A 56,854-nucleotide genomic window follows, 5' to 3' on the forward strand; every position below is an offset into this window, starting at 1 on the left:
GGTGATGATCTCGGCGGCCGCGGCTCGGCACTACGCGCAGATGATCAGCCGCCTGCTCGAGCTGCGAGCCAGTGATCGTGCCCTCGAAACCTGTGAGCTCACTTTCGATTTTTCGGTGCACAACATGTTCAGCACCTGGGAAGCGGGTGCTGCGCTGCACATCCTGCCCGCGACGGTCGTCATGAATGCCGTCAAATTCGCCCGCAACGCAAAGCTGACGGTGTGGAATTCGGTGCCCTCGCTGGTGGGCATGCTGCGCCAGCTGAAAACCCTGCATCCGGACAGTCTGGAAGACCTGCGGGTGACCGTTTTCGGTGGCGAGGCGCTCCCGGAGAGTACGGTCGCGGCGTGGCGAGTTGCGGCGCCGAATACGGCGATCTTCAACCTCTATGGTCCGACCGAGGCCACCGTTTTCTGCCTGGGACAGGAGGTTGCGGACGACACGCCGATCACCGCCGGACGCGACTTCATCGCCATCGGTACACCTTTGCCGGGCAACGCAGCGATGATCGTCGATGGCAATAATGAAGCCGTGCTCGGCGAGACCCCGGGTGAGCTGGCGGTCGCCGGCGTGCAGTTGGCCGATGGCTATCTCAACGACCCGCAAATGACGGCCGCGCGATTCCCGACCATCAATGGCAAGCGCTGGTATTTGACCGGCGATCTGGCCAGCGTCGATGCCGCGGGGATTTTTCACTGTCTTGGTCGCATCGACAATCAGGTCAAGGTGCTCGGTTACCGCGTCGAACTCGAGGAAGTCGACGCGCACCTGCGCGCCGTGAGCGGCATTGACCTGGTCGGCGCGGTGGCCTGGCCGACGGTTGACGGCATGGCACGAGGAATCGTCGGCTTCCTGGGCGCGAGAGCCGTCGACTCGGTTCAGCTCATACGCGACATCAAAACCAGGCTTCCTGCCTACATGGTCCCCAATCAGTTGATCGCTCTCGAAACGGTGCCCCTCAACCAAAGCGGGAAAGTCGACCGTCAGGCGCTCAGGAGACTGCTGGACAAAGACCCGGCATGAGCCTGCCGTCGGCGGTGCAGAGTGGCGACGAGTCCGCCGAGGAAGCACAGCCAGCTCGGCTTCGTGCCTGCTTCGGGAAGAAAAATCTGCGCGACCTGCTGGCCATCGACGAACGTGAGCCCCTCGTCCTTGCCGCGCAGACCTGGCTTGGGCAGCTGGTGATCTTCCTGGTCGCCGTGCTCGCCGTTTCCAGCTTCGAGGACCGGTGGCAGGCGGCCCTGTTGGTCGGCCTGGCAATGGCCTATGCGCGCCTGCCGAGGTATCGCAACTGGATCCTCCTCGGCGGCACCTGGACGGCCGCGCTGCTCGCCTTGTGCCTTTCGCAGAATGCTATCCAGGACAACATCCGCGCGATGATGGCCGTGGAAAACGTTCATGACGTGTCGCCACTGGCGCTCGGCCTGCTGGCGATGGCGGTTGTTTTTGTCGGCGCGTGGAGCGTCCTGGAACTGAGCCGCCGCGACAAGAGCCTGTTCGTTGCGCGTCGTCCGATGCTCGCCTTGCTGGGCATCGAGGCCGTCCTCTGCGGGCTCTGTTCGCTGAGCGTGATCAACGGCCTGCCGCGCGTCCTCCTGTGGTCACTGCTCATCGTGTTCACGCCCTACCTCTGGTTTCTGGCCTACGCCCTGGCGGATCAACGCTCACGCGATGCGAGTCCGCCGATCTTCCAGATGGGCGTACTGCGGCCTTTCTGGTCGCCTACTTTTCTGCCCTTCGGCAAGGGCGCGGCCTTCCTCAGGAAGACCTCTGCCAAGTCGCCGGAAGACCTGGCCGTCACACAGATCAAGGGCGTCAAGCTGCTGTTGTGGGCAAATGTCCTGCTGGTCATCAAGATCGCTCTGGTCTGGGTGTTCCAGGAGCAATTGCAGGTACCCGGTCTGGAGGGTGCACAGGATGCCTTCCTGGCCGGGCAGTCCCACTCGCTGCCCTATGCCTGGGCGGCGGTGATTCTGTCCACCGCGAAGTTCTCCTTGCAGATTGCCTTCTGGGGGCATCTTTTCATTGGGGTCGCACGGCTGGCGGGTTTCAGGCTGCCGCGCAGTACCTGGCGTCCGCTCGGCTCGAAGACCTTGATGGAGTACTTCAACCGTTTTCACTATTACTTCAAGGAACTGCTGGTCGATTTCTTCTTCGTGCCCACTTTCTTCAAAGTGTTTCGCGGTCATCCGCGGCTGCGCCTGTTCTTTGCCACTTTCATGGCCGCCGGCGTCGGCAATGCGATCTGGCACTTTATTCGCGATATCGACCTGATTGCGACGATCGGCCTTGGCGGGGCGCTGGCGAGCTTCGAGAGCTACGCTTTCTACTGCCTGGTCCTGGCGACCGGTCTTGGTCTCTCGCAAGTTCGCATGAGCATGGGCTTCAAGCCCTCACTGAGCGTGGCGGGAAGGCTTCGGTCTTTCCTTTTCGTCTGGTCTTTCGTCGTCTGTCTGCATATTTTCAGCGATGGCTCGCGCAGCCACAGCATTGGTGAGCGACTCGCTTTTCTCGGTAGTCTTTTTGGAGTGATCTAATGAACAGTGATGGCAAGTTGAAGTTGCGCAAGTTTCTCAAGGAAGCGTTGGAAAAGCATGGTGACCAGGGCGAGCTGAACGACAGTGAGTCGCTCTTCGTCAGTGGTCGGCTCGATTCCTTCTCCATGATGCAGTTGGTGATGCAGTTGGAAGAAGCTTTCGGGCTCGATTTCTCGACGGTCGACTTCGACGTCAGCCTGATTGATTCCCTTGACGAAATCGCAGCCTTCGTCGATGCCAATGCAGGTGCTTGATTCCAGATTGGCAGGCGCCGCGAAGAAGATCGAGGTCGGCAACGGCCCGCTTTCTGCATGAGTGTCACTCCGGGCCGCTCGGCTCTGCGCAATTTTCTGGCCATCGATGAACGCCAGCAGCTTGCCGCTTTGGCGCAGACGGTTCGCGGCCGGGTGCTGCTGTTTGCCGTCGCCGTGTTGGCGGTGTCGAGCTACAACTCGTGGTGGGAAGCGGCTTTCGTTGTCGGCGCGGCGATGGCCTTCGCCTACCTGGAGAAGCAGCGCAATCTGATCCTCTTTGCCGCGACCTACGCGATGGCATTTTCCGCCCTCTGCTTGTCGAAAACGGCGATCGAGGAAAATATCGCCGTGGTCGCCGCGCAGGAAGGCGTCGGCAATGTTTCCACCTTGCTGCTTGCGCATCTTGCGCTGATCACGTTCATGGTTTTTTCGTGGTCGGCGTTGATGGCCGTACGCAAGCACAAGAGTTTCATTCTGGCGCGGCGACCTGTCATCGCCTTGCTGGCCCTCTACGTCACTTTATGCGGGCTGACCGCGCTGGATCTGCTGCATGGCCTGCCGCGGCTTGCGCTGTGGTCTTTCCTGAGCGTGTACACACCGTATATCTGGTTCCTGGCCTATGCCATTGTCGACCAGCGCGCGCGCGACCGTAGTCCGGACGTTTTTCAGTTGGGAACTTTCCATCCCTTCTGGGGTGGGCCTTCGTCGATTCCGTTTGGCAAGGGCGCCGGCTTCCTGCGCAAGACCTTGTCGAAAACGCCAGCAGATCTGGCGGTTACGCAAATCAAGGGCGTCAAGTTGCTGCTCTGGTCGAACCTCTTGCTGGGCCTGAAAATGGTGCTGACCTGGCTTTGCGAAGAGCAACTGAATATCCCCAGCGTCGAACTGGCCGTGAGCGCTTTCCTCGACGGTCAGGCGTTTCCGATCGCGCTGGGCTGGTCGGCGCTGCTCTGGTCTACCGCCAAGTTCTGTCTGCGGACCGCGTATTGGGGTCATCTTTTCATTGGCGGCGCACGGCTGGCCGGATTCCGTTTGCCGCGCGCCACCTGGCGACCACTCGAAGCACGGACCTTGATCGAGTACTTCAATCGCTTTTCCTACTACTTCAAGGAGTTGCTGGTCGACTTCTTCTTCGTGCCGACTTTCTTCCGCGTGTTTCGCAAGCATCCACGCCTGCGCATGTTCTTCGCGACCTTCATGGCCGCTGGGGTCGGCAATGCCATTTTCCACCTTGTCCGCGAAGTCGACCTGGTGGCGACGATGGGCTTGTCGGGGTCGCTGGTGTCGTTTGCCAGTTACGCCTTCTATTGTGTGATTCTGGCGACCGGTATCGGGATTTCTCAGGTGCGTGCGAATGCCGGCTACAGGCCCTCGCCGACGCTCGCAGGAAGGCTGTGGTCCTTCCTCACCGTCTGGGGCTTCGTCGTCTGCCTGCACGTCTTCAGCGACGAATCGCGCCGCCACACGCTGTTTGAACGTTGCTCTTTTCTGGCCAGTCTTTTCGGCGTCGGCTGAGCGAGGTTTCGGGCCAGCGCGTCAGCGGCTGTAGGGGATGGTGAAGCGGAAGGTGGCGCCGTCCGGTGGCGTACTTTCCACCCAGATGCGTCCGCCGAGATGATCGACGATGCGCCGGCAGATCGCCAGGCCGAGTCCCGTACCGGCGGGGTGGGTGGCGTTGGCGCTGACAAGCTGGCGGAACTCCTCGAAGACCTCGTCGTGTTTTTCGGCGGCAATTCCCGGACCGTTGTCGATGACCGAGACTCTTGCTTCGCTGGCCTGGCAATCCAGGCAGACGCGAACACGGCCGCTGTTCTCGGCTGCGAACTTCCAGGCATTTGAGAGCAGGTTGATGATCACCTGCGTCAGGCGATCACGGTCAGCGGCGATGCGCGGGGCCTGCGCCGGTAGGTTCAATTCGAGCGCGACCTGCTTCTCGGCGAACATCGGTGTCATCGACGTGACCGCCGACTGCAGCAGTTCCGCGGCGTCGAGGTCGTCGATGCACCAATCCATGCGCCCGGCCTCGATCTTCGCAAAATCAAGCAGGTCGTTGAGCATGCGTACCAGACGCAGGCACTCGCTATTGATGATGCCGAGAAACTCTTTTCGCTGCTCGCTGCCGATCTCGGCGTCGTCGCTGAGGATCTCGGCGAAGGAGCGAATCGACGTCAGCGGGGTGCGCAGGTCGTGGGTGACCATGTTGAGAAAGGCCGACTTGGCCTGGTTCGCTTCCTCCGCTTTCTGTTTCGCCGCCTGCAGGTTTTCTTCCCAGGTCTTGCGTTCGGTGACATCGCTATAGGTCGTGACGAAGCCGCCATCCGGCAAGGGGGTGCCGCGCACTTCGAGCACCGTGCCATTCGGTCGCACGCGCTCGAAGCAATGCGCCTCGGCCTTGCTCGCCAGGACGATACGCTCCTCGACCTGTTCCTCGATATCGCCCGGACCGTAGTCGCCGCGCTCGGCGTTGAAGCGGAAAAAATCGGCGAGCGGCCGGCCGATGCTTCCCATGTCCTCGGGAAAACCGAGCAGTTCGAGAAAGCGCCGGTTGCATGTCACCAGGCGCAGCTCACGGTCGAAAATGCTGAAACCCTGCGCCAGATACTCAAGCCCGCCGACGATCAGATCAACGCGGCTTGTTTCCTCTCGCTTGCTTGGCGGCATGCTTGCTCCTTCTGATGATGATTCACGAAACGCCTTTCTCCCCGCGCGGGAGAAAGGCCGGGAAAGAGGCGGGACGGTCATGACTTCCGCGCTGCACATAGGCCTCGAAACCCTCTAGCGGCAGGGGCTGGCTAAAGAAATTGCCCTGATAGAGATAGCACCCGGAATCCTCCAGATAATCTCTTTGTGCCTGTGTTTCCACTCCTTCGGCGATCACCTCCAGGGCACGGCTGCGCGCCAGGGCGACGACGATCCTGGCAATCTCGGCGTCGCTGGGGTCGCTGAGGATATCGCGTACAAACGACTGGTCGATCTTCAACTGATTCAGCGGCAGGCGCTTCAGGCAGGAAAGCGAGGAATAGCCGCTACCGAAATCATCGAGCGAGAAGCCAACGCCTCTGGCTTTGAGCGCCACCATCTTCTCGATGCTGTCCTCCGCGTGGTCCACCAATAGGCTCTCCGTCAGCTCCAGGCTGAGCCGCTTCGGGTTGGCACCGGTGCGCGTCAGTATCGCCAGGACCCGGTCTACAAAGTCGCGCTCCCGGAACTGTTGTGCGCTGACATTCACTGCCACCGTGAGCGGCGCCATCTCTGCTTGGCTTTCCCATGCTGCCAACTGCAGGCACGCGGTCTCCAGCACCCAATAGCCCAGAGGCACGATCAGGTGCGTGGCCTCGGCCAGGGGAATGAACTCGCCGGGTGCCAGCATGCCGCGTTCCGGGTGTTGCCAGCGGAGCAGCACTTCGCTTCCCCTGACCCGGCCATCGGCGGCCACCTGCGCCTGATAGTGCAGCACCAGGCGGTTTTCCCGGATGGCCTGGCGCAGCCCCGCTTCCAGGACCGCGTGCTCGAAGACGACCGCCTGCATTGCCGGGTCAAAGAAATGAAGCGCGTTGCGGCCGGCGGCCTTGGCTTTGTACATGGCGAGATCGGCTTGCCTGAGCAAGTCGTCGCTGGAGGTTTCCAGGCCCCAAAACAAGGTGGCGCCGATGCTCGCGGTGCTGTGCTGATCGACATCGTCGAGCCGATAGGGTTGATTGAGGGCAGCAAGAATCTTCGCGCCGACAAGCTTGGTCTGTGCGACGGCCTCTTCCATCGTGCCGTGCAGGTTTCCCATGATGACCACGAACTCGTCACCGCCGATCCGGGCCACGGTGTCAGATTCGCGTACGCTGGCGGTGAGACGTTGCGCCACTGCCTGCAGCAGGAGGTCACCCTGGTGGTGCCCCCGGGTGTCGTTCAGCGTCTTGAAGTGATCGAGGTCGACGAACAGCAGCGCACCGAAAGTCTTGCTGCGCTGCCCCGCGGTCATGGCCTGTTTCAGGTGATCGCGCAAGAGCGTGCGGTTGGGTAAATGGGTAAGAGAATCAAAGAAGGCCAACTCCTCTATTCTCTCCTCGGCGCGCTTGCGTTCGGTGATGTCGTATTGCATGCCGACGTAATTGGTTACGGCGCCGTCACCATCCTTCACCGCCGAGATGGTCAGCCACTTTGGATAGACTTCGCCATCCTTGCGCCGGTCCCAGATTTCCCCTTGCCAGAAGCCCTTGCGGTCGATCGACGTCCACATGGCGCGGTAGAAGTCGGCATCGTGACGGCCCGATTCGAGCATGAACGGTGTCTGGCCGACGGCTTCCTCTGCGCTGTAGCCGGTCATTCGGGTGAACGCCTGGTTGACGCGCAGGATTACCCGATTGGCGTCGGTCACCAGCATGCCCTGCTGCGATTGGAAGGCGACGGCGGCGATGCGCAGCTCGGCCTCGGTCTGTTTGCGCAGCGTGATGTCGCTGATCACGGTGCGCAGTACGCGCGCGCCATCGGCGTCCCGTGCGGCAACGGTTTCCAGCTGCGCCCAGAATTGCGCACCTGCAAAGTTCACCAGGCGTAACTCGCACGACTGCCGCTGACCGTCTGCCACAAGCTGCCTGCGGTGCAGGTAGAAAATGTCCTGGTCTGCTTTCAGAATGAAGCGGCTGATGCGCTGCCTGGCCAGTTCGGCGCGGGCGACGCCCAGCAAAGTCGCAACGGTGAGGTTGGCCTCCAGGATCAGCCCCTGCTCGCTCAAAGTGCAGTAGCCGACCGGCGCCAGATCATAGATGTCGAAATAGCGTGCGCGGGTCGCGTCGAGTTCCAGCTGCACCCGGCGCAGTTCTTCGTTCTGCATCTCCAGCTCGGTCTGGTGCACGCGCAGTTCGTAGAGAACATGCCGTGCCGCGTCCGGCCAGGCGGCCTCGATGTCTGGCGACACCTGCGCCGCTTTTTCCTGTAGTTGCTCTGCGGCAGCCAAGCGCAGCGTCTGCTCGGCGTCCGGACGCTCGTTTGGCGGGGAAGCCGGGCAGGATGGAGGACGTTTATCCTGGCTGCACATGGGCAGCAGCCATCAGTAGTTGGAACGTCGTCGCTTCGTTCAGCCGCTCGGTGGTGGCAATCGCGTAGCGCTGCCGCGACCCCGCGGCCTCAGGTTCGGCCTTCTTCATCTCTTTCCTGGCTGTCACGCCGTGCCGTCACAAATGGTTGCGAAATGTCGCGTAATGATAGGCGTATCGGCGGAGAAGTTCTACCTGGACAGCCAGCGTGCTTCGGGGCGCGTGTTTGCCGCCGCTGCTTGCGGCGGCAACCAGCAGCCTCGGATTGCGACGAAGAGCCGATTTTCGGGGCTTGATTTGTCCGCAGATTCAAGAAGCGTTGCTTGTCAGATCTAATCTGCGGAAATCTGCGTAATCTGCGGATATCTCTGCTTTTTTTTTGAGCGGTGATGTCCGTGCAGCGCGAAGGAGGTCTAAGCGAGCGACGAAGGGCTGGTTTTAAGGGCTTGATTTGTCCGCAGATTACGCAGATTCTCGCAGATTCAAGAACCCCTGCTGGTTGGACTTAATCTGCGGAAATCTGCGAAATCTGCGGATATCTCTGCTTTTTTCCGCGGTGATGTCCGTGCAGCGTGAAAGAGGTCTAAGGAAGCGACGAAGTGCGGATTTTAAGGGCTTGATTTGTCCGCAGATTACGCAGATTCTCGCAGATTCAAGAACCCCTGCTGGTTGGACTTAATCTGCGGAAATCTGCGAAATCTGCGGATATCTCTGCTTTTTTCCGCGGTGATGTCCGTGCAGCGTGAAAGAGGTCTAAGGAAGCGACGAAGTGCGGATTTTAAGGGCTTGATTTGTCCGCAGATTACGCAGATTCTCGCAGATTCAAGAACCCCTGCTGGTTGGACTTAATCTGTGGAAATCTGCGTAATCTGCGGATATCTCTGCTTTTTTCCGCGGTGATGTCCGTGCAGCGCGAAAGAGGTCTAAGGAAGCGACGAAGTGCGGATTTTAAGGGCTTGATTTGTCCGCAGATTCTCGCAGATTCAAGGAGGGTTGTTTGTCGGATTTAATCTGTGGATATGGAAGGGCTTTTATGAGTGGTGATGAGCAGAGCTTTGCGATTATTGGTGCGGCCATGTCCGTGCATCGTGAACTTGGGCACGGTTTTCTTGAGGCGGTCTATCAGGAAGCCTTGGCTGTTGAGTTCATGAAGTGCGCCGTTCCGTTCGCGCGTGAGGTGGAGTTGCCGATTCGCTATCGCGGGCAAAGGCTCAATACGGGGTATCGGGCAGACTTTCTTTGCTTTGATGAAGTCATCGTTGAGGTGAAGGCTCTTGAACGTCTGACGACTCGCGAGGAGTCGCAAGTTATCAATTACCTGAAAGCCAGTGGTCGAGCGCGCGGCTTGCTGCTGAATTTTGGTGGGCGAAGCCTGGAGCACAAGCGCCTGGTGTGGACGCATTCGCCCGCCCGAGCCGGGCACGGAGAAGGCTGATCCAGCGGCACGAGGCCGCGGAGAAATCCGCGGGCCTCGCTCGACAGCTCGCAATCAGTGCTTACCAGTTGCTTTCCCGCTCGGGGGTGGACGTGATGTTGTGGATCGAGAGATCGGCGCCGTTGTATTCCTGCTCCTGGTCGAGACGTAGGCCGATGGCTGCTTTCAGGACGCCATAGACAATGTAGCTACCGACCAGCGCGATGACGATGGCCAGTGCGGTCATGATCAGCTGCGGCATGAAGGCGATGCCGCCGACACCGCCCAGTGCCTGGCTGCCGAAAATGCCGGCGGCGATACCGCCCCAGGCACCGCACAGGCCGTGCAGCGGCCAGACGCCGAGGACATCGTCTATTTTCCAGCGGTTCTGGGTGAGCGTGAACATCACCACGAACATGCCGCCGGCGATGCCACCAACGACCAGTGCGCCCATCGGGTGCATGATGTCCGAGCCGGCACAGACGGCGACCAGACCGGCGAGCGGGCCGTTGTGCACGAAGCCCGGGTCGTTCTTGCCCGCCACCAGAGCCACCAGCGTGCCGCCGACCATGGCCATCAGCGAATTTATGGCCACCAGCCCGGAGATGTTTTCGATCGTTTGCGCGCTCATCACGTTGAAGCCGAACCAGCCGACGGTCAGGATCCAGGCGCCAAGTGCGAGAAAGGGGATCGACGACGGCGGGTGTGCGGAGATTCCGCCCTGCTGGTTGTAGCGCCCATGGCGCGCGCCGAGCAGCAGCACTGCCGGCAGCGCTATCCAGCCGCCCATGGCGTGCACCACGACCGATCCGGCGAAATCGTGGAACTCGGCACCATAGGTCGCTTTCAACCACGCCTGTACGCCGAAGGCCTGATTCCAGGCGATGCCTTCGAAGAATGGGTAGATGAAGGCGACGATCATGAAAGTCGCCGCCAGTTGCGGATTGAATTTGGCGCGCTCGGCGATGCCACCCGAAACGATGGCCGGGATGGCTGCCGCAAAGGTCAGCAGGAAGAAGAACTTGGTCAGCTCGTAGCCGTTCTTCTGCAGCAGGGTGTCGGCGCCATGGAAGAAATCGATGCCGTAGGCGATGCTGTAGCCGATGAAGAAATAGGCGATTGTCGATACCGAGAAGTCGGTAAGGATTTTTACCAGTGCATTGACCTGGCTCTTCTTGCGCACCGTGCCCAGTTCGAGAAAGGCAAAACCGGAGTGCATGGCGAGCACCATAATGCCGCCGAGCAGAATGAAGAGAACGTCGCTACCAGACTTGAGAACTTCCATGGCCCCTCCTGAAAATCGTGTCGAAGCCATCAAGCAAGATGCGTGCCGGCACTAGATGGTGCGTGCAATCAGGGATTTGGGCGCCAGCAAACGAAAAGCGCACCAGTCTTGTGCGCTTTTCGTTTGCTGGCGCCCCTTTCTGGGGCTCGTTGCGCCGCTGCGTGCTGCGTTGACGCTATTCTGGTGCGGCGCCGGGCGGCAGGAGTACCCACATCTTGCCTTGCTGTTTCATCCGTCCGGCCTCGGTGGCGGCTTGCTCGCCGAAACCCCAGAAGAAGTCGGCGCGTACGACGCCGCGAATCGCGCTGCCGGTATCCTGTGCCAGCATCAGTCGGCGCAGCGGGGTGCTTGTCGACGGTCGGGTCGTGGACAGGAAAACGGGGGCGCCAAGAGGGACATGGCGGGGATCGACGGCGATGCTGCGCTCGGGCGTCAGCGGTACGCTCAGGGCCCCGCTCGGACCCTCGCCATCGCCACCTTTGATGGCTTGTTCGCTGAAGAAGACGTAGCGCGGGTTGGCGTTCAGCAGTTCGCTGAGGCGCGTCGGATTGGCGCGCGCCCATTGTTTGATGCCCTGCATCGAGGCCTGATCGAGGCTCATTTCGCCGCGCTCGACGAGCAGTTTGCCGATCGACTGATAGGGGTGGCCGTTCTGGTCGGCGAAGGCCAGGCGCGTCATGCTGCCGTCGGGCAGGCGGACGCGCCCCGAGCCCTGGATCTGCAGGAAGAAGAGTTCAACCGGGTCGTCGACCCAGAGCAGAACGCGACCGCTCTTGGACTGGTCGCCCTTGGTGATCTCGGCTCGCGTGTAGTAGGGAACGACCTTGTTGCCCTGCAGGCGACCGCGCAGGCGCAGGTTCTTGAGTTCCGGCTGGACGGCGCCGAGATCGATGCGCAGCAGGTCGGGGGGAACGCCGAGGACGGCTTCGAGATAGGGCGTGCCGCGGGTTCGCGATCCCCGCAGCAGCGGTTCGTAGTAGCCGGTCACCAGACCGTCGCTGCTGCCGTCGGGATTGGTCAGCAACCACGGCTGGAAGTGGGACTCGAAGAAGCTGCGCAGGGCGGTGCTGGAGGGGGACGGCAATGCCTGCGCCTGCTCGCAGGCAGTGCGCCAGAGAGACCACTGTGGGCGTTTGGCAAAGGCGCGGCAGGATTGCAGAAAAGCCGGCAAGGCGGCGCGCAGATCATCGTCGCTCCAGGCCGGCAAGTCGCTCCAGCGCGCCGGCTGCAGCGGCTTGAAGGCGGGCGTTGCTGGCTGCGCTGGCTCGCCCGGCCTGGCTGTCGCACCCGGCTCACACACCGGACAGGTCGGGCAGACCGGGCAGTCGCCTTTTGGTGCTTCGCTTTTCGTGCCGCAGGCGGTGAGCAGCAAGGTCAGCAGGGTGGCGGCAAGGGCGCCGAGGCTCCGCGCTGTAAGCGCTTTACGCGGCGTCCGTGATTGGCTTTTGAGCATGGTTTTGGCTACAGTGTCGGGTTCGTAAATCCGCTGAGTATACCGTCCGATGACTCAGCAGTTCTCATTTCAAACCCACGGAAGGCGGCTGTTGGCGTAGGTTGGCGCACGAGGATTGGCAGACTTGGGCGATGAAGATTGAGGTAAACTCCGGCCGTTCTGAAAATAGTGCTGGTAAACAGTATGTTATGGTGTTAACCTCGAACTTGATCGAAGTATTGATGATTTTCAGGTACCCAGCCCATTTCAACTGTTGCCCTCATCCCCCTGCCAAGCCCCGCCGTCGCCTTGATCGAGAAGGTTCGGGATGCATTTCGGGCTTTGCCGGACGGGCGTAAGCAGAGCAACGCCCGGCTCTATGAGATCGAGGATGCGGCTCTGTCGGCCTTCGCCGTGTTTTTCTCGCAAAGTCCGTCTTTCCTCGATAGCCAAGTCAGGATGCAGAAGCAGTTGGGGCGAAACAATGCCTCTTCGCTGTTCGGGGTGCATGAGATTCCCTGCGATAACCAGATTCGCAATCTGCTGGACCCGGTGCCGCCGGAAACGGTGTACCCGGTCATGGCCGAGATTGGCGATGCCCTGTACCAGCAAGGCTATCTGGCGGGATTTCGCTCGATTAACGACACCTTGCTGATTGCCCTGGACGGCACTGATTTCTTCTCCTCGGAAAAGATTTCCTGTGCCCGTTGCAGCGAGACGCGCCTGAAGAACGATCGGGTTCTCTATCGCCACATTGCCGTGACGCCGGTGCTGGTGGCGCCGGGTCAGGCGAACGCCATCCCGTTGCCGCCCGAATTCGTGCAGCCCCAGGACGGCCAGGACAAGCAGGACTGCGAATTGGCCGCCTCGGCCCGCTGGCTGGCGCGCTGGGGCGAGCACTACCGCCCGTGGCGCATCACCTACCTGGGCGACGATCTGTACTGCCATCAGTCGCATTGCCTGCGGGTGCGGGCGCAACAGGCCGACTTTCTGTTCACCTGCAAGCCCGAATCCCATGCCACGCTCTACGAGTGGGTCGGCGATTTCGAGCGCAACGAGCAACTCGGCCGCGTCGTACAGGCGCGACGCGTCGGCAAGAAGCCCTTTATCGACACCTATCGCTATGTCCATCAAGTGCCCTTGCGCGACACGGACGATGCCGTGATGGCCAACTGGCTGGAACTGGTCACCACCGATGCCCGCGGTGCCATCGTCTTCAAGAACGCCTGGGCCACCTCGCATGCCATCACCGACGACAACGTCGCCGCTCTGGCTGCCGCCGGGCGGGCGCGTTGGAAAATCGAGAACGAGAACAACAACACCCTCAAGACCAAGGGCTACCATTTCGACCACAACTTCGGACACGGCAAACACTTCTTGGCCAACCTGTTCGCCACGCTGATCTTGTTGGCCTTCTTGGTCCATACCGCCCTGGACTGGATGGACACCCGTTACGCCAAGGTGCGCGGCCTGCTGCCCTCCCGCCGCACCTTCTTCGAACACCTGCGCGCCTTGCTACAGTACCTGCCGTTCGATGACTGGGATCACCTCATGCGCTTCATGCAGCAGGGCCTCGCTCCCAACGCCCCAGACACCGGCTGACTGACCCCATCCAACTCTCCTTACCCTCACCGCCCGCTACCATGGAATTTGAAATGAGAACTGCTGCCGATGACTGATCCCTTGCGGCAACTTGCCAGCTTTCTGCAGCGCGCCGAGCAGCTCCTCGAGCGCCTCGAACCCTTGCTCCCTCCGGCGTCGCCGTTACCCGACTGGCAAGCGGCGAAAGCCTTTCGCTGGCGCAAGAGTCGTGGCGTCGGCTACTTGCAGCCAATTACCCGCCTGCCGGCCATCCAGCTCCACGACCTGCACGATATCGAGCAACAGAAAGCGCGTATCGACGCCAATACCCGTCACTTCGTCGCCGGCCAGCCGGCCAACAATGTGCTGCTTACCGGCACGCGCGGTTCGGGCAAGTCGTCGCTGATCAAGGCGCTGCTCAATGCCTACGCGGCCGATGGTCTGCGGGTTATCGAGGTGGAGAAGGGCGATCTTACCGAGCTGCCGGATATCGTCGAGCTGATCGACGGGCGCCCCGAGCGCTTCATCATCTTTTGCGACGACCTGTCTTTCGACTCCGGCGACGCGCGCTACAAGGCGCTCAAAGTCGTCCTCGACGGCTCGATCGCGGCCGCGCCCGAAAACGTGCTGATCTACGCGACGTCGAACCGCCGCCATCTGATGCCCGAGTACTTTGCCGAAAACCTCGAAAGCAAGCGCGTCGGCGAGGAGATTCATCCCGGCGAGGCGATCGAGGAGAAGATTTCGCTCTCGGAGCGCTTCGGGCTATGGATTTCCTTTTACCCCTTCGACCAGGACGCCTACCTGAACATCGTCGCTCACTGGCTGAAGTCTTTTGGCTGCGCCGAGGATGAGATCCGGGCTGCCGAACGCGACGCGCTCAACTGGGCGCTCGAACGCGGTTCGCGCAGCGGCCGCGTCGCCTGGCAGTTCGCGCGTGACTGGGCGGGGCGGCAGCTGACGTCGCCGGCTCGCCCGAAACGATCGCGCACCAAAACGGGGCCTGGCGCGGCGCGACTGGACGCTCGATGACCACCATCACCGAAGTTGCCGCGGCCGTCCTGCTGCGCGGCAATGCGACGGCGCCGGAGTTTCTGCTCGCGCAACGGCCGCCCGGCAAGGTCTACGCCGGTTACTGGGAGTTTCCCGGCGGCAAGGTCGAGCCGGGCGAGACGCTGTATCAGGCACTGGTGCGCGAATTGCAGGAAGAGCTGGGAATTACGGTCGACGACGTCTGGCCATGGCTTTGCTGCGAGTTCACCTATCCGCACGCCAGCGTCCGCCTGCGCTTCTACCGCATCCACGCCTGGCACGGCGAGATCGCGCCAATCGAGCACAGCGCTTTCGCCTGGCTGAAAATAGGCGAGCCGGCCGGCGTCGCACCGATTCTCCCCGCCAATGGCCCGATCCTGCAGGCGCTTGAACTGCCGCCTGTCTATGCGCTGAGCAATGCCGAAGAGAACGGCGTCGAAGCCGAACTGCAGCGCATCGAACGTGCCCTGGCGGGCGGCTTACACCTGCTGCAACTGCGCGACAAGACGCTGGCACCAGCGCCGCGGCTGGCATTCGCACGCGCCGTCATGGCCCTCGCTGGCGGTGCGGCAAAAGCCTGCGTGCTGATCAACGACGATCAGGAGCTGGCCCGCACGGTCGGCGCGCACGGCCTCCACCTCTCGTCGCAGCAGCTCTGGCAGCTCGACCGCCGACCGGATTTCGCGCGCGTCGCCGCCTCCTGCCACGGCGCCGCCGATCTTGCGCGGGCGGCGCAACTCGGGCTGGACTTCGCCGTTCTCGGTCCGCTGCTGCCCACCCCCAGCCATCCCGGCGCGACCGGCATTGGCTGGGCGGAGTTCTCGCGCCTCGTCGACCGCTCGCCGTTACCGGTCTACGCGCTTGGCGGGATGCAGCCGGAGATGCTCGAAACGGCTTGTCACGCGGGGGCACACGGCGTCGCGCTGATGCGTGGCTGGCGCTGAGCGCAATCCTTATTCGTTAGGCGACGCCGCTTTGCCCGGCCTGAGTGACAGGAGTCTTCTCTGCGAGTCTGCCGGTGACATATTTGTGGAGCACACTGGCAATGAGGGTTTGATATGGCATTCCCTCTTGCATTGCTTTTACCTGAATATCCCGAAGATCGCCAGCTGACAGACGGATGTTGATACGCTGATCCTTAGTGGCCGTTGCGCGTGCAGACTCACGGATTTGTTCAAGCACTTCTTTTGTGGCAATAGGAAGAAGCGCGCCAGACTCGAATTCTGCAAGCACTTCCTCTTCGTATTTGTCGAGTTTCATTTCGCTACTCCTTACCTTCGATGAAATCGCGAGTGGCCTTGCGGCTGGGAATGATCGTCTTGAGAAAGTAGTAATCTGTCTCTTCAATAAACGGAACCAGATACGCATATCCGTCTATTCCGACAACCATAATCTTCTGCCTTGGATCCTTGGCGAGGTTCGGATGCTGTAGAACTTGAAGCAGATCACCGTTCTCAACTGCTACTGTAATCTGTTCAAAAGAAACGCCACGCTCTTGAATGAGCTGTTCGTTCTTGTCGGAGTCCCATCTGAACCTCTTCGTCATCTGCGTACCCTAGCAGACTGTGTGCCGTTTGTCTTCAGCGTCTTCTCCGCCGAATGGGACACGGCCGCGATTTGCGACGCCCAACGTACCGGCGTTCTGCGGCAAATGCCAGACCGAGCGCAGCGAGGGAGGGCGGTCGTCCGCAGCAACGCCTTGTTGGGCGGCTTTGGCAATCAATTCTTCTTGCCCGGGAGCGCAGGGGCCGCCTTCCGACCGGCAGGTCGCGCTGGCCGGCGAGGGATAGCAGCAGGCTTTCGCGCACGACCTCGGCGACGGGCACTCCCTTGGCGATTGCGATACTCTGCGCCAGACGCTCGATCTCGACATCTTCGATCACGATGGCCACATTGCTCTCCTGTGACTCATACCCATGCTTTGAATCTTGCGAGAACAAATCATGATGATCACTCGCGTACTGGTTCTTCCAGTTCGTGAGTTCACTCCTGACTGGCCGGGCAATCCTGCAGCGCAATCCGCGCCGGGCCCGAGAGCAGTTCGACCGAAACCTCCGTCGCTGACACCTGCCTGATTGCGCCGGTCAGCGCTGCGGCGAGGGGGCAGTGTGCGGTTTCGAGCAGTTGCCCGTCGTGCAGCGCGATGATGCGCAATCGGAGGTGTGTCGAGTCGGGGACCAGCAACTGCATTTCGCCGGCGATGGTCAGCGCTAGCGACATGGCCAGCTCGGACGAGCCGTAGACGTGATTCGAAACGCCGGCCAGTGCGGCGACCTCGAGCAACTGCTTTCCCTTGCGCCGGTAGATGCGCAGCGTGCCGCTGCGATGCGGGGTGGTGACCGCGGCGATCTCGGCTTGTCCGTCGCCGTCGAGGTCGGCAACGCCGACCGGGTTCAGCCAGCGCATGGGCGTGCCGATGGGCGGCGACTGGGCGCTGATTTCGAGGCGGTCGTCGCGCAAGCCGATCAGCGCCAGGCGCGAGCCGCTGTCGCGTTGACTGACGATAGCCAGGAGTTCCGGCGGCTCGCCGGCTGCCAGCGTGACCAGCCGCGGCGCCAGATCCTCGAACACGGCGTCCTCGGGAAGTTCGAGGGAATGGCGCTGGCCGTTGCTGGTGCTCACCGTCAGGCGGGCGTATTCGTGTGGCCGGCCGAGTGCGAAATGGCCATAGTGCTCGACCGGCGCCGCGTACTGGCCGCCGGTAATCGTCGCGGCGGCGTCTGCTGCCGAAGCACTCAGCGCGAGCAGAGCGGCGGCGAGCAGCCTGCGTGGCGATTGGTGCGCAGCGGCCGGCTTGCTGGGCGTTGCCGCTGCGCCGCCAGACTTCACTCCAGGCTGAGAAGCTGCACGCTGCGCGCTGCGACCGGGCTGGTTTTCTCGCGTCGGCAGCTGGCAAAGGGCGCTTGCGCGCTGCTGTCGCAGAGCTGTTTCCAGACCCCGGGCGGGAGCAGGAAGGGAACCGGGATGGCGTCGCGATTGATCAGGCAGAGCAGGGTCGCGCCGTTCTCTGCCGGCGTGGCGGCGCTCGCCTCGGGAGCCAGTTGCAGGCCGAAGGCGCCGAGCTTGTTCGACTGCCAGTCGCTGATGCCCATCGGCCGGCCCGCGGGATGCCACCACAGCACGTCAGGCTGTTCGTCGCCGCTCGCTGCACCGCTCAGCCAGCCGGTCAGCCGCAGTTGCGGGAAGCGCCGGCGCAGGCCAATCAGCCCGGCGACGTAGTCGATGAGCTCGCTGTCGGCGTTCTGCCAGTCGAGCCAGGTCATTTCGTTGTCCTGGCAGTAGGCGTTGTTGTTGCCGCCCTGCGTGCGGCCGAGTTCGTCGCCACCCTGCAGCATCGGTACGCCTTGCGCGATGAGGAGCGTGGCGAGCAGCGCACGCTGCAGGCGGCGGCGTTTTTCGAGCACCGACGGATCGTCGCTTTCACCTTCCGCGCCGCAGTTCCACGACAGATTGTGGCCGTGCCCGTCGCGGTTTTCCTCGCCGTTGAGCTCGTTGTGCTTGTCCTGGTAACTGACCAGATCGCGCAGGGTGAAGCCGTCGTGCGCGGTGAGGAAGTTGACGCTGGCTTGCGGTGCGCGGCCGCTATTCTTGAACAGCTCGCTCGATCCGGACAGCCGCTGCGCCAGGGCGCCGGCGGCCACTTCGCCGGTCAGCCAGAAGGCTCGCACGTCGTCGCGGAAGCGGTCGTTCCATTCGCTCCAGCCGGGCAGGAAGCGGCCCAGTCGGTAGCCGTCGGGGCCCATGTCCCAGGGCTCGGCAATCAGTTTGACGTTCTGCAGCAGCGGGTCCTGGCGAACGGCGGCGAGAAAGGCGCTGTCGCGGGCCAGTGCGGCGGCCAGGTCGAAGCGGAAGCCGTCGACGTGCATAACCCCAACCCAGTAGCGCAGTGCATCCATCACCAGTTGCAGGACGCGTGGCTGGGTGAGGTTGAAAGTATTGCCGCAGCCACTGTAGTTTTCGTAAGCGGCGAGATCGCCTGGCGGCAGCAGGTAGTAGCTCTGGTTGTCGATGCCGCGAAAAGACAGCGTCGGTCCGAATTGGTCGGTTTCTGCGGTGTGGTTGAAGACCACGTCGAGAATCACTTCGAGGCCGGCGGCGTGCAGCGTGCGAACCATGCTCTTGAACTCGGCGATCAGCGATTGTCCGTCGATGCGCGCGGCGTAGCGCGGTTCGGGAGCGAAGAAGGCGAGCGAGTTGTAGCCCCAGTAATTGACCCGGCCTTGGCCAACCAGTCGTTGCTCGTCGAGGAAATGGTGCACCGGCAGCAGGCTGACGGCGGTGACCCCGAGGCGCTGGAAATGCGCGATCATCGCCGGCGAGGCGAGGCCGGCGTAGGTGCCACGCAGTTTCTCGGGGACGTCCGGGTGTTGCTGGCTGATGCCTTTGACGTGCACTTCGTGGAGCACGGTGTCCGCCCAGGGCGTCGCCGGTGGGGCGTCGCCGGCCCACTCGAAATGCTCGTCGACGACGCTGCACTGGAGCCCGTGGGCCGGTTCGTCCGCCGTCGGCCAGGAAAAATCACCGACGACTTCGCGGGCGTAGGGGTCGAGGAGCAGGCGTTCGGCGGCGAAGCGCTGGCCGTTCTCGGGGGCCGCCGGGCCCTGCACGCGGTAGGCGTAGCGCAAGCCGGGTGCGGCCCCGGCGAGGTAGCCGTGCCAGACCTGGTCGCTGCGGAAGAGCATGGGCAAGACCTGCATCTCCTGGCCGTCGAAGACGCACAGCTCGACGCCTTCGGCGTGCGCCGAGAACAGCGCGAAGTTGACCCCCTGGCCGTCCCAGGTCGCGCCAAGCGGTGACGGCCGCCCGGCGACGAGGGCGAGCCTGGCCTTGGCGCTCATGGTACCCATTCGAGGAACAGCGCTGCGAGGGGGGGCAGGGTGAGGCGCAGCGAAAACTCGCGGCCGTGCGCGGCGACTGCTTCGGCGACCAGTCCGTCAGGCCCGTTGCCGACGTTGCTGCCGCCGTAGTACTGCGAGTCGGTGTTGATGCGCTCGTAGAACCTGCCGGCATGCGGCACGCCGATGCGGTAGTCTTTGTGAATGACCGGGGTGAAGTTGCCAACGTAGAGCATGGCGCGCGAACGATCACGCGTCCAGCGCACGAAGGCGACTACCGAATTATCGGCGTCGTCGGCCGCGATCCACTCGAAACCAGCCGGTTCGAAATCGACTTCATGCAGGGCAGGACGGCTGCGGTAGAGGCTGTTGAGGTCGCGAACCAGATTGCGGACGCCGGCGTGGTTCGGGAAATCGAGCAAGGCCCAGTCGAGAGAAACGGCTTCATTCCACTCGCTCCACTGGCCGAATTCGCCGCCCATGAAGAGCAGCTTCTTGCCCGGGTGCGCCCACATGAAGCCGTAGAGCGAGCGCAGGTTGGCGAATTTCTGCCAGGTGTCGCCGGGCATCTTGTTGAGCAAGGAGCCCTTGCCGTGCACCACTTCGTCGTGCGACAGCGGCAGGACGTAGTTCTCGGTGAAGGCGTACATCATTCCGAAGCTGAGCTTGTTGTGATGGTAGCGGCGATAAATCGGATCCTGCGCCATGTAGGACAGGACGTCGTGCATCCAGCCCATGTTCCACTTGTAGTGGAAACCGAGGCCGCCCATTGACGGCGGCCGGCTGACCATCGGCCAGGCGGTCGACTCCTCGGCGTGGGTGTCGGTCGCCGGGTGCTCCTGACCGAGGACCTCGTTCATGCGGCGCAGGAAGGCGACGGCCTCGAGGTTTTCGCGGCCGCCATGCACGTTTGGCAGCCACTGCCCTTCGGAGCGGCTGTAGTCGCGGTAGAGCATCGAAGCCACGGCATCGACGCGCAGGCCGTCGACGCCGTAACGCTCGATCCAGAACAGGGCGTTGCCGATCAGGTAGTTGCTCACTTCGCGACGACCGAAGTTGTAGATCAGTGTGCCCCAGTCCTGGTGCATGCCTTCACGGGGATCGGCGTGTTCGTAGAGCGCATCGCCGTCGAAGCGACTCAGACCGTGTTCGTCGGTCGGGAAATGCGCCGGTACCCAGTCGACCAGCACGCGCAGACCGGCGGCATGGCAGGCGCTGACGAACTGGCAGAAGCCGGCCGGGCTGCCGTGACGGGCGGTGGGGGCGTAAAGCCCGAGCGGCTGATAGCCCCAGGAACCGTCGAAGGGATGTTCGGAAATCGGCAGCAACTCAAGATGGGTGAAGCCCAGGTCGACGACGTAGGGGATCAGCGTTTCGGTCAGGCGTTGCCAGTCGGGAAAGCCGCCATCGTCGGCGCGCCGCCAGGAAGCCAGGTGCACTTCGTAGATCGACAGCGGCGCGCCGAGCAGGTCGCCGGCCGGGACGGGCATGGCTGCGACCGGTGGCGGCAGGGCGCAGACCACCGAGGCCGTCGATGGCCGCAACTCGGCTTCGAAGCCGTAGGGATCGGACTTGAGGGGCAGCAGATGGCCGTGGCGAGAGCGGATTTCGTATTTGTAACGGGCGCCGGCGCTCACCCCGGGCAGGAAGATCTCCCAGGCACCACATTCGCGGCGCAGGCGCATCGGGTGGCGACGGCCGTCCCAGTTATTGAAGTCACCGACGACGCTGACCCGCTGGGCGTCAGGCGCCCAGACGGCGAATGCCGTTCCGGCGACGCCGTCGATTTCGCAGAGGTGCGCGCCGAGGCGCTCGAAGGGGCGCAGGTGCGAACCTTCGGCGAGTAGCCAGACGTCCATCTCGCCGAGCACCGCCCAGAAACGATAGGGATCGTCGGTTTCCTGGACGTCGTTCTCCCAGGTGATGCGCAGGCGGTAGGAGAAGTCGTTGCGGCGACGCGGGATGACGCCTTCAAAAAACCCCTCGACGCCTTCGACGTCACGTTCCTTGAGCTCAGCGACCTCTTTCCCGGTCTTGGCGTCGAGCACCGCCACCGCCAGCGCGCCCGGTTGCATGCTGCGCACCCAAAGCCGCTTGTCGGCGTCAGTGTGCATCCCGAGGACTGCATAGGGGTTGCCGTGTTCGGCCCGACAGAGAGAAATGATCTCTGCATTGTCAATCATTGACGCGTTTCCTCAGTTAATGTGAAAGTCGCGTAAGCGACTCACGAACCTCCCTTCGCCCCTTGCGGGAGAAGGGCCGGGGGAAGAGGGGAAAACGGTCATGACTTTCATCATCTGGGCTGTCTCGATTGTCATGACCGTTAGTGAGTGTTCAAAGCTTCCAGGTGTCGTCGGCGTAGTCGCGGATCGTCCGATCGGCCGAGAAGGTGCCCATGCCAGCGACGTTGAGGATCGCCTTGCGCTGCCATTCGCCGGGAGTCAGGTAGAGGGCGTCGACGCGTGCCTGCGTGGCGACATAGTCGGCGTAGTCTGCGAGGAGCAGATAGTGGTCGCCGTAATGGACCAGGCAGTTGAACACATCGTGATAGCGTCCGCGTTCCCCGGGCGAGAAGAAGCCGCCGTCGATCTTGTCGAGAGCTTCCTTGAGCGCCGGGTCGTTCTGGTAGAGATCGTTTGGCTGATAACCGGCCTGCTTGATGGCGGCAACCTGCGCCGTGTTGTTGCCGAAGATGAAGATGTTGTCGGCACCGACCTGGTCGCGAATCTCGATATTGGCTCCGTCTTCGGTACCAATGGTCAGCGCACCGTTGAGCGAGAGCTTCATGTTGCCGGTGCCCGAGGCCTCGGTGCCGGCCGTTGAAATCTGTTCGGAAAGATTGGCCGCCGGCATGATCAACTCGGCGACGGAAACGCCGTAGTTGGGGATGAATGCGACCTGCAACAGCTCGCGCGTGCGCGGATCGCTGTTGACCACCGCGGCGACGTCGTTGATCAGGCGGATCACCTGTTTGGCCATGTGATACGAAGAAGCGGCCTTGCCGGCAAAGATGATGCTGCGTGGTGCAACGCCGGCCGTCTCGCCACGCAGCAGCGCGTTGTAGCGGGTGATGACGTGCAAGACGTTGAGCAACTGCCGTTTGTACTCGTGGATGCGTTTGACCTGTACGTCGAAGAGGCTGTCAGGATTGAGCGTGATGCCCGTTTCGCGGGCCACGTAGTCGGCCAGGCGCAGCTTGTTGTTGCGTTTCGCGACCGCAAAGGCCTTCCCGAAATCGGCATCGTCGGCGACGCTGCGCAGACCTTCCAGGCGGTCGAGATCGAGACGCCACTCCTTGCCGAGGTGCTCGTCGAGCAGCGCCGAAAGGCCAGGATTGGACTGCGCCAGCCAGCGCCGCGGCGTGACGCCGTTGGTTTTGTTGTGAAAGCGTTCCGGGTAAAGGCGGGCAAAGTCGGCGAAAATGGTTTGCACCATGAGGTCCGAATGCAGTTGCGAGACACCGTTGATGCGGTGGCTGCCGACAATGCTCAGGTGCGCCATGCGGACGCGTTTGTCTTTGTCGTGGCCACTGCCGTCGTCGATCAGGGACACCCGCCGCCTGAGATCGATATCGCCCGGGTAGAGGCGAGCCACCTCGTCGAGAAATTCCTGATTGATACGGTAGATGATCAGCATGTGGCGCGGCAGCACGCGCTGCATCAGCGTCACTTTCCAGGTTTCCAGCGCTTCCGGCATCAGCGTGTGGTTGGTATACGAGAAGATGCGTCGGCATTGCTCCCAGGCCGCATTCCAGTTCATGGCGTGTTCGTCGACCAGCAGGCGCATCAATTCGGCCACGCCGATCGCCGGGTGCGTGTCGTTGAGGTGGATGGCGACCTTGTCGGCGAGCTTGTCAAAGCTGCCGTGCTCGTCGTGATGGCGAGTGAGGATGTCCTGCATCGACGCCGAGACGAAGAAATATTCCTGGCGCAGGCGCAGTTCGCGACCCGCGGCAGTGCTGTCGTTGGGATAGAGGACCCAGGAAATGTTCTCGAAGCGGTTCTTGAATTCGGCCGCACGCTGGTAGTCGCCGGTATTGAACGCGCCGAGGTCGATCTGCGAGGGGGCGGCGGCTTTCCACAGGCGCAGGGTGCTGACCCGTTCGGTACCATGACCGGGGATGACGTGGTCGAAAGCCTTGGCTTCGACGGCGTCGGCCGGGTGCCATTCCGCCCATTCACCACTGTGTTCGGCAGTGCCGCCAAAATGCACCGTATAGTGCTTGCCGCTGCGCGGGAATTCCCAGGGCGAGCGATCATGCACCCAGGCTTCGGGCGCCTCGACCTGCTGGCCGTTGACGATCGACTGGGCAAACATCCCGTACTCATAGCGTACGCCGTAGCCCCAGGAGGGCAGCCCGAGAGTGGCCATCGAATCCAGGAAGCAGGCCGCCAGGCGTCCCAGGCCACCGTTGCCGAGGGCCGCATCGGGCTCGCATTCCATGACCTCGTTCAGTGACGGACCCGGCGGGGTGAACACGGTCGCTGCCTGCTCACGCAGGTCGAGAGCCGACAAGGCGTTGTTCATCGCCCGCCCGATCAGGAATTCCATCGACAGGTAATAGACCCGCCGCGCCTTGTTTTCGCGGTCGGCGTGCTGGGTATTGACCCAACGTTCTGCCAGTTGCTCGCGGGCCACGTGTGCCAGCGCATGGTAGTACTCCGCCTTGCCGGCGACATCTCGGTCGCTAGCCACCTGACAGAGCAGCTTGTGGTCGATCTGCGAGCGCAGCGGCTCTCCTTCAGGATGCGATACAACGGCTTTGGACATCAGGGAAGTACTCCAGTAGTAGTTTTCAAAGGCCATGCTCACTGTCGGCCAGGGCATGGGCGGCGCCCAGCAAGGCTGGCGTAGGCGAGAGCATTACATAGGTCGGGATTGCGGCCAAGTAGGCAGCGAAGCGCCCCTTGGTCTCGAAGCGGGCGCGAAAGGGTGATCGCTCGAAGCGCTCGCCGAGGCGAGGAATAATACCACCGCCGATATAGACGCCACCCTGGGCGCCCAGCGTCAGCGCAAGATTCCCGGCCAGCGAGCCGAGCATCGCGCAGAAGGTGTCGAGCACCGCGCTGCACTGGACGTCCTGGTTGGCCAGCGCGCGGGTGACGATCTCGACGGTGCTCAGGGTTTCGCTGGCCCGGCCGTCGACTTCGGCGACCAGGTGATTGAGCAGCGGCAGGCCGCTTCCGGAAAGCAGGCGCTCGGCCGAGACGTGCTGCAGTTCCCGCCAGGCGAGGCCGAGAATCGCCGCCTCGCGCCCGTCGGCGGGTGCCAGCGAGCAGTGTCCGCCTTCGCCGCTCAGTGCCAGCCAGTGGCCGCGATCGCAGAGCAGGCCGGAGACCCCGAGGCCGGTGCCGGGACCGAGTACGGCCTTGGCTGCCAGCGCTACGCTGCGCCCGCCGCCGACCTGCCGCAGGTCGCTCGCCGCAAGCCGCGGCAGGGACAGCGCCAGGGCGGTGAAGTCGTTGAGCAGGAGCAGGCGATGCAGCCCAAGGCGCGACTGGATCTCGTCGCGCGAGAAGGTCCACGCGGCGTTGGTCAGGCGGATCACCGGTTCATGGACCGGCGCCGCCAGGGCGATTGCAGCGGCGCGCAATCCAGGGCAGGCGACCTCGGCGAGATAGGCCTCGATGGCCTCGATCGGGCCAGCAAAGTCGGCGACGGCGAGAATGCGCACCTGCTGCGGCGCGCCGCTCTCGTCGAGCAGGGCGAAGCGCGCGCGGGTGCCACCGATGTCGGCGACCAGCAGCGCGGTGGAGGCGGTGGCAGCGGGGGAAGGGGAAGGGGAAGGGGAGTCCATGGAGCGGCGTCGGAGAGATCTGCGGCTGACGCTCGCCCCTGTGCTGGCAAGGCGGCTACAGCTTCGAGAGGAAAATGCCCGGAGGGCGGTAAGCGCGGGCCGGGGCGTGAATCCTCGCCCCCGCTGCTGCGCCGATCAAAGAGCCATGTTGCCAGGCCGGACGATCCTCGTCGAACGAGTGCAAGCCTTTCCGGAGTCTGTCGGTTCGACGCGCATTCTGTCAAGCGCGGAGCGCAGCGGTCGCGTCGCAGGCCGGCCCCGTTTGCAGCCAAGCGGCTCGCGGAGCCGTACAATCGGCAAGGCTGTCCGGTGATCGGCGCAGCGATCGCCCAAGCATTCAGCGACGCGCTGGCGTCGGCAAAGTGAAGTGTTTACCTGTCTGTCGTTTGCCTGCCCGAGGAACTGCATTGAAATCTGCCCATCATGCGTCTCTGCTCAGCCGGCTTGCCGAAGTCATCGGCGCCGAGCAGGTTTTGACCACCGACGAAGCGATGTCCGCCCATCTCGGCGACTGGCGTGGACGTTATCGCGGTGCCGCCATTTGTGTGCTGCGTCCGGCCACCACCGCGGAGGTGGCGGCGGTGGTCCGCGCCTGTGCGCAGGCCGGCGTGGCGATGGTGCCGCAGGGCGGCAATACCAGCCTCTGTGGCGCGGCGACGCCGGGACCGGAAGGCGAGGCGGTGCTGATCAGCCTGAGCCGGCTCAGGCGGCTGCGGGCGATCGATCCGGAAAATAACACCATGACCGTCGAGGCCGGCTGTGTGTTGCAGACCTTGCAGGAGGCGGCGGCGCAGGCCGGACGCCTGTTTCCCCTGTCGCTGGCTGCCGAGGGAAGCTGTCAGATCGGCGGCAATCTGTCGACCAACGCCGGCGGAGTGCAGGTCCTGCGCTACGGCAATACCCGTGAATTGACCCTGGGCCTGGAAGTGGTGCTGCCCAGCGGCGAGATCTGGGATGGCTTGCGTGGTCTGCGCAAGGACAACACCGGTTACGATCTGAAGCACTTGTTCATCGGCGCCGAAGGTACGCTGGGGATCATCACGGCCGCAGTTCTGAAGCTCTTTCCCTTGCCACGGGCAACGGCGACGGCCTGGTTGGCGATTGCCTCGCCGGCGCTGGCGGTGCGTCTGCTTGGTGACTTGCAGGCCCGCTTCGGCGCCTTGCTGACCGCCTGCGAGCTGGTCTCGGACGTCGCTCTCAGCCTGGTCCGCAAGCATTTTCCGACGGCCCAGGCCGGCTTCTCGGCAAGTCCCTGGCATCTGCTCGTCGAGATCTCGGGCGGCGACGACGATCAGTCGCGACGGCAAGCATTCGAGGCTTTTCTTGGCGAAGCCCTGGAAAGCGGCACGATCAGTGACGCGGTCATCGCGCAGAGCGGCGAGCAGGCGCAGCGTCTGTGGGCCTTGCGCGAGAATATCGGCGAAGCGCAGAAAATCGAGGGACTGAGTATCAAGCACGACGTCTCGGTACCGATTTCGCGCATTCCGGAGTTCGTCGAGCGCGCCGACCGCGAGCTCGCGCAGGCTTTTCCCGATATCCGCATCGTCGCTTTCGGGCACCTCGGCGACGGCAACCTGCATTACAACCAGTCGCAAGCGGCAGCCGGCGAGAACGCCGTTTTCATCGCCGCGCAGCCGGCCGTCAACCGCATCGTTTATGAGCTGGTGCACGAGCTCGGCGGCAGCATCAGCGCCGAACACGGCATCGGGCAACTGAAGCGCGAAGAACTCCTACGCTACAAGAGCCCGGTCGAGATGGAGATGATGCGCGCCATCAAGCGTACGCTCGATCCGCAGGGCTTGATGAATCCCGGCAAGGTGCTCTGAGCCTTGCCTTGCCGCAATCAGTGGACGGTCGGTGGCGTATCGGCTGCGGACGGGGGGGCAGCGAAAAGCTCGTCGATGGCCTGCGCGTCGAAGCGGTATTGGCGATTGCAGATGTCGTCCTTGATGAGCACTTCGCCCTGCTCCTGGAGCGCCGCATAGACCTCTTCGCGGCCGAGCGAAAGCAGCATCGAACGTACTTTTTCCCAGTCTTCGGGGCAGTTGTGGGTGACCGGTCGGGCAGAGAACAGGCGCAGCGTTTCTTCGCCAAAGAGACGCCGCAGCAGTTCTTCGGCGGGCAGCGAGAGCAGCTCGCACGGCTTGACCGTTGCGGCGAGCGCTTCGATGCGCGTCCAGCCGTCAGTATCGCGCTGCTCTGCGGTCGGCAGTCGCTGCAGGAAGAGCCCGGCTGCGCCGTCGGCGGCAGCGGCGAGAAACAGGCGTGCCGGCAACTGCTCGGACTGAGCCAGGTAGTGCTCGAAGATTTCGGCAATGCTGTCGCCGGCCAGCGGCACGATGCTTTGGTAGGGCTCGCGCATCGACGGCATGTCCAGTACCAGTTGCAGCTGCCCGTCGCCGAGCAGCTCGGCGGCCGAGCCGTCTTCGATCGCGGCGGAGCTTTTGGCCATGCCGCGGATCTGCAACCGTTCGTTGCAGTCGATGACCAGCAGCGAGACTGCGCCGCTTCCGCGCAGCTGGATGCTCAGCCGGCCGGCTTGTTTGAGTTTGTCGCCGAGCAATAGGGTGGTGGCGGTCATTTCGCCAAGCAGGCAGGCGACCGGCGCCGGATAGTCGCGTTGGTCGAGCATCTGTCGCCAGGCAGGACCCAGGCGGACGACGGCCCCGGCGATGTCGAGGTCTTCGAGCAGAAAGCGGCAGAGGGTGTCGTTAATCATTCTGTTTCCGTGGATTCCGGGAATGCCATCAAGGCCATCAACTCGCTGGCATAGCGCTGGCGATCGAAGCCGACCAGCAGGTGCTCGCCGCAATCGATCACCGGTCGTTTGATCAGGCTCGGGTGCGCCGCCATCAGCTGCAGCGCCCGGCTTTCGTCGATGCCGCGACGTTGTTCTTCGGCGAGCTTTCGCCACGTCGTGCCGCGGGTGTTGAGCAGCAGCTTCCAGTCGCAGCGCTGGCTCCACGCGGCGAGTTGCTCGGCGCTGATCCCTTGCTGGCGGTAGTCGACGAAGTCGAAAGCGAGGCCGTGATCGTTCAGCCAGGTAAAGGCTTTCTTCATGGTGTCGCAATTCCGGATGCCGAAAATGCGCAGGCGGCGGGGAGGTGCTTGCTGGTCGACGGACATTTGTTTCGGGGCTGGCGAGCCCAAAGTGTCAGGATACGGCGAGCATCCGCTCCAGCGCCACTCTGGCCAGTTCAGCCTCGTGCTCGGGAACCCGGATCGGGTTGACTACCTTGCCGTCGGCCAGATTCTCCAGGGTCCATGCCAGATGCTGGGGGTCGATGCGTTGCATGGTCGAACACATGCACACCGTCGGTGCCATGAACTGGACGATCTTGCCCTCGTGCCGGACTTCTTCGGCCAGGCGATTGACCAGGTTCAGTTCGGTGCCGACCAGCCAGCGGGTATTCGGGCTGGCTTCCTTGATGGTGCGGACGATATGTTCGGTCGAGCCGACGAAGTCCGACTGACGACAGACTTCGAAGCTGCATTCGGGGTGCGAAATGACCAGTCCGTCCGGATACTGGTTGCGAAAACGCAGGATGTGTGCCGGCTGGAACATTTGGTGCACCGAACAATGCCCTTTCCAGAGCAGCAGTTTCGCGCGCTGGATCTGCTCGGCGCTGAGACCGCCCATTTCGAGGTCGGGGTCCCAGACTTCCATCTCGTCGAGCGCGATGCCCATTTTGTGGCCGGTCCAGCGCCCGAGGTGCTGGTCGGGGAAGAAGAGGATCTTGTCGCGACGCCCGAAGGCCCAGGTGGCAATCGTCCCGGCGTTCGACGAGGTGCACACGATGCCGCCGCGGGCGCCGCAGAAGGCCTTGAGATCGGCGGCCGAGTTGATGTAGGTCACCGCCGTCACCTGCTGCTCGACGTCGAGCACTTCGCCGAGTTCCCGCCAGCAACGTTCGACCTTGGCGAGATTGGCCATGTCGGCCATCGAGCAGCCCGCGGCGAGGTCGGGGAGAATGGCCGTCTGCTCCGGTTTCGACATGATGTCGGCGACTTCGGCCATGAAATGCACGCCGCAGAAAATGATGTACTGGGCGTCGGTTTGCGAGGCCAGGCGCGCGAGTTTCAGCGAGTCGCCGGTGAGGTCGGCGTACTGATAGACGTCGGCGCGCTGGTAGTGGTGGCAGAGCAGTACCGCCTTGTTGCCGAGCCGTTCGCGGGCAGCGCGAATGCGCTGATGACAGGCGTCGTCCTGCAACTGGTTGAATTTGTCGAAATTGATGGTGGCTGTTGGCATGTTCGGGTACTCGCACACTCGGATACGCGGGGCAATCGCACAGAGCCCAGACCGGGCTCGCGGAAAAAAGTTCAGCTACGCCAGGGCAGGCCGGCGTGGCGCCAGCCTCCGATCTTGCCGCGCTGGGCGTGCGCGTCCTTGTCGCCCTCGAAGCCCTCGAGCACGTTGTAGCAATCGGCCTGCGCTTCTTTGCTGGCCAGTGCCGCCGCATTGTGGGAACGTGCCCCGCTGCGGCAGATGAACATCAACAGGGCTTCGCGATCGACCTGTTGCTTGAGTTGCGCCAGGAAGTGGAGGTTCGGCTTGTTGTCGGGGTAACTCTGCCACTCGATCTCGATGGCGCCGGGAATGCGCCCGACCCAATCGCGTTCGGCGCGCGTGCGCACGTCGACCAGCTTGGCTCCCGGTGCCAGGTGCCACACCTCGTTGGCTTCCTGCGGCGTCAGGGCGCCCGCGTAAGGGAGGCCCAGCTCGCGTCCGCGTTCCTGAGCCAGTTGCAGCAGATCGGTCAATCTTCCCATGGTGCCCACCGAATGTCGTTGCACGAGGAGCGCAGTATAAACCGAGACGCGGTCCTTGACTGTTCCCTCGCACCAGTGCTTACGAGTGTGGCTGGCGCGCACCTGCGGAGTGCGTTCCTTAGGGCCAATGCACCGCTATGGTGCAAAAAAAAGCCCAAGAACGCTCAATTGGCTTGTGGCACAATAAAACCCCCGCAGGGCATGGGCTGGCACGTTTTCTGCTCTCATCTCCCTCGTACCTATTTTCTACTGCCGCCGGTTGAGCCGGCACCTGTTCAGGAGACTTTGCAATGTCAAGCCCGCAAGACGTGATCAACATGGTCAAGGAAAACGAGGCGAAGTTCGTCGACTTCCGCTTTACCGACACCCGCGGCAAGGAGCAGCACGTAACCGTGCCGGTCAGTGCTTTCGACGAAGACAAGTTTGAAAATGGCCACGCTTTCGATGGCTCGTCGATCGCCGGCTGGAAGGGAATTCAGGCCTCGGACATGCAGTTGATGCCCGATCCGAGTACCGCCTACGTCGACCCCTTCTTCGACGAAACGACCGTTGTCATCACCTGCGACGTCGTCGATCCCTCCGATGGCCGCGGTTACGACCGCGATCCGCGCTCGATTGCCAAGCGTGCCGAAGCCTATCTGAAAGCCAGCGGTGTCGGTGACACGGCGTATTTCGGTCCGGAGCCCGAGTTCTTCGTCTTCGACTCGGTGGCCTGGAATGTCGACATGTCGGGCTGCTCCCTGAAGATCTACTCGGATGAAGCGGCCTGGTCGAGCGGCGAGAAATCCGAGGGTGGCGGCGGCTCTGGCCACCGTCCGGGTGTCAAGGGCGGCTATTTCCCGGTGCCGCCGGTCGATAGCCTGCACGACATCCGCTCGGCAATGGTGCTGACCCTGGAGTCGATCGGCGTGCCGGTCGAAGTGCATCACCATGAGGTCGCCACTGCCGGCCAGTGCGAGATAGGAACCGTGTTCAGCACCCTGGTCAAGCGCGCCGACTGGACGCAGCAGTTGAAGTACGTGGTGCATAACGTCGCCCATCAGTACGGCAAGACGGCAACTTTCATGCCCAAGCCGATCGTTGGCGACAACGGCTCCGGAATGCACGTTCACCAGTCGATCTGGAAAGACGGCAAGAACACCTTTGCTGGCAATGGCTACGCCGGTCTGTCGGAAACGGCCCTGTTCTATATCGGCGGCATCATCAAGCACGCCAAGGCGCTGAACGCGATTACCAACCCGGGTACCAATTCGTACAAGCGCCTGGTGCCACACTACGAGGCGCCGACCAAGCTCGCTTACTCGGCCAAGAACCGTTCGGCTTCGATTCGCGTGCCGCACGTCACCTCCGACAAGGCGCGGCGCATCGAAACGCGCTTCCCCGATCCGATCGCCAACCCCTATCTGTGCTTTGCGGCGCTGTTGATGGCCGGCCTCGATGGCATCCAGAACAAGATTCACCCGGGTGAGCCGGCTGACAAGAACCTCTACGATCTGCCGCCGGAAGAAGATGCCAAGATTCCGACCGTTTGCGCCAGCCTGGAAGAGGCGCTCGCCGCGCTTGCCGCGGATCACGAGTTCCTGACCCGTGGCGGTGTTTTTTCGGACGAGTGGATCGACGCCTTCATCGAACTGAAGATGGACGAAGTCAACAAGGTTCGCATGACCACCCACCCGGTCGAGTTTGATCTGTACTACAGCTGCTGATCAGGTGCTGTCGCGAAGAGGACGGGCTTGCCCGTCCTTTTTTTCGTCTGCCGATTGCCGGGCTGCTGCGTTTGTATAAGTTCGGGTCATCCAATACACTCGGGTCTGACTCGCGATTTGGCATGAGGCGAGCCCAAGACCAGCGGGTGGCGGGTGGCGACCAAGGAATAGGACGACGATGAAAGCGCAAGACCTGTTTTTTTCGAGCGCACTGCTTTCGCTGCTGGCGTGGCCTGCCCTCGCCCAGGATATTTACAAGTGTGACGTCGATGGGCGAACGACCTACTCGAATGTTCCCACCACCAAATGCAGAAAGCTGATTCTCGACCCGATCAACCTGGCGCCGGCGACCAAGGCGGCGCGGACACCAACACCCAGCAGCTTCCCGAAGGTTGACGACGAGACGCAGAAGTCTCGTGATAGCGACCGCCGCCGGATTCTCGAAACCGAACTTGCGGCCGAGCAGAAAAACGCCGAACAGGCCAAGAAAGCACTCGCCGAGCAGGAGGCCGTGGTGCTGCCCAATGAGCGCATGCAAGGCGGCGCGATCAGTGGCGGCAAGCTTGAGGAGCGGCTGCTGCCGTACAAGGATAAAGTGGCGTTGCACGAGCGCAATATCGAGGCCATCAGCAAAGAGATTGGTAATCTGCGCTGATCAACGGGCGTTACGCCTGCCGTCTTCCCCCATAAACCATGTCCGAAACTTCCGCAAATCCCTTCGGTGGGCTCGACCTGCTGTCGTCGGCAGTCATTCTGCTCGACGAGAATCTGGCCATCCGGTACCTGAATCCGGCCGCCGAGAATCTGCTGGCGATCAGCAGCAAGGTCTTCGTTGGTTGCCCGATGGCTGGCGTCATCGAGTGCCCAGCGCCCTTCCTGGCGGCGCTCGACAGCGCCCTGAACCATGGCTGGGACTACACGGGGCAGAATATCGACCTGCGCCTTACCGCTGGCGAGCTGCTGCGGCTGAACTGTACGGTAAACCCGGTCGATACTCCGCAAGCCCGCCTGCTGGTCGAATTGTGGCCGATCGATCAGCAGCTCAGGGCCACCCGGGAAGAGCGGCTGGTCGAGCAGCAGCACGCGAATCGCGAGCTGATCAGAAACCTGGTGCACGAAATCAAGAACCCCTTGGGCGGCATCCGCGGTGCTGCGCAGCTGCTCGAGCACGAACTCAACAACGCCGGTCTGCGCGAGTACACGCAGGTCATCATCAAGGAGGCCGATCGCCTGCAGGACCTGATGCGGCGCTTGTTGTCACCGCACCGGCCGATGCAGCCGGGACCGGTGAATATTCACGAGATCCTGGAACGGGTGCGCAGTTTGCTGACCGCCGAGTTTCCGACCTTGCTTACCGTGCAACGCGATTACGACACCAGTTTGCCGGAGCTGATCGGCGACCGCGAGCAGTTGATTCAAACTTTCCTGAACCTTGCCAGAAACGCCGCACAGGCGATCCAGCGTCAGCCCGACGACAAGCTGCGCGGCTTCGGCCAAATCACTCTGCGCACCCGTGTCGCTCGCCAGACGACTTTGTTCAAGCGCCGCTATCGCCTGGCTCTCGAAGTGCAGGTGATCGATGACGGCCCGGGGATTGGCGAAGATATTCGCGAGCGCATGTTCTATCCACTGGTTTCCGGGCGAGAAGGAGGCAGCGGCTTGGGGCTGACCTTGGCGCAGAGTTTTGTCCAGCAACACCACGGAACGATTGATTGTGAAAGTCGGCCGGGGCGCACTTGTTTTACCATTCGCTTACCGCTTGGCTGATTTCTGGCAGGTTTCTTGCTTGAGTAGTAGTTGACAACACTAGCCAAGCAAGCTGAGGAAGCGATGAAAGCAGTCTGGATCGTTGATGACGACAAATCAATTCGCTGGGTCCTCGAAAAGACCCTGTCCCGGGAGAAGATCCCCATGCGGAGTTTTTCGTCGGCCACTGAAGCCTTGTCCGAGCTCGACGCGGGCAGCGAGCCGCCACAGGTGCTGGTCTCCGACATTCGCATGCCGGGGCAGTCCGGGCTCGAGTTGCTGCAATTGTTCAAGGAGCGCTTCCCGGCTTTGCCGGTGATCATCATGACCGCCTACTCCGACCTGGAGAGTGCGGTGTCGGCGTTTCAGGGTGGCGCTTTCGAGTATCTGCCCAAACCCTTCGACGTCGACCAGGCGCTGGAACTGATTCGGCGAGCGATCGGCGAAAGTATGCACCAGTCCGGTGCGCCTGATGAAGTCGGCCTGGTGCCCGAGATTCTTGGCCAGGCCCCGGCGATGCAGGAAGTCTTTCGAGCGATTGGCCGGCTCAGTCAATCGAGTGCCACGGTGTTGATTACCGGCGAATCGGGTTCCGGCAAGGAACTGGTGGCGCGCGCCGTGCATCGCCACAGTCCGCGCGCCGAGCAAGCTTTCATCGCCATCAACACCGCCGCCATTCCCCGCGATCTTCTCGAGTCCGAACTGTTCGGTCATGAACGCGGGGCCTTCACCGGCGCGGCGGCGCAGCGACAAGGTCGCTTCGAACAGGCCGAGGGCGGGACGCTGTTCCTCGACGAAATCGGCGACATGCCGGCAGAGTTGCAAACGCGCTTGCTGCGGGTGCTTTCCGACGGTCATTACTACCGCGTTGGCGGACATTCTCCGCTGAAGACCAAGGTCCGGATCATTGCCGCGACGCACCAGGATCTCGAGGAAAGAGTTCGCCAGGGGCTCTTTCGTGAGGATCTTTTTCACCGCTTGAACGTGATCCGCCTGCGTTTGCCCTGCCTGCGCGAACGCAGTGAGGATATTCCGATTCTGGCCCGGCACTTTCTGCAGAAAAGCGCCGGTGAGCTCGGCGTCGAGGGCAAGCGTTTTTCCGACGCCGCCTTGAAGCACCTTTGTGGGCTCGATTTTTCGGGTAACGTTCGGCAACTCGAGAACCTCTGTCATTGGCTGACGGTCATGGCGCCCGGGCAACTTCTGGAAATCATCGATCTGCCGCCGGAACTTCGCGAAGCGACGCCGGCGCTGGCGAGCAGCGACTGGCAGAGCGCGCTGGCCAAGGAAGTCGAGCGGATGCTGGTCAGCGATGCCGGTCAGGTGCACGAGAAACTGACGCAGGCTTTCGAGCGGGTGTTGATCAAGCGCGCGCTGGCGCATACCGGCGGGCGCCGAATCGAAGCTGCACAGACCCTCGGTATCGGTCGCAACACCATCACCCGCAAGATTCAGGAGCTCGGACTCGATGGCGGCAACGCCGGCAGCGGGGAAGATCGCGAGGACTGCCTGCCGCGATAATCGGCGATAATGAGCCCTTGCTCCTGATGACGAAGCCATGGACGAATCCGCCACCAAGCCTGTTACCGCGTCTAACACACCTTTTGCCGCCGCCGCGGCGAGTAGTTGCCGGATTGATCCGCGCCGCGTGCATTCCCTGCTCGGGCCGCTAAGCTCGCGTTTCACGCTTGTGGCGCTGGCCGAGTGCGTGTCGACCAACAGCGTGCTGCTCGAACGCGCCGGCCAGGGCGCCGCGTCGGGTTCCGTGCTGGTCGCCGACCGACAGACTGCCGGGCGCGGTCGACGCGGGCGCAGCTGGTTGTCGACGCCCGAGGCCAGCCTGACCTTCTCCTTGCTCTGGCGTTTCGAGGGCAGCGTTGCGCGACTCGCCGGCCTGTCACTGGCGGTAGGTCTGGCGGTCGCGCGTGGCCTGGCGAACAGCGGTGTCGGCGGCGTCGGCTTGAAGTGGCCGAACGACATTCTGCTTGCGGGCGGCAAGGTCGGCGGCATTCTGGTGGACCTCGAGGCGACAGCAAACGGCTCGCTGGCGGTAATCGGCATCGGCCTGAACCTGCAGTTGCCGCCCGACGGCGATGAGGAATTTCTGCATCGGCCGGCAGCGCTGGCGCAGGTGATGGCGCTGCTGCCAGATCGTCAGCATCTGTTGGCACAACTGCTGACCGACCTTGCAGAGATCATGGACCGCTTTGCGGACGGCGGCTTCGCCGCTTTGCGCAGCGATTGGCAGGCGTATCACGTCTGGCAGGGGCGGCAGGTGCGCTTGCTCGACGGCGTGCTGCTTGATCGGCAGGGCTTATGCATGGGGGCTGATAGCGACGGCGCCTTGCTGCTGCAGACGGACGCTGGCCTCGAACGTTGTCTGTCCGGCGACGTGTCGCTGCGGGCCGTATGATCGTCGCCATCGATGCCGGCAACAGCCGCATCAAGTGGGGCGTTCATGATGGCGACGGCTGGCTGAACAGCGGCGTGCTGGCGACGGCTGACGTCGCCAGTCTGGCCGAAGTCGCTGCGCAGTGGCCGGCCAATGCCCGCGGGGTGGTCTGCAACGTCGCCGGGTCGACGGTCGCTGACAGCATTTCGCGCTTGTTTGCCGGGCGCCACGCCGAGCTCTCATTCCTGCATGCCAGTGCTGCGGCCTGTGGCGTGCGCAGCAGCTACGAGAATCCACAGCAACTCGGTGCCGACCGCTGGGCGGCGCTGATCGGCGCACGTGCCGTTCTGGGTAGTGCCTGTCTGGTGGTTTGCGCCGGAACGGCGACCACCGTAGACCGCCTCGACGCCGCCGGGGTTTTTGCGGGTGGGCTGATTCTGCCCGGCTTCGACCTGATGCGTGCGGCGCTGGCACGCAATACGGCGCAACTGCCACTGGCCGAGGGCGTTTTCTGCGCGCAACCGCGCAACACCGTGGATGCCATCGTCAGCGGTTGCCTGCAAGCGCAGCTGGGCGCGGTCGAGCGCATGTTCCACGCGCTTGTCGACGAGCCTGATGCCCGCTGTTTGCTGACTGGCGGCGGCGCCCGGCGCCTGGCCGCGCACTTGAAGATTCCTTGCCAGTTGATGGACAATCTGATTCTCGACGGGCTGTTGCGCTTCGCTGCTTCGCCGGGGAGCTGAACAGCGCTGCGCGCAGCCCTCTCGCTGCCGGTTGTTGCTCGCATCGACGCTTCCTGCATGCCCTACTCACCGATCCTCTGCCGGGAGCGCTCATCCCGTGACCGCGGCGGATCACCAACGCTTGATTTCAGGAGATCGCCATGGCCCTCATGGACTTCATCAAGAAGCAGTTCGTCGATGTCATTCACTGGACTGAAGACGGCGACGGCATTCTCGCCATGCGCTATCCGATGCAGGATATGGAGATTCAGTACGGCGCGCAGCTGACGGTGCGCGAGTCGCAGATCGCGGTTTTCGTCAATGAAGGTCAGGTCGCCGATGTCTTCAGCCCCGGGCGCTACCGGCTGACGACCCGGACGCTGCCGGTACTGACCTACCTCAAGAACTGGGACAAGCTCTTCGAGTCGCCTTTCAAGTCGGAAGTCTATTTCTTGTCGACCCGCTTGCAACTCGACCGCAAGTGGGGAACGTCGAATCCGATCACCATCCGTGACCAGGACTTCGGCATGGTGCGGATGCGTGCTTTCGGGATTTATTCGTACCAGTTGAGCGATGCGAAGAAGTTCTACAGCGAGATTTCCGGCACGCGCGCGGAATATACGGTTGAAGATCTCGACGGCCAGTTGCGCAACCTGGTGATCAGCTCGATGACCGACCTGTTCGGCGAATCGGGCGTGCCTTTCATCGATATGGCGGCCAACCAGGACGAGTTGAGTCGGGCGCTGAAAGGCAAACTGGAGGCGGTTTTCGAGCGCTATGGTCTGCTGCTCGACCGCCTGGTCGTGCAGAACGTGTCCTTGCCCGAAGAACTGCAGAAAGTTCTCGATACGCGCATCGGCATGAACATGATTGGCGACCTCGGACGTTACACGCAATACCAGGTGGCAAGCAGTATTCCTCTGGCGGCGCAGAACGAAGGCGGCATCGCCGGTCTCGGCGCAGGTCTCGGTGCGGGGCTCGGCATTGGCCAGGTAATGAGCACGGCGATGGGATCGGCCATGCCGGCGGCGGGGGGGCCGGCGGGGCAGCTGGCAGTGGCCGGTGCTTCGCTGCAGGGCGTTGCGGCGCCGATGCCAGCGTCAGCGCTCAGCGCCGACGAGGTGGTGGCGACGCTGGAGAAGCTGCACGCGCTGGTCGGCAAGGGGATCCTTTCGCAGGCCGAATTCGACGCCAAGAAGGCGGCATTGCTCGCTAAGTTCGTTTGAGCCGGGAGCCGGGAGGCGGCGCTGGCTGGCTCGGGCGATTGCCGGAGAATGACTGCCGTGCCGGTCAGGGTGAGCTTTCGGCCAGTCCGCACCAGATTTCGTTGAGGTCAGGAAAGTTCCATTTGGCCGGGTCTTCACGGCTGACGATTTTCTGCCGGCAGCCGGGACGGGCGAGATTGAGGACTTCCGGGAGAATGCGGGTCGCGCGGCGCGTCGAGAAAAAGACCTTGACCTGTGGGTGGAGTAGCGACTTCTCGTTCTGCTCGATGACCACGCCGATGCGGCCGCAATTGAGTAGCACCAAGGAGCCAATCGGATAGATGCCGATGCTCTTGACAAAGGCCTGGAAGACCGCCGGATCGAAATGGCCATTGCTCCACTCGGCCATTTTGCGCAAGGATTCAGCCGGATCCCAGCCAGCCTTGTAGGGGCGGTTCGAGGTGATCGCGTCATAGACGTCGCAGACCGCCGCCATTTTGGCGAAGAGACTGATCGCGGCACCTCGCAGGCGCTTGGGATAGCCCGAGCCATCGTTTTTTTCGTGGTGGTGGAGGACAACATCCAGGGCGACCGGGTCGACGTCGCTGCTCTCGAGAAGGATCTGCTGCCCTTTCTCCGGATGCGCCTTGACGATCGCAAACTCGGCATCGGTGAGCTTGCCAGGCTTGTTGAGGATCTCGATCGGTATCGCCGCTTTGCCGAGGTCGTGCAGCAGGCCGGCGATGCCGGCAGAACGCACTTCTTCTTTGCGGAGACCAAGTTGCCGGGCGAGCGCGACCATCAGCGCGCAGACGGCCACCGAGTGCATGTAAGTGTAATCGTCGGCGGTCTTCAGGCGCGCCAGGCTGATCAGTGCGCCCGCGCTGCGGCTCACCGAGTCGGATATCTCTTCGACCAGTCGCCGCGCTCCGCCGGTGTCGACGGTCCTGCCCATTCGCGCTTCCGCGAACATTGAGGTGACCGCCTGCCGCGAGTTGGCGACAATTTTGGCTGCGCGCGTGAACTCTGCGGCGCTGGGAACGCGTGCCGTGTCGCGCACGCTGTCCGCCGTAACTGCCAGTTCGGCGTCGACCTGGGCCTCCGATTCGGCGACCGAAACGACGGCTTCGCCCGGCGGCAGGTCGAGGCCTTTGGCACAATCGATCCACACTTCCCTGACGCTGCTGGCGCGGATAGTGTCAATGTCCTTGGCATCACTGATGACAAACGATGAGCGCCAGAACGGGTGTTCCAGCCAGGGGCCGCAGAACTCCTTGAGGTACATGCCGACAGTCAGCTGTTGGACGCCGATTCGCTTGAGCATGGCGGGTTCTCGGTGGGGGCTCCACGCTGGAGCCAGCGCTAGTCTACCCGGTATGCCGAAGAAAGAAAGGGGCCTCGCGGCCCCTGTTTCGCGAGCCGTATTGCTAGAGCCCGGCAGCTGCGCGTAGTGCCGCTGCCTTGTCGGTGGCTTCCCAGGTGAACTCGGGCTCGTCGCGGCCAAAATGGCCGTAGGCCGCGGTTTTGCGGTAGATCGGCCGCAAGAGCTGGAGAGCCTGGATGATGCCTTTCGGGCGCAGGTCGAAGTGCTCGCCGATCAGTGCGGCGATGGCTTCGTCGTTGAGCTTGCCGGTGCCGAAGGTGTTGACCATCAGCGACACCGGCCGGGCGACGCCGATGGCGTACGCCACCTGTACTTCACAACGGTCGGCGAGGCCTGCGGCGACGATATTCTTGGCGACGTGGCGCGCGGCGTAGGCAGCCGAGCGATCGACTTTTGACGGGTCTTTGCCCGAGAACGCACCACCGCCATGTCTGGCCGCGCCACCGTAGGTGTCGACGATGATCTTGCGGCCGGTGAGGCCGCAGTCGCCGTGCGGGCCGCCAACGACGAAACGGCCGGTCGGGTTGACCAGATAGCGGGTTTCGCTGGTGAGCAGCTCCGGCGGCAGGACCGGCTTGATGATTTCCTCGATCACGGCTTCCGAAATCTGTGCGTGCGAGACGTCCGGGTCGTGCTGTGTGGACACGACGATGGTGTCGATCGAGACCGGCCTGCCGTCCACATAGCGGACCGTGAGTTGGCTCTTGGCATCCGGGCGCAGCCACGGCAGGCGGCCGTCGTGGCGAACTTCACCCTGGCGTTGCATGAGACGGTGCGCGTAATGGATTGGCAACGGCATCAGCGACGGCGTCTCGTTGCAGGCGTAGCCGAACATCAGTCCCTGGTCGCCAGCTCCCTGGTCGAGGTCGATACCCTGACCCTCGTCAACGCCCTGAGCGATGTCGGGAGACTGGCGGTTGATGGCCGTTAAAATCGCGCAACTTTTGTAGTCGAAGCCGATATCGGAGTTGTTGTAGCCGATGCGGCGAACGGTTTCCTGCGCGATTTCGCGATAGTTGATGTGCGCCTTGGTGGTGATCTCGCCGGAGATGACGACCAGCCCGGTCGAGACCAGGGTTTCACAGGCGACCCGCGCAGGCGGGTCGTCGGCGAGAATGGCGTCGAGAATGGCGTCGGAGATCTGGTCGGCGACCTTGTCCGGATGGCCTTCGGAAACCGATTCCGAAGTAAAGAGGTGCTCTGTGCTCATGCTTTGATCTGCTCCAATGGAAAAACCCCGAAACGGCGGCGTTGCCGGCTCCGGGGTTCGAGCAGACGACGCTTTAGCAGTATTTTTTGGCCGCGCTTACGGCTTCCCCGCCCTGCAAGTTGTCCTGATTAACTCGGCGGAGGGATAATTATAGTTTTTCTCTGCCTGGCGGGTCAAACGTCAGCAGCTACCGGACCGCACCGTGATCACACTTTTTCGTTTCCTCAGCCGCTTGCCGCTCGCCTGGCTGCATTCTCTGGGCTTCGTTGTCGGCTGGCTGACCTGGCTGCTGTCGCCGACCTACCGCCGCCACATGCACGAGAACATGGTGCTCGCACTTGGCGCAGCAGAGGCCGGGCGCCTACGTTCGGCAGCCATCGCTGAAGCCGGCAAGGGCATGCTCGAACTGCCACTGGTCTGGTTACGTCCGCTCGCCGAGACGGCCAGTCGTGTCGTCGAGGTGTCGGGGTGGGAGTTGGTCGTAGCGGCTTCACGTCGCGGCAAGGGAATCCTTTATCTGACGCCGCATCTGGGATGTTTCGAGGTCACCGCGCAGTACCTGTCCACCCATGCCCCGATCACGGTTCTCTATCGGCCGCCCAAGCAGGCCTGGCTGCAGACGATGATCGAAGCCGGGCGGGCGCGCGCGCAGTTGCACCTGGCGGTGGCTGATCTGTCAGGGGTGCGCGGCTTGCTGAAGGCGCTGAAACGCGGTGAAGCCGTCGGTATGCTGCCGGACCAGGCGCCGCGGGCTGGTGAAGGGCGCTGGCTGGACTTCTTCGGCAGGCCCGCCTACACCATGACCCTCGCTGCGCGCCTGGTCGAGACCGGGGCGAGCGTGATCATGGTCTGGGCTGAACGGCTGCCCGCCGGCGCCGGTTACCATTTTCACCTGCAGGCGCCGACGCAGCCGATCAGTGGCAGCATCGAGGAGCGGGCGCTACAGATCAATCAGCAGATCGAAGTGCTGGTTCGCCAGTGCCCGCAGCAGTATCTCTGGGGCTACAACCGCTACAAGCGGCGGCGCAGCAGTGCAGTAGCGCCGCCGGCGGAAGCCGGCGCTCAACAGGGCGTACAGCAGGGCGTACGGCAGGGTGCCGAGCGGTGATTGATTCTGCGCACTGTCGCTGCACCCTTGCCGCCGGCGCCGGGATTTCTTGATGCAGATCGCCTTCTGCCTTTACAAATACTTCCCGTTTGGCGGCCTGCAGCGCGATTTTCTGCGTATCGCTCTGGCTTGCCAGGCCCGCGGCCACAGCATCAGGGCGTACACACTGGAATGGCGTGGCGATGTTCCGGCGGGCTTTGAAGTGGTCCTGGTGCCGGTCAGGGCGCTAAGCAATCCGCGCCGCTACGCGAAGTTCAGTCACTGGGTCGGTCGGGATCTGGCGGCGCGAGCCGCCGACCGGGTCGTCGGTTTCAACAAGATGCCTGGACTTGATGTCTATTTTGCCGCCGACCCCTGTTTCGAAGACAAGGCGCGCACGCTACGCAGTGCCCTCTATCGGCTGTCGGGGCGCTACCGCCATTTCTCGGCGTACGAGCGCGCTGTTTTCGGGGCCGAGGCGCGCACCGAGATTCTGCTGATCTCGCCACTACAAAAGCCGCTGTTCCAGAAGTACTACGCCACAGCGGAGGAGCGCTTTCATCTGCTGCCGCCGGGCATTGCGCGCGACCGCCGGGCGCCCGCGAATGCCGCGGAGATCCGGGCCGCTTTTCGGCACGAGTTCGCGCTGGGCGCCGACGATTTGCTCCTGCTGCAGCTTGGCTCGGGCTTCAAGACCAAGGGCCTGGACCGCAGCCTGAAGGCGCTGGCGACGCTGCCGGCAGCGCTCGCCAAGCGGTGCCGACTGTTTGCCATCGGCGACGACGAGGCGAAGCTGTTTCATGCCCAGGCGCAAGCGCTCGGCGTTGCTGATCGGGTGCGCATTCTGCGCGGACGCAGCGACATTCCGCGCTTTTTGCTCGGCGCCGACCTGTTGATCCATCCGGCCTACAACGAAAACACCGGCACGGTGCTGCTCGAGGCAATGGTCGCCGGCCTGCCGGTGCTCACCACCGCTGTTTGCGGCTACGCGCATTTCGTCAGTGATGTCGATGCCGGTCGGGTCGTGCCCGAGCCTTTTGAACAAGCCTGCCTCAATCGCCTGCTGGCGCAGATCTTGAGTGACGAGCCAGCACGTCGGCGATGGCAGTCTCGCGCCCTGGCCTTTGCCGAGCAGGCCGACATCTACAGCAACGCTGAACGTGCCGCCGAGCTGATCCTCAAGGAAAGGGCATGAGCGGCGGCGTGTTGTTTCTTGACGAGCCCTTTCGCTCGCTGTGGGCGGGGCAGGATCCCTTCGTCGCTGTCGAGGCCCTCGCAGGCGAGATTTTTCGCGAACTCGAGGCGCGCCGCACTTTGCGAACGGAAGTCGCCGGGCGTGGCTACTTCGTCAAGATTCATCGTGGCGTCGGCTGGGCCGAGATCGTCAAGAATCTTCTTTCGCTACGCCTGCCGGTGCTCGGGGCAGCGAATGAGTGGCGGGCCATCCAGCGCCTGAGCGAACTCGGCGTCGACAGCATGCACGCTGTCGCCTACGGACTGCGTGGCCGTAACCCCGGGCGGCAACACTCGTTCATCATCACCGAGGAACTGGCTCCGACGCTCAGTCTCGAAGAGTTTTGCCTGGGATGGAAAAAGCATCCCCCGGAGCTACGCCTGAAGCGCGCGCTGATCGCCCGTGTCGCTGGCATGGCGGGAAGAATGCATCGGGCGGGCATCAATCATCGCGATTTCTACCTCTGTCATTTTCTTCTGCACCTCGACCCGGCACCGACCGCCGACCAGTTCAGGCTGTCTCTGATCGACTTGCACCGCGCGCAGCTCAGAGCGCAGCTGCCGCGACGCTGGCGCGACAAGGATCTGGCGGCTTTATACTTCTCGGCTGTCGACATCGGCTTGAGCAGGAGTGATCTGTTGCGCTTTTTGGCGGCTTATTTTGCCTGCCCCTTGCGGCATGTTCTGCGCGATGAAGCGCCGCTGTTTTCGCATCTGGCGAGCGAAACGCGTCGCTTGCAGGCACGTTTCGCTCGTAAGGTGGCGGCAGGGGAAATGACATGAGAAACTGGTGGGTGAATCCACAGTATGCGGCGGGTGAAGCTGGCACGCAATTTGGCGATATCGAGCGCGTCTTTGCCTTGGACGGTGAGCCGATTGCCAAGGCGCCGCTGAGCCGGGTGTTGCGCGTCAGCGTTGGTGGTAAACGCTATTACGTCAAATGCTACAGTGGCAATGGCAAAAACCTGCGCCGCCGCTGGTTCGGCCTGCGGCGCTGGCTGGGGCCCCTGCGGGTGCGTGCCGAATGGCGCAACCTGCTCGCCTTTCGCAGCTGGGGTATTCCGACCGCAACCCTGGTCGCCTATGGCCTGGAACGGCGCTTTGGCGGCTTCGTTCGCGGCGCGCTGGTGACCGAGGAAATTCCGGATACGAGGGATCTCGCCTACCTCGCTTACAGCGACGATCCGCGACTCGGCGATCATGCCTGGCTGACGCAGGTGTCGCGGCAGGTCGCCAGCCTGACCAGAACACTACACGACGCTCGTTTTGTGCACAACGATCTGAAGTGGCGCAACCTGCTGGTCGATGGCGGTGCGTTGCCGACGGTCTATCTGATCGATTGTCCGAGTGGCAACTATTATCGTGGCGCCGTTCTCGAGTACCGGATTGTCAAGGATCTGGCCTGCCTCGACAAGCTGGCCAAGAAAAAACTGTCGCGCAGTCAGCGCTTGCGCTTCTACCTTGATTACGCAGGCCAGGCGCGCGTCGGCGATGGCGATCGGCAGCGAATCGCCAAGATCGTTCACTTTTTTGATGGCCGAGAGTAGGCACGGCGGGCGCTGCCGAGCGCCATCGCGGTGGCCATGAGCGTGCCCGTGTTGAGCGATGCGAGAACGCTGCGCGCCGCCGGTCGCCAGCCGCGACTGCCGTTTTGCGTGGCCCTTGCCGATGGGCGCCAGTTGAGCATGCGGCGCTTGCTGCGTGTTCTGCCCGGCAAGCGGCTGGTTGGCGAGGCCGAACTCGACGGTCGGCGGGTGCTGGCCAAGCTCTTCGTCGGGCGGCGCTGCGAAAAACATTGGCGGCACGAGCGCGGCGGGCTCGAAGCGCTGCGTGCGGCCGGCGTGCCGACTCCTGAAGTGCTCGCCGCAATGGCCATGGCCGGTGGTGGTTACGCCCTGCTGACTGTTTTTCTCGAAACGGCCGAGAGCCTCGCCGAAGCCTGGGCGCGGGTTTCCGGGCGAGCCGCCGGGGACGGCGAGGCGCTGGCCGTCCTCGCGCCGGCACTGGGCATGCTTGGGCGGCTGCACGCCGCTGGCCTGGTCCAGGACGACCTGCATCTCGGCAATTTTCTACGTCATGACGGCAGGGTGCTGGTCGTCGATGGCGATGCGGTGCGCGTGATCTGCCGACAGGGCTTGGCGCCAGCGGACGCTGGCGCCAACCTGGCGGTTCTGCTGGCGCAGTTGCCGCCGGCGTGGGACCGCCAGCTCAGTGCTTTGCTGCCCGCGTACACTGCCGAGCAGGCCTGCTTGCCTGAGCCGGCGGTCTTGCAACGCAATATCGAGCGCGTCAGAGCCTGGCGCCTGGGCGACCTGCTGGCCAAGACAGTGCGTGAGTGCACGCTGTTCGCGGTCGAGCAGACAGGCGCACGCTTTTGCGCCGTGCGCCGCGAGGAAGCGGAAGTGCTGGCTCCCTTGCTGGCGGCGCCCGACAGCGCCATCAGCAGCGGCGAGGTGTTCAAGGATGGTGGCACGACGACGGTGGCGCGCATCGTGGTGAAGGGCCGGGCGCTGCTGATCAAGCGCTACAACCTCAAGAACCTGCGGCACGCCCTCGGCCGTCTGTGGCGTCCGAGCCGCGCCTGGCATTCGTGGCGCGAGGCGCATCGGTTGTTGTTCTTCGACATCCCGACGCCAAGGCCGCTGGCGCTGATCGAGGAGCGCTGCGGACCGCTACGCCGACGCGCCTGGCTGATTTGCGAGTACTGCCCGGGCCCGAATCTGCTGCGCCATCTGCCGGCCGATAGTGCGCCGCCGGCTGATGAGGGCAAGGCCATCCGCGAGTTATTTGCAGCTTTGTGCCGACATCGCATCAGCCATGGCGATCTCAAGGCCACCAATCTGCTCTGGGACGGCGAGCGCGTGCTGCTCATCGACCTCGATGGCGTCGTGCAGCATCGCTCGGCGATCGCGCATGCGCGTGCCTGGCGGCGCGACCGCGCCCGCCTGTTACGCAACTGGCCGTCAGGCTGTGAGCTGCAGCGCTGGCTCGACGAGCAGCTACCCGCCGCTTGAAACCCCGCGTTGCGCCAGCGATCCGCTCGGGCGCGCTGGCGGCTGCCGATCAGGCTGCGCCGGGTGTGCTGTCGGCGGGCTCGCTGAACTGCATTGCGTAGAGGCGCGCGTAGTGGCCATCGTCGGCCAGCAACTCGGCGTGGCTGCCGCGTTCGACAATGCGTCCCTGGTCCATGACCAGAATCAGGTCGGCTTTTTCGATGGTCGACAGGCGGTGCGCGATGACCAGCGTCGTTCGGCCGGCCATCACCTCGTCGAGAGCGCTCTGAATATGACGTTCCGACTCGGTGTCGAGCGCTGAGGTCGCCTCGTCAAGAATCAGGATCGGTGCATCCTTGAGCAGCGCCCGGGCAATCGCCAGTCGCTGCCGCTGCCCACCCGAGAGCATGACGCCGTTTTCTCCGACCAGGGTTTCGAAGCCGTCCGGCAGACGGTCGATGAACTCGCGAGCAAAGGCGGCTTCGGCGGCCTTTTCGATGGCCTCGCGCGGGGCGTCGGAAAGGTCGCCGTAGGCGATGTTGCTCGCGATGCTGTCGTTGAACAGCACTACCTGCTGGGTGACCAGCGCGAGATGCTGGCGCAGGTTGCGCAGGGTGAAATCCTCGACATCCACCCCGTCAATCAGAATCTGGCCAGAGTCGTGATGGTAGAAGCGGGGGATGAGATTGGCCAGTGTTGACTTGCCGCTGCCCGAGCGCCCGACGAGGGCGATCATCTGGCCCGGTTCCGCCGCGAAGCTGATCTGGTCGAGAACGCGCGTGTTGCTGCCCGGATAGACGAAGGACAGGTCTTTCACCTCCAGCCGACCACTGACTCTCTTCTTTTCGATACGTCCCTGATCGGGTTCCGGCTCTTCGTCGATCTGGGAAAAAATGCTTTCGGCACCGGCCAGCCCTTTCTGAATCGTCGAGCTCACTTCGGACAGCTGGCGAATCGGCTTGGGCAACATCCCTGCGGCGGTGAGATAGGCGACCAGATCACCTGCCGAGGCGTCGCCGCGCAGCGCCAGGACCAGAGCCAGGAGGACCGCCATCGCGGAAAAGGTGACGAACTGCAGCGCCGGGGTGTAGGTTGCGCTCGTTCTGACCATGCGCAACTGCTTGGCCGTGTTGTCCTCGCTCGCTGTTCGGAAGCGGGTCGATTCGTAGTTCTCGCCACCGAAACTGCGGACCACGCGGTAGCCCTGGATGGTTTCCGAGGCGACGTGCGTCAGATCGCCCATGCTCGCTTGTATCTTGAGGCTCTGGCGGCGGAACTTCCGGCTGGCACGGGTGACCATGACGCCGATGATGGGCAGAATGGCGAGCATTACCAGGGTCAGTCGCCAGTTCATCCACAGCAGGTAAGCGAACAGGAAGATGACCGTCATCCCCTCACGAATGACGACCTTGATGGCGTCGGTCGCGGCACCGGTGACCATGGTCACGTTGTAGGTGATTCGCGAGATCAGATGGCCGGTGTTTTGCTGGTCGAAATAGCCATTCGGCAGACGTAGCAGGCTGTCGAAAAGAGCGCGCCTGAGGTCGTGGATCAGACCCAGTGAAACTCTCGCCAGATAATAGTTGCCGAGAAAGGAGCCGATTCCCTGCCAGGTGACGACGAGGACCAGCAACAGAGGTATGCCGTAGATCAGGTCCAGATCAGCGGTCAGCGCCGTCGTTTGCCGGCTTGCGCTGCTGGGCTCACTCAGTTCATCGACGAAGTACTTCAGAATTCCGGCCATCATCGGTTGCGACGAGGCGAAGATCATGTAGCCCAGCAGGCTGACCGCGAACATGCCGAGAAAGGGCCGCAAATAGCCGAGCAGGCGAAAATAGATTCGTAGCGACGAAGTGGCTGGTTTGGCGGTCTTGCTGGCGGCTGTCAAAGGAACTCAGTCCTCGGCTTCGCTGCCATCGTCGAGGGGCCAGATGGGTGCTATTTCGGCCGGTGCGTTTTCCTTGTAGAACAGCTCCCGGCCTGGCCCTCGGCCATTATCGGGAATCGCCACCGAGACAATTCCATCGGGAGCTGGGAGAAAGGACTCGGGGACATCCTTCAGCGCCTTGCTCATGAAGCCAATCCAGATCGGCAGCGCTGCCGAGCCACCCGTTTCTCGCCGGCCAAGGTTTTGCGGTTGGTCAAAGCCGATCCAGGAGCAGGCGACGACGGTTTGTTGGTAGCCGCAGAACCAGGCGTCTACCTGATCATTGGTGGTTCCCGTCTTGCCGGCGAGATCGCGCCGCTTGAGCGTCGCCGAAGCGCGTGCGCCGGTTCCGTAGATGGTCACGTCGCGTAACATGCTGTCCATCAGGAAAGCATTGCGCGGGTCGATGGCGCGCAGGCGTTCGTCGCCGGCCGTCGTTGGCGCTGCCTGCGCCAGCAGCTGATTCTTGTCATCCAGGATCTGGCTGACGATGTAGGGCCGAATATGGTAGCCGCCGTTGGCGAAGACCGCGTAGCCGGCGACCATCTGCCAGGGGGTTGCCGAGCCGGCGCCCAGGGCCATGGTCAGGTAAGGTGGGTGCTTGCTGGCGTCAAAGCCAAAGCGCGTCACGTAGTCCTGCACAAAACGCACGCCGCTCGCCTGCAGGAGACGGATCGAGACCATGTTTTTCGAGCGCGCCAGCGCTCGCCGGATACGCATCGGCCCTTCGTACTTGCCGTCGTAGTTTTTCGGTTCCCAGGCCTGGCTGCCGGTAACCGTTGCCGGGAAGCTGATCCGTTCGTCGTTGACCACCGACGCCGGCGTGAAGCCTCGTTCGAGGGCTGCCGAATAAATGAAGGGCTTGAAGCTCGAACCCGGCTGCCGCCAGGCCTGGGTGGTGTGATTGAATTTGCTGCGGTTGAAATCAAAGCCACCAATCAGAGCGCGTATGGCGCCGTCACGCGGATCTGCGGCCAGGAAAGCAGCTTCCACCTCGGGCATCTGAACGATACGCGAATTGTCTTTTTCGTCGCTCTGGACGCGAATGATCGCGCCCCTGCTGAGGCGCTTGTTGGCCGGCGCCTTGTTGTCGATCATGCTCGCTGCGAACTTCAGCCCGTCACCGCTGAGAGTGACGATCTCGCCGCCCCGCCGGTAGGCTCGAATGGCCTTTTTGTTCGCTTCCAGAACGATCGCCGGGCGCATGTCTTCGGCGTCAGTGAAGTCCTGCAACAGTTCTTCGAGGGCCTCGTCCTGTTCCGATTTAATGTGGCTGATGTCGACGTAAGCCTCGGCGCCCCGATAGCCGTGGCGGCGGTCGTAGTCCAGGACGCCGCGGCGAACGCTGTCATAGGCCGCTTCCTGGTCGGCCTTGAGAATCGTTGTGTAGACGCGCAGGCCGCGCGTGTAGACATCCTCGGGAAAGCGTTCGGCGGCGATCTGGCGGGCCATCTCGGTGACGTACTGGGCGTGAATCGGTCGTTCGCTAACGTCGCGCTTGATCACCAAGGCCTGCCCCAGAGCTTCCTCGTACTGCTCGTCGGTGATGAACTCGAGTTGCAGCATGCGCCTGAGAACGTACTGCTGGCGAATGCGGGCGCGCTTCGGCCTGGCCACCGGGTTGTCCGAGGAGGGCGCTTTCGGCAAGCCGGCAAGCATGGCCACTTCGGCGACCGTAAGCTCGGCCAGCGGTTTGCCGAAATAGATCTGCGCTGCGGCAGCGAAGCCGTAGGCGCGTTGGCCGAGAAATATCTGATTGATGTAGAGCTCGAGGATCTGGTCCTTGCTGAGGTTGTGCTCGATCTTGAAAGACAGCAGCGCTTCGTAGAGCTTGCGGGTGTAGGTTTTCTCGGAGGAAAGAAAGAAGTTCTTGGCCACTTGCTGGGTGATTGTCGATGCCCCCTGGCGCTTGCCACCGCCCACCAGGTTGGCTTGCACTGCGCGCAGGATGCCCAGCGTGTCCACGCCGCTGTGCTGATAGAAGCGCTCGTCCTCAGCTGCCAGGATGGCCTGCTTCATGATTGGCGGGACCTCGTCGATGCTGACTACGGCACGACGCTCCTCACCGAACTCGCCGAGCAGATAGCCGTCCGCCGTGTAAACCCGCAAAGGTACCTTGGGGCGGTAGTCCGTAAGAATCTCGAGCGACGGCAGGTTCGGGTAGGCCAGGCTAAGGACCACGGCCACCATGGCAAGGGCTATCGCGGCAAGGCCGACAACAACGACGATGGGGTACAGGATCCAGCGGAGGGCAGTAGGCAACACGGCGTCGGGAAAGAAAGGCAGATCCCGCTATTATATTGGCGCGGCCATGAAAAGGCGCGAAGATCGGCGCGGCGCTTGCCGCTCCTGTCCTCCGTCTCGCATCGAGGGGCTTGCCGCCGGATCCGAGGATGGCGCCCCGTGCCTAGCCGGTCGGCGTCGCTGCCGTTCTTGGCCATGCCGATTCCCTGACTACGAACAGGCTACGCAAAATCAATGATTTTAGTGGTTTACGCTACACTCTTAGCCCAAAGCAAGATATCCAAGGCCCTGCCGGATAAATTGCTTTACAGGTCGGGAGCTTGTTGCTAGCATCTAAAGTAGAATATCTATAAGTACGCTAACTACAAATAATTGAAGGGTTTTTTGGCCGGGGGTGGCGATTTGCAGCTTGATCTTTCGATCTTTAATCCCAAGGCGCGCTCCCTGATCGGTCTTGATATCAGTTCATCATCGGTCAAGATGGTGGAACTGGCGAGCGACGCGAAAAGTGCTTACCGCGTCGAGCGCTACGCGATTGAGATCTTGCCCAGGGACGCCGTCTCGGATGGCAACATTGTCAACCTGGAAGCTGCGGCGGAGTCGGTCCGGCGCGCGTGGAAGAAGCTGGCGACCGCTACGCGGCAGGTTGCCATTGCCCTGCCGGCATCGCATGTGATCACCAAGAAGATCATCGTTGCCGCCGGGCAGAGGGAAGACGAGTTGGAAGTGCTGGTGGAATCCGAGGCCAACCAGTACATCCCCTTTGCTCTCGACGAAGTCAATCTGGATTTTCAGGTGCTCGGACCGGTGTCATCGTCTCCTGACGAGATCGAAGTTCTTATCGCTGCGTCTCGTAAGGAAAAGGTGGAGGACCGTGTCGCTGTTGCAGAAGCAGCAGGACTGAAGCCGGTAGTCCTCGATGTCGAGTCTTATGCGGTGCTTTCGGCGTTCGAACTGATCGAAAAACAGCTTCCCGAGGGTGGCCGGGGCCGGATCATCGCCCTGGTCGACGTCGGTGCCAACGTGATGAACCTGACCGTTCTGCGCGATGGTCAGCAGCTCTACGTTCGCGAGCAGGCGTTTGGCGGCAATCAGCTGACGCAGGATATTGCCCGCCTTTTCGGAATGAGTTTCGAGGAGGCCGAAGCAGAAAAGCGCCGCCACAATTTGCCGGCGGAGTACGAAGCCGAGCTCTTGCGGCCGTTTCTTGAGTCCTTGGCGCTGGAATTGTCGCGTGCCTTGCAGTTTTTCTTTACTTCGACTCAGTTCAATCAGATCAACCACATCGTCCTGGCCGGCGGCTGCGCAGTCATTGCCGGAGCCGACGAAGTCGTCGCCTCGCGCACGCAGATCAACACCGTCATTGCCAATCCTTTTGCCAATATGTTGCTTGCTGATCGCGTGCGCACCAAGAACCTGCAGACCGATGCCTCGTCGTTGATGGTTGCCTGCGGTCTTGCGCTGCGGAGGTTCGACGAATGATACGCATCAATCTCCTGCCGCACCGGGAAGAGAAGCGACGAGCGCGGCGACAGCAGTTCTATGCTCTGCTCGGCTTGATCACCGTTCTTTCCGGGCTGATCGTCTTTCTCGTCTACTCCGTGATTGGCGGCTATATTGCCGCCCAGGATGCCAAGAACGACTTCCTGCAGAAGGAAATCGCCGTCCTTAACAAGCAAATCGATCAAATCAATCGGCTCAAGGCGCAAAGTGACGCCTTGATGGCGCGCAAGCGAATCATCGAATCCTTGCAGCGCGATCGCGCCGAAGCGGTGCGCTTGCTGAGTGAGCTCGCCAAGCAGATGCCGGAGGGGGTGTATATCCGCTCGCTGAAGCAGGTCGGGCAGAGCATTCATCTGGTTGGCTACGCCCAATCCAGCGCCCGCGTTTCAACGCTGATGCGGAACATCGAAGCGTCGCCATGGCTTGAGAAACCTCGTCTGATAGAGATCAAGGCAGTGCTCGTCGACAAGCGTCGTCTCAACGAGTTCAGCATGAGCGCCTCCCTGAAAAGGGCCGCCGCGGGCCAGGAGGGGCAGAAATGAAGACGTCCAAGCTTCCGTCTATCGATTTCCGCGAGATGCTCAGAGACTTTGAGAATCTCGATCCGAAGGATCCTGGAGCGTGGCCGGTTGCGCCGCGTGTGACCGTTCTGCTCGGTTTGTTCATTTTGCTCTCGCTAGCCGGGTGGTGGTTTGTCTGGGCTGACCAGTTGGACGAGCTGGCGAGCAAGGAGCAGGAAGAGCTGCGGCTGAAGGATCAGTACGTGGCCAAGAAGAAGCAAGCGGTCAACCTTGACCTGTACATTCAGCAGCTGGATGAAATTGACCGTTCATTCGGTACCCTTTTGAAGCAGCTACCCAACAAATCCGAAGTCGAAGCGCTGTTGGTCGAAGTCAACCAGGCGGGGATGGGCCGGGGCCTGCAGTTCGATCTCTTCAAGCCCGGCAGCGAGCAGGTGCAGGATTTCTATGCCGAACTGCCCGTCAATGTGCGCCTGACGGGGACCTACCATGACTTTGGTGCTTTTGCCGGCGATATCGGCAAGCTATCCAGAATTGTCACCTTGAACAACATCTCGATCGTCGACAACCCGCAGAGCAAGGATGGAAGGCTGGTGCTGGATGCGGTTGCCAAGACCTTCCGCTATCTCGATGCGGAAGAGTTGGCGGCCAAGAAGAGGGCGGCCGAGGCGGCCAAGAAGGGTGGCAAGAAATGAGCAAACTTCTTGTTCTGCTGGCCAGCCTCGTTCTGGTCGCCTGTGCCAGCGGTGATCATGAGGATCTTCGCGAGTGGATGAGCACGGTGGCGCAGGACGCCAAAGGCAAGATCCCGCCGCTGCCCGTGGTCGAACCCTATGAGCCCGTGGCCTACGATGTCGGTGACCTGATCGACCCGTTCAAGCCAGCCAAGCTGGGTTTGGATGCAAGAAAGGGAGGGAGTGGTTTCAAGCCTGATCTCGACCGACCCAAGGAGCCTCTGGAACTTTACCCACTGGAATCGCTGCAGTACGTCGGCGTGATGACCAGGGCGAAGCTGTCGTATGCCATCATTCAGGTCGAGAGCGCTTTGTACCAGGTCAAGATCGGCAACTACCTGGGCCAGAACTTCGGCGTGGTGATCGATGTTTCCGAATCAGAGATAACGTTGCGAGAGCTTGTTCAAGATTCCGCCGGTGACTGGGTGGAGAGGACGAGCAGCCTGCTGTTGCAGGAAAAGGGAGCAAAGTAAATGAAGCAGATCATCAAACAAACCCTGCTCGGCCTGGTTGGAGCTGTTCTATTCATCTGCGGGCCCGCCAACGCGCAGGACGCTCACTCGAATTCGATCGAGTCGATGAATGTCATTCAGCAGGGCTCGGTGCTCAACGTCAGGCTCACTTTCAAGGAGCCCCTGACGGTATTGCCACCAGCGTTCAGCGTTGCCAAGCCAGCCCGCATCGCCTTCGATTTTGCGAATACGATCAACGGCTTGGGCAGGTCGAGTCAGGCGTATAACGAAGGTGAGCTGAAGAGCGCCAATATTGTCCAGGCCGAGGACCGAACCCGCCTGGTCCTCAACCTGCACAAGCCGATGACCTATGAAGCACGCATTGAAGGCAACGACCTTTTGCTGGCTCTGGTGCCGAGCTCGACCATTCAGGGTGCAACCGCCGTCGAGCATTTCGCCAAAGCGATACCCTCGGTCACCGGGAACGCCGTTCGCGACATCGTTTTCCGGCGCGGCAAGGACGGTGAGGGGCGTATTACGGTCGATCTGAGCGATGCCAACGCCGGCATCGACATCCGCCAACAAGGAGCGAATCTGGTCGTCGATTTCGCCAATGTGAGCGTTCCCGGCGCCCTGCAGAAGAAGCTCGATGTGACCGACTTCGCCACCCCGGTACTGAAGGTGAGCACTGTTCAGAAAGGCCCGAACGCGCGCATGACGATCACCCCGCACGGTCTCTGGGAGCACAACGCCTATCAGAGCGACACCCAGTTCGTCATTGAAGTCAAACCGATTATCGAGAACCCGAACAAGTTGGTACAGGGGAGCCGCGGCGGCTATCAGGGCGAAAAGCTGTCGCTCAACTTCCAGAACGTCAATGTGCGGCGCCTGCTGCAGGTGATCGGTGAGTTCACCGGCATGAACATGGTGGTCAGCGATTCCGTCGGTGGTTCGATCACCCTGATTCTCAAGGACGTTCCCTGGGATCAGGCGCTGGACATCATCATGCAGCAAAAGGGGCTTGCCATGCGCAAGAACGGCAACGTCATTCTGATTGCGCCGCGCGAGGAAATCGCCACCAAGGAAAAGCTCGACTTCGAATCGAGAATACAGATTGGCGATCTCGAGCCCCTGGTGGCCGAGAGTTTCCAGATGAACTACATCAAGGCCGACGCGGTTCAGAAACTGTTGATCGACCCCAAGCAGACGGTGCTGTCCAAGCGTGGCAGCGCCGTTGTCGAGGAGCGCTCAAACATCCTCTTTGTCAAGGATACGCCCAGCCGCCTCGACGAGGTGCGGGCCATGATCGCCAAGGTCGACGTCGCTGCCCGGCAGGTGATGATCGAAGCACGTATCGTCGAAGCTGGTGACAGCTTTGCAAAGAACCTTGGCGTACGCCTGGGCTGGCGGCAAACCTTCCCCGACGGTGCGGTCAGGATCGGTGGTGACAGTACGGCGGTCAGCGGCAATCTCGACATGGGCGGCACGCAGGTCAACCTGCCGGCGACACCACGAACCGGTGCCGCCGGTACACTGAATTTCCTGCTCTTCAACAACGCCCTGACGCAGTTTCTGACCGCCGAGATCTCGGCGCTCGAAGCAGATGGCCGTGGCAAGGTCATCTCCAGCCCACGCGTGATGACCGCCAACCAGGTCGAGGCGATCATCGAGCAGGGTGTCGAAATTCCTTATCAGCAGGCGACCAGTTCAGGGGCGACCAGCGTCTCCTTCCGGAAAGCCAACCTGGCGCTGAAAGTAACGCCCCAGATTACACCGGATGGCAAGATTTCCATGGAACTGGACGTCAACAAGGACACCCCGAACACCCGCTTGTCGACCGGCGCTGGTGTGGCCATCGATACCAAGCACGTCAAGACACAGGTGCTGGTCGAGAACGGCGGTACGGTGGTCATCGGTGGCATCTACACGCAGGAAACCCGAAACAATACCACTCGCATCCCGTTTTTCGGTGACCTTCCGTACATCGGCTTCCTGTTCAAGAACCGCGAGATCATCGACGACAAGACCGAATTGCTGGTCTTCATAACTCCGAGAATCGTTGCCGATAATCTGTCGGTACGTTGACCCGGGCTTGGCAAGCCAGAAAAGCCGGCGCTGAGCCGGCTTTTTTCACGCTCTGCGTTTGTCTTCTATGGCTTGCGATAAAATGGACTCGTGAACATCGAGGACGAGAAAAGGAACGTCTATCTGGTCGGCCTGATGGGCGCCGGAAAAACGACGATCGCCAAGGTTTTGGCCAAGCGCCTGGCTTATCAGTTTGTCGACTCCGACCACGAAATCGAGGCGCGTACCGGCGTCAGCCTGCCGACGATCTTCGAGATCGAAGGCGAGGAGGGCTTTCGCAAACGCGAAGCCCAGGTCATCGAGGACCTCTCGTCTTTGCACGGGCGCGTGGTGGCCACCGGCGGCGGGGCGGTTCTGCGCGCCGAGAATCGGGCAAGTTTGCAGGGCAGCGGCCTGGTCATCTACCTCAATGTGCCTCTACAAACCCTCTGTGAGCGCACGCGCCACGACAAGAATCGGCCCTTGTTGAGGGTCAGCGACCCGCTGCGGAAACTCAAGGAGCTGCACCAGCAGCGCGACCCGCTGTATCGAAGTATTGCCGATCTGGTGGTCAGCGGTTCTCGGATCAGCGCGCAGTCGGTGTTGCAACTGTTGCTCAAGAAACTGGAAAAGCCATGGAAACCTTGACCGTTGCACTCGCGGAGCGCGCCTATCCGATTCATGTTGGACGGGCGCTACTCGACACGAGCGACCTGCTGCTACCGTTTCTGCGCCAGCCGAAGGTGGCGATCGTGAGCAATACCATCGTCGCGCCCCTGTATCTCGAGCGCCTGTCAGGGTCGCTGCGGCGTGCTGGAATCGAAATCGTCGAGATCATCCTGCCCGACGGCGAAGCGTTCAAGAACTGGCAAACGCTGACCACCATTTTTGACGTTCTGCTGCAGGCTGGCTGTGAGCGGGCAACGACCCTGCTGGCTCTTGGCGGGGGAGTCGTTGGCGACATGACCGGGTTTGCGGCGGCGTGTTTTCAGCGTGGCATGCCCTTCATCCAGGTCCCGACGACTTTGCTGGCGCAGGTTGATTCGTCGGTGGGCGGCAAGACAGCAATCAACCATCCGCTCGGCAAGAACATGATCGGTGCCTTCCATCAGCCGAAACTGGTGCTCGCCGATACCGATACCTTGCATACGCTGCCCGATCGTGAGCTGCGCGCGGGCCTGGCCGAAGTGATCAAATACGGTCTGATCAGGGACCTGCCGTTTTTCGAATGGCTTGAAGTCCACCTCGAAGGACTGCTGTGCCGCGACCCAGAGTTGCTGGCGGAAGCCATTGCCCGTTCGTGCCGCAACAAGGCCGACGTGGTCGTCGCGGACGAGCACGAGAGCGGCGAGCGGGCTTTGCTCAACCTGGGCCACACCTTCGGGCACGCCATCGAAACCGGTATGGGCTATGGCCAATGGCTGCACGGTGAAGCCGTCGCCGCCGGCACGCTCATCGCCACGCAACTCTCGTCGCAGCTGGGCTGGCTCGGCGCGTCCGAGATCGAGCGGGTGGAGCGCTTGTTTCAGCGTGCGGGATTGCCGGTGTTCGGGCCGCCGCTGGCCGTCGAGCGCTATCTGGAGCTGATGCAACACGACAAGAAGGTGCGCGACGGCAAGCTGCGCTTCGTGCTCCTGAAGGACATTGGTCAGGCAGTGGTCAGTGAAGTCGCCTCGGAGAGCGAGGTCAGGGGAGCCATCCTGGCGCGCTCCGCGCATGCCTGATCTCGCCCCCTACGCCGTAACGGCGGCTAACTCGCGGGG

General features: G+C 62.4%; 49 protein-coding genes (2 of these 49 running past the window's edge). 29 read left to right on the forward strand and 20 right to left on the reverse strand.

Going from position 1 to position 56,854, the window contains the following annotated elements; translation table 11 throughout:
* The 4 genes in view from V5B40_RS02800 to V5B40_RS02815 are tightly spaced (at most 57 nt apart) and all read left to right on the forward strand, a layout consistent with a single transcriptional unit that may run on beyond the window.
* Positions 1 to 1,024: the 3' portion of an amino acid adenylation domain-containing protein gene (locus V5B40_RS02800; protein ID WP_332353099.1), read on the forward strand. The gene continues 557 nt to the left of window position 1, outside the view; the window shows 1,024 of its 1,581 coding nt (coding positions 558-1,581); its start codon lies beyond the left edge, outside the window; it ends in the stop codon at positions 1,022 to 1,024.
* The gene (locus V5B40_RS02805; protein ID WP_332353100.1) at positions 1,021 to 2,538 is read left to right on the forward strand and encodes a hypothetical protein; all 1,518 of its coding nucleotides are present in this window, start codon (positions 1,021 to 1,023) and stop codon (positions 2,536 to 2,538) included. The genes V5B40_RS02800 and V5B40_RS02805 overlap by 4 nt, the downstream gene beginning before the upstream one ends.
* A complete protein-coding gene (locus V5B40_RS02810) occupies positions 2,538 to 2,792 on the forward strand; it encodes an acyl carrier protein (protein WP_332353101.1) in 255 nt (84 codons plus the stop codon). Before V5B40_RS02805 ends, V5B40_RS02810 begins: the two co-directional genes overlap by 1 nt.
* Positions 2,793 to 2,849: 57 nt before the next feature.
* Positions 2,850 to 4,307, forward strand: a complete 1,458-nt coding sequence (locus V5B40_RS02815; protein ID WP_332353102.1) for a hypothetical protein — start codon at positions 2,850 to 2,852, stop codon at positions 4,305 to 4,307.
* A 21-nt stretch (positions 4,308 to 4,328) separates the two neighbouring features.
* On the opposite strand, the gene V5B40_RS02820 is transcribed toward V5B40_RS02815, so the two are convergent.
* From V5B40_RS02820 to V5B40_RS02830, 3 genes are read right to left on the reverse strand one after another with little or no spacing between them, the layout of a single operon-like run.
* Positions 4,329 to 5,453: a sensor histidine kinase gene (locus V5B40_RS02820; protein ID WP_332353103.1), complete on the reverse strand. Its 1,125-nt coding sequence runs from the start codon at positions 5,451 to 5,453 to the stop codon at positions 4,329 to 4,331.
* Positions 5,454 to 5,475: 22 nt separating this feature from the next.
* Positions 5,476 to 7,821, reverse strand: coding sequence for a putative bifunctional diguanylate cyclase/phosphodiesterase (locus V5B40_RS02825; protein ID WP_332353104.1), 2,346 nt, complete (start codon positions 7,819 to 7,821; stop codon positions 5,476 to 5,478).
* A complete protein-coding gene (locus tag V5B40_RS02830; protein WP_332353105.1) occupies positions 7,805 to 7,930 on the reverse strand; it encodes a hypothetical protein in 126 nt (41 codons plus the stop codon). The genes V5B40_RS02825 and V5B40_RS02830 overlap by 17 nt, the downstream gene beginning before the upstream one ends.
* Before the next feature lie 922 nt (positions 7,931 to 8,852).
* Here V5B40_RS02830 and V5B40_RS02835 point away from each other — a divergent pair.
* Positions 8,853 to 9,254, forward strand: a complete 402-nt coding sequence (locus V5B40_RS02835; RefSeq protein WP_332353106.1) for a GxxExxY protein — start codon at positions 8,853 to 8,855, stop codon at positions 9,252 to 9,254.
* A gap of 61 nt (positions 9,255 to 9,315) precedes the next feature.
* On the opposite strand, the gene V5B40_RS02840 is transcribed toward V5B40_RS02835, so the two are convergent.
* Together V5B40_RS02840 and mltA are read right to left on the reverse strand one after the other, a co-directional pair.
* Positions 9,316 to 10,518 (reverse strand): ammonium transporter, encoded by a 1,203-nt coding sequence (locus V5B40_RS02840; RefSeq protein WP_332353107.1) that lies wholly within the window; start codon positions 10,516 to 10,518, stop codon positions 9,316 to 9,318.
* 175 nt (positions 10,519 to 10,693) lie between these two features.
* Positions 10,694 to 11,971 (reverse strand): murein transglycosylase A, encoded by a 1,278-nt coding sequence (mltA, locus tag V5B40_RS02845; protein WP_332353108.1) that lies wholly within the window; start codon positions 11,969 to 11,971, stop codon positions 10,694 to 10,696.
* Positions 11,972 to 12,259: 288 nt separating this feature from the next.
* Here mltA and V5B40_RS02850 point away from each other — a divergent pair, with 288 nt between their 5' ends.
* From V5B40_RS02850 to V5B40_RS02860, 3 genes are all read left to right on the forward strand, one after another.
* On the forward strand, positions 12,260 to 13,552 hold the full coding sequence (locus tag V5B40_RS02850; protein WP_332353109.1) for an ISNCY family transposase: 1,293 nt from the start codon (positions 12,260 to 12,262) through the stop codon (positions 13,550 to 13,552).
* 69 nt (positions 13,553 to 13,621) lie between these two features.
* Positions 13,622 to 14,563 (forward strand): ATP-binding protein, encoded by a 942-nt coding sequence (locus V5B40_RS02855; RefSeq protein ID WP_434735817.1) that lies wholly within the window; start codon positions 13,622 to 13,624, stop codon positions 14,561 to 14,563.
* Positions 14,560 to 15,507 carry a Nudix family hydrolase gene (locus V5B40_RS02860; RefSeq protein ID WP_332353110.1) on the forward strand — a complete coding sequence of 316 codons (948 nt, stop codon included), beginning with the start codon at positions 14,560 to 14,562 and terminating at the stop codon, positions 15,505 to 15,507. Before V5B40_RS02855 ends, V5B40_RS02860 begins: the two co-directional genes overlap by 4 nt.
* Positions 15,508 to 15,523: 16 nt before the next feature.
* Here the strand turns inward: V5B40_RS02860 and V5B40_RS02865 are convergent, their stop codons facing one another.
* The 7 genes from V5B40_RS02865 to glk form a co-directional block, all read right to left on the reverse strand.
* Positions 15,524 to 15,823 carry a hypothetical protein gene (locus V5B40_RS02865; protein ID WP_332353111.1) on the reverse strand — a complete coding sequence of 100 codons (300 nt, stop codon included), beginning with the start codon at positions 15,821 to 15,823 and terminating at the stop codon, positions 15,524 to 15,526.
* Between the two features lie 4 nt (positions 15,824 to 15,827).
* Entirely contained in the window at positions 15,828 to 16,109 is a 282-nt protein-coding gene (locus V5B40_RS02870; RefSeq protein ID WP_332353112.1) for a BrnT family toxin, read from the reverse strand.
* 437 nt (positions 16,110 to 16,546) lie between these two features.
* Positions 16,547 to 17,392: a VCBS repeat-containing protein gene (locus V5B40_RS02875; protein ID WP_332353113.1), complete on the reverse strand. Its 846-nt coding sequence runs from the start codon at positions 17,390 to 17,392 to the stop codon at positions 16,547 to 16,549.
* Positions 17,389 to 19,401: a glycogen debranching protein GlgX gene (gene glgX, locus V5B40_RS02880; RefSeq protein ID WP_332353114.1), complete on the reverse strand. Its 2,013-nt coding sequence runs from the start codon at positions 19,399 to 19,401 to the stop codon at positions 17,389 to 17,391. Before glgX ends, V5B40_RS02875 begins: the two co-directional genes overlap by 4 nt.
* Positions 19,398 to 21,581 (reverse strand): 1,4-alpha-glucan branching protein GlgB, encoded by a 2,184-nt coding sequence (glgB, locus tag V5B40_RS02885; RefSeq protein ID WP_332353115.1) that lies wholly within the window; start codon positions 21,579 to 21,581, stop codon positions 19,398 to 19,400. The genes glgX and glgB overlap by 4 nt, the downstream gene beginning before the upstream one ends.
* Positions 21,582 to 21,732: 151 nt before the next feature.
* Entirely contained in the window at positions 21,733 to 24,168 is a 2,436-nt protein-coding gene (locus V5B40_RS02890) for a glycogen/starch/alpha-glucan phosphorylase (protein WP_332353116.1), read from the reverse strand.
* Positions 24,169 to 24,193: 25 nt separating this feature from the next.
* Complete coding sequence (gene glk, locus V5B40_RS02895; protein WP_332353117.1) at positions 24,194 to 25,195, reverse strand: glucokinase; 1,002 nt, start codon at positions 25,193 to 25,195, stop codon at positions 24,194 to 24,196.
* Between the two features lie 491 nt (positions 25,196 to 25,686).
* Between glk and V5B40_RS02900 the strand changes: the two genes are divergently transcribed.
* Positions 25,687 to 27,021, forward strand: a complete 1,335-nt coding sequence (locus V5B40_RS02900; RefSeq protein ID WP_332353248.1) for an FAD-binding oxidoreductase — start codon at positions 25,687 to 25,689, stop codon at positions 27,019 to 27,021.
* 17 nt (positions 27,022 to 27,038) lie between these two features.
* On the opposite strand, the gene V5B40_RS02905 is transcribed toward V5B40_RS02900, so the two are convergent.
* The 4 genes from V5B40_RS02905 to V5B40_RS02920 form a co-directional block, all read right to left on the reverse strand.
* The gene (locus V5B40_RS02905; protein WP_332353118.1) at positions 27,039 to 27,914 is read right to left on the reverse strand and encodes an Hsp33 family molecular chaperone HslO; all 876 of its coding nucleotides are present in this window, start codon (positions 27,912 to 27,914) and stop codon (positions 27,039 to 27,041) included.
* Positions 27,911 to 28,321, reverse strand: a complete 411-nt coding sequence (locus V5B40_RS02910; protein WP_332353119.1) for an arsenate reductase — start codon at positions 28,319 to 28,321, stop codon at positions 27,911 to 27,913. The genes V5B40_RS02905 and V5B40_RS02910 overlap by 4 nt, the downstream gene beginning before the upstream one ends.
* A gap of 28 nt (positions 28,322 to 28,349) precedes the next feature.
* A complete protein-coding gene (nadA, locus tag V5B40_RS02915; RefSeq protein ID WP_332353120.1) occupies positions 28,350 to 29,447 on the reverse strand; it encodes a quinolinate synthase NadA in 1,098 nt (365 codons plus the stop codon).
* Between the two features lie 71 nt (positions 29,448 to 29,518).
* Complete coding sequence (locus V5B40_RS02920; RefSeq protein ID WP_332353121.1) at positions 29,519 to 29,968, reverse strand: rhodanese-like domain-containing protein; 450 nt, start codon at positions 29,966 to 29,968, stop codon at positions 29,519 to 29,521.
* 290 nt (positions 29,969 to 30,258) lie between these two features.
* On the opposite strand from V5B40_RS02920, the gene glnA reads away from it, so the two are divergent.
* From glnA to V5B40_RS02955, 7 genes are all read left to right on the forward strand, one after another.
* Entirely contained in the window at positions 30,259 to 31,674 is a 1,416-nt protein-coding gene (gene glnA / locus V5B40_RS02925) for a type I glutamate--ammonia ligase (RefSeq protein WP_332353122.1), read from the forward strand.
* A 178-nt stretch (positions 31,675 to 31,852) separates the two neighbouring features.
* Positions 31,853 to 32,329, forward strand: a complete 477-nt coding sequence (locus V5B40_RS02930; RefSeq protein WP_332353123.1) for a DUF4124 domain-containing protein — start codon at positions 31,853 to 31,855, stop codon at positions 32,327 to 32,329.
* 38 nt (positions 32,330 to 32,367) lie between these two features.
* On the forward strand, positions 32,368 to 33,441 hold the full coding sequence (gene glnL / locus V5B40_RS02935) for a nitrogen regulation protein NR(II) (RefSeq protein ID WP_332353124.1): 1,074 nt from the start codon (positions 32,368 to 32,370) through the stop codon (positions 33,439 to 33,441).
* Between the two features lie 63 nt (positions 33,442 to 33,504).
* Positions 33,505 to 34,941, forward strand: a complete 1,437-nt coding sequence (gene ntrC, locus V5B40_RS02940) for a nitrogen regulation protein NR(I) (protein WP_332353125.1) — start codon at positions 33,505 to 33,507, stop codon at positions 34,939 to 34,941.
* 37 nt (positions 34,942 to 34,978) lie between these two features.
* Positions 34,979 to 35,833: a biotin--[acetyl-CoA-carboxylase] ligase gene (locus V5B40_RS02945; RefSeq protein ID WP_332353126.1), complete on the forward strand. Its 855-nt coding sequence runs from the start codon at positions 34,979 to 34,981 to the stop codon at positions 35,831 to 35,833.
* Positions 35,830 to 36,555 carry a type III pantothenate kinase gene (locus V5B40_RS02950; RefSeq protein WP_332353127.1) on the forward strand — a complete coding sequence of 242 codons (726 nt, stop codon included), beginning with the start codon at positions 35,830 to 35,832 and terminating at the stop codon, positions 36,553 to 36,555. Before V5B40_RS02945 ends, V5B40_RS02950 begins: the two co-directional genes overlap by 4 nt.
* Positions 36,556 to 36,695: 140 nt before the next feature.
* Positions 36,696 to 37,760, forward strand: a complete 1,065-nt coding sequence (locus V5B40_RS02955; RefSeq protein ID WP_332353128.1) for an SPFH domain-containing protein — start codon at positions 36,696 to 36,698, stop codon at positions 37,758 to 37,760.
* Positions 37,761 to 37,824: 64 nt separating this feature from the next.
* Here the strand turns inward: V5B40_RS02955 and V5B40_RS02960 are convergent, their stop codons facing one another.
* Positions 37,825 to 39,063 (reverse strand): HD-GYP domain-containing protein, encoded by a 1,239-nt coding sequence (locus V5B40_RS02960; protein WP_332353129.1) that lies wholly within the window; start codon positions 39,061 to 39,063, stop codon positions 37,825 to 37,827.
* Positions 39,064 to 39,166: 103 nt separating this feature from the next.
* Positions 39,167 to 40,333: a methionine adenosyltransferase gene (gene metK, locus V5B40_RS02965; protein WP_332353130.1), complete on the reverse strand. Its 1,167-nt coding sequence runs from the start codon at positions 40,331 to 40,333 to the stop codon at positions 39,167 to 39,169.
* Between the two features lie 202 nt (positions 40,334 to 40,535).
* Here metK and V5B40_RS02970 point away from each other — a divergent pair, with 202 nt between their 5' ends.
* The 5 genes from V5B40_RS02970 to V5B40_RS02990 are packed head-to-tail and all read left to right on the forward strand — an operon-like array spanning position 40,536 to position 45,667.
* Complete coding sequence (locus V5B40_RS02970; RefSeq protein ID WP_332353131.1) at positions 40,536 to 41,441, forward strand: lysophospholipid acyltransferase family protein; 906 nt, start codon at positions 40,536 to 40,538, stop codon at positions 41,439 to 41,441.
* 52 nt (positions 41,442 to 41,493) lie between these two features.
* On the forward strand, positions 41,494 to 42,615 hold the full coding sequence (locus tag V5B40_RS02975; protein WP_332353132.1) for a glycosyltransferase family 4 protein: 1,122 nt from the start codon (positions 41,494 to 41,496) through the stop codon (positions 42,613 to 42,615).
* Complete coding sequence (gene rfaP, locus V5B40_RS02980; protein WP_332353133.1) at positions 42,612 to 43,436, forward strand: lipopolysaccharide core heptose(I) kinase RfaP; 825 nt, start codon at positions 42,612 to 42,614, stop codon at positions 43,434 to 43,436. The genes V5B40_RS02975 and rfaP overlap by 4 nt, the downstream gene beginning before the upstream one ends.
* Positions 43,433 to 44,200, forward strand: coding sequence for a lipopolysaccharide kinase InaA family protein (locus tag V5B40_RS02985; RefSeq protein ID WP_332353134.1), 768 nt, complete (start codon positions 43,433 to 43,435; stop codon positions 44,198 to 44,200). The genes rfaP and V5B40_RS02985 overlap by 4 nt, the downstream gene beginning before the upstream one ends.
* A gap of 48 nt (positions 44,201 to 44,248) precedes the next feature.
* Complete coding sequence (locus V5B40_RS02990; RefSeq protein WP_332353249.1) at positions 44,249 to 45,667, forward strand: lipopolysaccharide kinase InaA family protein; 1,419 nt, start codon at positions 44,249 to 44,251, stop codon at positions 45,665 to 45,667.
* Positions 45,668 to 45,716: 49 nt separating this feature from the next.
* On the opposite strand, the gene msbA is transcribed toward V5B40_RS02990, so the two are convergent.
* Together msbA and V5B40_RS03000 are read right to left on the reverse strand one after the other, a co-directional pair.
* Entirely contained in the window at positions 45,717 to 47,534 is a 1,818-nt protein-coding gene (gene msbA / locus V5B40_RS02995; protein WP_332353135.1) for a lipid A export permease/ATP-binding protein MsbA, read from the reverse strand.
* Positions 47,535 to 47,540: 6 nt separating this feature from the next.
* Positions 47,541 to 49,835 (reverse strand): penicillin-binding protein 1A, encoded by a 2,295-nt coding sequence (locus V5B40_RS03000; protein ID WP_332353136.1) that lies wholly within the window; start codon positions 49,833 to 49,835, stop codon positions 47,541 to 47,543.
* Between the two features lie 384 nt (positions 49,836 to 50,219).
* Here V5B40_RS03000 and V5B40_RS03005 point away from each other — a divergent pair, with 384 nt between their 5' ends.
* The 8 genes from V5B40_RS03005 to V5B40_RS03040 form a co-directional block, all read left to right on the forward strand.
* On the forward strand, positions 50,220 to 51,299 hold the full coding sequence (locus V5B40_RS03005) for a pilus assembly protein PilM (RefSeq protein WP_332353137.1): 1,080 nt from the start codon (positions 50,220 to 50,222) through the stop codon (positions 51,297 to 51,299).
* On the forward strand, positions 51,296 to 51,862 hold the full coding sequence (locus tag V5B40_RS03010) for a PilN domain-containing protein (protein WP_332353138.1): 567 nt from the start codon (positions 51,296 to 51,298) through the stop codon (positions 51,860 to 51,862). Before V5B40_RS03005 ends, V5B40_RS03010 begins: the two co-directional genes overlap by 4 nt.
* A complete protein-coding gene (locus V5B40_RS03015) occupies positions 51,859 to 52,536 on the forward strand; it encodes a type 4a pilus biogenesis protein PilO (protein ID WP_332353139.1) in 678 nt (225 codons plus the stop codon). Before V5B40_RS03010 ends, V5B40_RS03015 begins: the two co-directional genes overlap by 4 nt.
* Positions 52,533 to 53,048 carry a pilus assembly protein PilP gene (locus V5B40_RS03020; protein ID WP_332353140.1) on the forward strand — a complete coding sequence of 172 codons (516 nt, stop codon included), beginning with the start codon at positions 52,533 to 52,535 and terminating at the stop codon, positions 53,046 to 53,048. The genes V5B40_RS03015 and V5B40_RS03020 overlap by 4 nt, the downstream gene beginning before the upstream one ends.
* A complete protein-coding gene (pilQ, locus tag V5B40_RS03025; protein ID WP_332353141.1) occupies positions 53,049 to 55,112 on the forward strand; it encodes a type IV pilus secretin PilQ in 2,064 nt (687 codons plus the stop codon).
* A gap of 90 nt (positions 55,113 to 55,202) precedes the next feature.
* Positions 55,203 to 55,739 carry a shikimate kinase gene (locus tag V5B40_RS03030; protein WP_332353142.1) on the forward strand — a complete coding sequence of 179 codons (537 nt, stop codon included), beginning with the start codon at positions 55,203 to 55,205 and terminating at the stop codon, positions 55,737 to 55,739.
* Entirely contained in the window at positions 55,727 to 56,815 is a 1,089-nt protein-coding gene (gene aroB / locus V5B40_RS03035) for a 3-dehydroquinate synthase (RefSeq protein WP_332353143.1), read from the forward strand. Before V5B40_RS03030 ends, aroB begins: the two co-directional genes overlap by 13 nt.
* A protein-coding gene (locus V5B40_RS03040) for a deoxyguanosinetriphosphate triphosphohydrolase (RefSeq protein WP_332353144.1) crosses the window boundary here: on the forward strand, positions 56,808 to 56,854 show its 5' portion. The gene runs 1,075 nt beyond the window's last position; only the first 47 of its 1,122 coding nucleotides appear in the window; its start codon is at positions 56,808 to 56,810; its stop codon lies beyond the right edge, outside the window. Before aroB ends, V5B40_RS03040 begins: the two co-directional genes overlap by 8 nt.

The organism is Candidatus Accumulibacter meliphilus (assembly GCF_036625345.1).
Classification (GTDB): domain Bacteria; phylum Pseudomonadota; class Gammaproteobacteria; order Burkholderiales; family Rhodocyclaceae; genus Accumulibacter; species Accumulibacter meliphilus.

What these genes read in the sequence shown, in the direction of transcription:
- V5B40_RS02985 (WP_332353134.1), top strand. Translation starts at nt 43,433, where the DNA reads ATGAGAAACTGGTGGGTGAATCCACAGTATGCGGCGGGTGAAGCTGGC.
- V5B40_RS03020 (WP_332353140.1), top strand. Translation starts at nt 52,533, where the DNA reads ATGAGCAAACTTCTTGTTCTGCTGGCCAGCCTCGTTCTGGTCGCCTGT.
- rfaP (WP_332353133.1), top strand. Translation starts at nt 42,612, where the DNA reads ATGAGCGGCGGCGTGTTGTTTCTTGACGAGCCCTTTCGCTCGCTGTGG.
- V5B40_RS03015 (WP_332353139.1), top strand. Translation starts at nt 51,859, where the DNA reads ATGAAGACGTCCAAGCTTCCGTCTATCGATTTCCGCGAGATGCTCAGA.
- aroB (WP_332353143.1), top strand. Translation starts at nt 55,727, where the DNA reads ATGGAAACCTTGACCGTTGCACTCGCGGAGCGCGCCTATCCGATTCAT.
- V5B40_RS02910 (WP_332353119.1), bottom strand. Translation starts at nt 28,321, where the DNA reads ATGTCCGTCGACCAGCAAGCACCTCCCCGCCGCCTGCGCATTTTCGGC.
- V5B40_RS02865 (WP_332353111.1), bottom strand. Translation starts at nt 15,823, where the DNA reads ATGAAACTCGACAAATACGAAGAGGAAGTGCTTGCAGAATTCGAGTCT.
- V5B40_RS02830 (WP_332353105.1), bottom strand. Translation starts at nt 7,930, where the DNA reads ATGAAGAAGGCCGAACCTGAGGCCGCGGGGTCGCGGCAGCGCTACGCG.
- V5B40_RS02955 (WP_332353128.1), top strand. Translation starts at nt 36,696, where the DNA reads ATGGCCCTCATGGACTTCATCAAGAAGCAGTTCGTCGATGTCATTCAC.
- V5B40_RS02855 (WP_434735817.1), top strand. Translation starts at nt 13,622, where the DNA reads ATGACTGATCCCTTGCGGCAACTTGCCAGCTTTCTGCAGCGCGCCGAG.
- V5B40_RS02810 (WP_332353101.1), top strand. Translation starts at nt 2,538, where the DNA reads ATGAACAGTGATGGCAAGTTGAAGTTGCGCAAGTTTCTCAAGGAAGCG.
- glgX (WP_332353114.1), bottom strand. Translation starts at nt 19,401, where the DNA reads ATGAGCGCCAAGGCCAGGCTCGCCCTCGTCGCCGGGCGGCCGTCACCG.
- glnL (WP_332353124.1), top strand. Translation starts at nt 32,368, where the DNA reads ATGTCCGAAACTTCCGCAAATCCCTTCGGTGGGCTCGACCTGCTGTCG.
- V5B40_RS02930 (WP_332353123.1), top strand. Translation starts at nt 31,853, where the DNA reads ATGAAAGCGCAAGACCTGTTTTTTTCGAGCGCACTGCTTTCGCTGCTG.
- ntrC (WP_332353125.1), top strand. Translation starts at nt 33,505, where the DNA reads ATGAAAGCAGTCTGGATCGTTGATGACGACAAATCAATTCGCTGGGTC.
- V5B40_RS02840 (WP_332353107.1), bottom strand. Translation starts at nt 10,518, where the DNA reads ATGGAAGTTCTCAAGTCTGGTAGCGACGTTCTCTTCATTCTGCTCGGC.
- V5B40_RS02920 (WP_332353121.1), bottom strand. Translation starts at nt 29,968, where the DNA reads ATGGGAAGATTGACCGATCTGCTGCAACTGGCTCAGGAACGCGGACGC.
- V5B40_RS02825 (WP_332353104.1), bottom strand. Translation starts at nt 7,821, where the DNA reads ATGTGCAGCCAGGATAAACGTCCTCCATCCTGCCCGGCTTCCCCGCCA.
- V5B40_RS02900 (WP_332353248.1), top strand. Translation starts at nt 25,687, where the DNA reads ATGTCCGCCCATCTCGGCGACTGGCGTGGACGTTATCGCGGTGCCGCC.
- V5B40_RS02820 (WP_332353103.1), bottom strand. Translation starts at nt 5,453, where the DNA reads ATGCCGCCAAGCAAGCGAGAGGAAACAAGCCGCGTTGATCTGATCGTC.
- glnA (WP_332353122.1), top strand. Translation starts at nt 30,259, where the DNA reads ATGTCAAGCCCGCAAGACGTGATCAACATGGTCAAGGAAAACGAGGCG.
- V5B40_RS02870 (WP_332353112.1), bottom strand. Translation starts at nt 16,109, where the DNA reads ATGACGAAGAGGTTCAGATGGGACTCCGACAAGAACGAACAGCTCATT.
- V5B40_RS02975 (WP_332353132.1), top strand. Translation starts at nt 41,494, where the DNA reads ATGCAGATCGCCTTCTGCCTTTACAAATACTTCCCGTTTGGCGGCCTG.
- V5B40_RS02960 (WP_332353129.1), bottom strand. Translation starts at nt 39,063, where the DNA reads ATGCTCAAGCGAATCGGCGTCCAACAGCTGACTGTCGGCATGTACCTC.
- V5B40_RS02890 (WP_332353116.1), bottom strand. Translation starts at nt 24,168, where the DNA reads ATGTCCAAAGCCGTTGTATCGCATCCTGAAGGAGAGCCGCTGCGCTCG.
- V5B40_RS02835 (WP_332353106.1), top strand. Translation starts at nt 8,853, where the DNA reads ATGAGTGGTGATGAGCAGAGCTTTGCGATTATTGGTGCGGCCATGTCC.
- metK (WP_332353130.1), bottom strand. Translation starts at nt 40,333, where the DNA reads ATGAGCACAGAGCACCTCTTTACTTCGGAATCGGTTTCCGAAGGCCAT.
- glk (WP_332353117.1), bottom strand. Translation starts at nt 25,195, where the DNA reads ATGGACTCCCCTTCCCCTTCCCCTTCCCCCGCTGCCACCGCCTCCACC.
- nadA (WP_332353120.1), bottom strand. Translation starts at nt 29,447, where the DNA reads ATGCCAACAGCCACCATCAATTTCGACAAATTCAACCAGTTGCAGGAC.
- V5B40_RS02950 (WP_332353127.1), top strand. Translation starts at nt 35,830, where the DNA reads ATGATCGTCGCCATCGATGCCGGCAACAGCCGCATCAAGTGGGGCGTT.
- V5B40_RS02905 (WP_332353118.1), bottom strand. Translation starts at nt 27,914, where the DNA reads ATGATTAACGACACCCTCTGCCGCTTTCTGCTCGAAGACCTCGACATC.
- V5B40_RS02805 (WP_332353100.1), top strand. Translation starts at nt 1,021, where the DNA reads ATGAGCCTGCCGTCGGCGGTGCAGAGTGGCGACGAGTCCGCCGAGGAA.
- V5B40_RS02860 (WP_332353110.1), top strand. Translation starts at nt 14,560, where the DNA reads ATGACCACCATCACCGAAGTTGCCGCGGCCGTCCTGCTGCGCGGCAAT.
- V5B40_RS02945 (WP_332353126.1), top strand. Translation starts at nt 34,979, where the DNA reads ATGGACGAATCCGCCACCAAGCCTGTTACCGCGTCTAACACACCTTTT.
- V5B40_RS02815 (WP_332353102.1), top strand. Translation starts at nt 2,850, where the DNA reads ATGAGTGTCACTCCGGGCCGCTCGGCTCTGCGCAATTTTCTGGCCATC.
- glgB (WP_332353115.1), bottom strand. Translation starts at nt 21,581, where the DNA reads ATGATTGACAATGCAGAGATCATTTCTCTCTGTCGGGCCGAACACGGC.
- V5B40_RS03010 (WP_332353138.1), top strand. Translation starts at nt 51,296, where the DNA reads ATGATACGCATCAATCTCCTGCCGCACCGGGAAGAGAAGCGACGAGCG.
- mltA (WP_332353108.1), bottom strand. Translation starts at nt 11,971, where the DNA reads ATGCTCAAAAGCCAATCACGGACGCCGCGTAAAGCGCTTACAGCGCGG.
- pilQ (WP_332353141.1), top strand. Translation starts at nt 53,049, where the DNA reads ATGAAGCAGATCATCAAACAAACCCTGCTCGGCCTGGTTGGAGCTGTT.